Origin of the sequence: Erythrobacter alti, assembly GCF_037996805.1 — a bacterium.
GTDB lineage: Bacteria > Pseudomonadota > Alphaproteobacteria > Sphingomonadales > Sphingomonadaceae > Alteraurantiacibacter > Alteraurantiacibacter alti.
On record NZ_JBBNAX010000002.1, the window covers coordinates 1 to 57671 of the forward strand.

Here is a 57671-nt window from a genome sequence, read left to right on the forward strand (position 1 = left end):
CACCGGCCGCATCGATCGTCCCGTCAGGACCATCACCGCCAACATCAATCACCTTCTTGTCGATCGCCAGCACCGGAAACTGGAAAACGGCGACCTGCGCATCAGCCGTGTCGGGATTGGTTTCGTTGGTATCGCCCGTGGCGGTATTGTCGATGAAGCCATCACCGAACCCATTGGTATTAATGTCGTTTTGCACGACTGTATAGCTGGCGGTGAATTGCCATACTTCGTTGATATCGAGCAGATCGTCCTGATCGAGATCACCGATATTGAAGCCAAAACCATCATCAACCGGAGTTGCAATAACGTGTGCGTAGGACTCGACCTGATCCATCATTGTCACGCCGGAAAGCGCGAAATTGCCTTCGTTCGAGATGGTCAGAAGGTAATTGATTACATCGCCGGCGCTGTCGACCTGGCCGGTCGCGCCGTAATCCGCACCATCCTCGACCGAGGTCACGAATTTCAATACTTCGATCGCCGGGCGCAGAATTAGCGGAGCGTCTTCTTCGTCGAAGTGCGAAACTTCGCCAGCTATCGACTGGGCGACCACATACGCGGTGTTGTCGATGTCACCATCGGGACCGTCGGGCGAATCATTGCCTTTGCTGTCGAGTTCGTCCTGCGTGACGGTATGTTCCGCAGTGTAAGACCAAATTTCGCCCACTTCGAGGACATTGTCATTGTCGCCAAAGATGTCTGCTCCACGAACAAGCGAACCGGGGTCGATGTTCGCGTCGGTCAGGATCACGTCGGTAAGATCGAGATCGCCATCATTGGAGACGGAGAACTGATAGATGATCTTGTCGCCGGCGGAATCTGCGCCAGTCAAACCATTTGGCCCGACGCCGCCCACAATTTGCGGAATTTCCTTTTCAATTTTGATGCTCGGGACAAGCTGGTGGTTGCCGATTGGATCCACCATGATTGTCGAGCCGACGGTCGCATTGCTCGCAACGGTGACAGTTTCATTGGCTCCTGTGGTTTGGATCCATCCAGGGAAGTCAGTGAGCACCTCGTCGATGACATAGGTTGCGTCAGTCTGGATGCCGTAGAACACATAAGTGCCGTTGGCGTCGGTCACGGTTGAACGTTCGTTGGCGTCCAGTGTGCCATTACCATTGGAATCGATGAAGATGGTCCATCCTTCGAGGCCCACTTCATCGTCGGCTGTACCAAGGATGCCGTCGACGCCAGCTTCCTGCCGGACGCCGTCGTTGTTGAGGTCGTTGAACTTGGTCCCCTGGAGCGTAACCGCGTCGACTGTCCGCCATTCCTCGAATGTCGCATCGGTACGGTAGTCGTCACCGGCGTAACCGAATTCGGTGTAAAGGTAGAGATAGGTATCGGCCGGGCCACCGCCCTGTGTTTCCAGGGCATCGACAGGGACAAGGATCGACAGGTCGGACCGTCCGCTGCCGGATGAATATGCATCGGTAAACAGAACCGAGACATCGTATTCGGTCGCGGCATTGCCGGGATCGACATTGTCCATATCGAACGCGAGATGCTGGGCCTGCAGTTGAGCCAGCGTGGAGATCGTCGCGTCAGTCGAAGTGTAAAGCTTGAACGAGTCCAGCGAGATCTGCTGCTGCGTAGGGTTGGCATTGCTCTCGTTCACGTCGAGCAGGAATTGGTAGTAATCAACACCATCGATAGTGATCACTGCGATTTCGCTGAGCTTGATCGTCTTGGTGAAGTTTGACGATGTCTTGATGTGCGGATTGGAAGGGTCTGGAGTGTCGGTGTTGAAACCGAATTCAGTTCCAGTGTTCTGAACGCCCAGGAAATCGTTGAAATTGCCGGTACCCGCGTTGACCGAACCGGTCTCCACGATTGCCCCATTGATGATAGCGGCCGAGCCGTCGATGCGGAGATCAACGTCGTCCTTACTGTCACCACTCAAATCGATAAGGTCTGGAATTCCAAGCGTCGTGTTGTCGTCGTCCCGGTCGTCAAATGCGCCGTCGCCGTCTTCGTCAACTCTGATAGGCATGCCTCTTCCCCCAACACATTGGCCCTGCAGCAGGCTCGAACTCCGCCAGCCGATTCTGGAACCAGCAGCACAGAGCGTGCCGGGCTTGACGGAAGTAAATTGTTAGGCGGCCCCCTCACGCGATTCTTTTGTCGCGAGTCGAATATGGTTAACAGTTAAGTCGTTCCAAATCAACGTGAAAGCATTTGCATTGTAAAATACGCATCTACTTGATGACTAATAGCGCGGCCACTTTGATGACTTAAGAAGGAATATCGATTCGGATTTTTTGCCTTGTTTTTCAAACTTGCAGCCGATCATTATTAAAATTTTTGCGGAGCCTTCGACAGGCGCGGCCATGAGTTAAAAAATGGCGGTCTGGCCAAGTGGCGGAACGCGCCAACACACAATGCCAGCTTACCGCGACTCAGGCCGCGAATTGACTGACAGTCGCTCCTCAGATTCAGCGGTTGCGCTGGTAATCTCGTCATAAGGCCGTGCGGCCTGATCGACGAGAAGTGTCCCGCCAACGTCATGCTGGACAAGCTGCCTCGCAAAAAGGCATAGGCGCGGCCATGCATGACATCCGGCAAATTCGCGAAAATCCCGAGGCTTTCGATGCAGCACTGGCACGGCGCGGGCTAGAGCCTCTCGCCTCTCGTATTCTTGCAATGGATGAGGAGCGTCGCGCGCTAACCACACAGTTGCAGGAAGCGCAGAGCCGCCGCAACGATGCGTCAAAGGCGATCGGCCAGGCCATGGGCCAGGGCGATACCGACAAGGCCGAGGCGCTGAAGGCCGAGGTTGCGGAGATCAAGTCCGCGATGCCAGCGCTGGAAGAGCGCGAGCGGGAGCTTGGCGACGAACTCTCCGGCCTCCTCGCCACCATCCCCAACCTGCCCGCCGACGACGTGCCGCAAGGCGATGACGAGAGCGACAATGTCGAAATCGCTCGCTGGGGAACACTGCGCGAATTTGCCTTCGAGGCGAAGGAGCACGCCGATCTCGGTCCGGCGCTGGGTATGGATTTCGAAACCGGCGCGCAGCTTTCGGGTGCGCGCTTCACCTTCCTGCGCGGCGACATGGCACGCCTCCACCGCGCCATCGCGCAATTCATGCTCGACACGCAGACGCGCGAGAACGGCTACACCGAATGCAATCCGCCGGTGCTGGTCAATGACGATGCGATGTATGGCACCGACAAGCTGCCCAAGTTCGCCGATGACAGCTTTCGCACCACCGATGACCGCTGGTTGATCCCCACTTCGGAAGTCAGCCTGACCGCCTCGGTCGCAGGCGACATCATCGCCGATCTCGCGCAGCCTATCCGCCTCACCGCGCACACCTTGTGCTTCCGCAGCGAAGCGGGTGCGGCGGGCAAGGATACGCGCGGCTTCATCCGCCAGCACCAGTTCGAAAAGGTCGAGCTGGTCAGCATCTGCGCACCCGAGGACAGCGAAGCCGAGCACGAGCGCATGACCCAATGCGCCGAAGGCATCCTCAAGGCGCTCGACCTGCCCTATCGCAAGATGTTGCTGTGCACCGGCGACATGGGCTTCGGCGCGCGAAAGACCTTTGATCTGGAGGTGTGGCTGCCCGGACAGGGCGCCTATCGTGAGATCAGTTCATGCTCCAACACGGGCGATTTCCAGGCACGGCGAATGAACACGCGATACCGCCCCGAGGCTGGCGGCAAGAAAACCGCTTTCGTCCACACGCTCAACGGATCGGGCCTTGCCGTGGGCCGCACGCTGGTGGCTGTACTGGAGAATTATCAGCAGGAAGATGGTTCGGTCATGGTGCCCGAGGCGCTGCATGGCTATATGGGCGGAGTGACACAGTTGACTCCCGCCTGATGCGCATCCTCCTGACCAATGATGACGGCATCCATGCGCCCGGCCTCGCTGTGCTGGAGACGCTTGCTGCCACATTATCGGACGATGTCTGGGTATGTGCTCCCGCAGAAGAAGCATCAGGCGCGGGCCATTCGCTGACGCTGCACCAACCCGTCCGACTGCGCGAACATGGTGAGCGGCGCTATTCGGTCACCGGCACGCCGACAGATTCGGTCAATCTCGCCCTGCGCAAACTGTTTGCCGACAAGAAGCCCGACCTCGTCATTTCGGGCGTCAATGCGGGCGAAAATCTGGGCGATGACATTACCTATTCGGGCACTATCTCGGCAGCGATGGAGGCCGCACTAGCAGGGATTCCGGCAATTGCGCTGAGCCAGGCCTATCGCGACAATGGTGCAAGCTTTTCGGCTACCGAAGGTTGGGGCAAGCGCGTGCTGGCGCCGCTGATCGATGTGACGATGGCCAAGCGCACGCTCGTCAACGTCAATTTTCCCGCCCTGCCCTCCGATCAGGTGCGCGGCATTCGCGTCGTGCGGCAAGGCTTCCACGACTACGGACGCGGTTCGCTGGTCGAAGGCGAAGATCCGCGCGGGCGGCCCTACTACTGGTTCGGCCTGCAGGATGCCGAACACACGCTCGATCACGGAACCGATCTGGAAGCGATCGAGGATGGCTATGTCGCGGTCACCCCCTTACAGCTCGACCTGACACACCACTCGGCTATCGGTGGTTTGGCGGAGCGGTTTGCGCAATGACGGGGGCACACTGATTTATGGCGCGATTGGAGAGGAAAGAAGATCGCAGCAGGCGCACCAAGCGCGGCTTTACCCCATTGCGCCGCGCCGTGCAGATACCCGTCTGGGGCGACCTAGGCATCCGCCTTTCCACCGCACTCGGCCTGATCTTCATGGTGGTGATGATCCACTGGTGGGATCGCGACGGGCTGGTCGACAATCTCGATGGCCACGTCAGCTTTCTCGACGTGATCTATTTCACCATGATTTCAATTACCACGACGGGGTTTGGCGATATCGCCCCGATCACTGACCGGGCCCGCCTGGTCGAAGCCTTGATCGTGACGCCGGTACGATTTGCCGTCCTCTTCATATTCGTGGGCACGGCCTACAATTTCCTTATAAAGCGCAGTTGGGAGAAGTGGCGCATGGCCCGCATACAGGAACAGCTGACCAACCACGTCGTGGTGCTAGGCTTTGGAGTCTCCGGCGCCGAAGCCGTGGAAGAGCTTATCGAGCGCGGAACCGATCCGGCTACCATCGTGGTTATGGATACGAGCGAAGAACGGCTCGAACAGGCGGAGGCGATGGGCTGCAACGTGATCGAGGCCGATGCCTCGCGTGACGAGAATCTCGAAGCCGTGCGCATTTCACAGGCCCAGACCGTGCTGGTTTCCGCCGGACGCGACGATTCCTCGATCCTCATTGTGCTGACCGTGCGCCATCTCGCGCCCAACGTCCCGATCAGTGTCGTCGTTCGCGCCGATGATAACGAATTGCTGGCACGACAGGCCGGTGCGGACAATGTCATCAATCCGGTGCGCTTTACCGGCCTGCTGCTCGCAGGTTCGGCCCGCGGCGCGCATATCGCCGAATACATGTCCGACCTCGCCTCGGTTACCGGACGCGTCCAGCTGGTCGAGCGCCCGGTCCTGCCCGAAGAAATCGGCAGGCCGCTCAGCGACCTTGCATCAGGCGGACGAGGCCTGCGAATTTATCGCAACGGCGCAGCCTGCGGCTTCTGGGAGCATGAGGCAGACAGCCTGCAGGCAGGTGACCTGATCGTTGAAATTCTGCCGGCTGAAAACAGCTTGGCAGACGAAGAAGTCGATTAGGCGCGCGTCCTAGCCCAGCCACGCATGGACAGCGCCCATCGCGATGTAAAACAGCAACCAGTAGCCCGCATCAATGAAGAACAGCGTCCTGCTTTTCTGGCTGAACAGGTAATTGGTGCCGATCGCCGGGACAATAAATCCCAGCGCAACTCCGAAGCTGGTCATCACCTTGACCGCAAAACTCAGGTCCTGCGCATAGCTTGAAAAGGTGTGCGCCAGCGTCCAGCTGGCGAGAAGCGAGAAGGCGAAAGCGCCGCCATAGATCATACCCATGCTGCCTTGCTTGATCTGCTCTTCGCTCAGGCCGACCGCGCCCATCCACTTCTTGCCCATGATCGGGCCGTACCAAATGCCGCCGACCACAAAGCCGGCGAGCGCACCGACAACTACGGCAATCCAGTTCACATCCAACAGGTTCATTTTCTGTCCCCTCTTGCAATCCCGACCATTGCTCTAGCCCAAAGCGCGGCGCAGGTGTAGGGGCGCGAGCATTATGGCAACGCAGATACAAGATCAGAAGAAAGTCGGCATGGTCAGCCTCGGCTGTCCCAAGGCGCTGGTCGATTCCGAACGCATCCTCACCAAGCTACGCGCAGATGGCTATGCCATGAGCGCCGATTACGCCGGCGCTGACGTGGTGCTGGTCAACACTTGCGGGTTTCTCGACAGCGCCAAGGAAGAAAGCCTCGAAGCGATTGGCGAAGCGATCGCCGAGAACGGCCGCGTCATCGTAACCGGCTGCATGGGCGAGGAAGCCGAGACGATCCGTGCACGCTTTCCGCAGGTGCTCGCGATTACCGGCGCGCACCAATATGAGGACGTTGTCGAAGCGGTTCACGAAGCTGCGCCACCGTCGCAAGGCCCGTTTATCGATCTCGTGCCGCAACCCGATGATGCGACGGTCAAGCTGACACCGCGTCATTACAGCTATCTCAAGATTTCAGAGGGTTGCAATCACTCCTGCGCCTTTTGCATCATTCCGCAACTGCGCGGCAAGCTTGCCAGTCGGCGGATCGATGCGGTCCTGCGCGAGGCGGAAAAGCTGGTTGCGGCAGGCACCAAGGAATTGCTGGTCATCAGCCAGGATACGTCGGCCTATGGCGTCGACACCCGTCATGAGACCCGCCCCTGGCACGGCCGCGAACCCCGCGCCCACATGACAGACCTTGCCCGCGAACTGGGCCAGCTGCGCACCGCCGAAGGCCATGCGCCGTGGGTGCGGCTGCACTATGTCTACCCCTACCCGCACGTCGATGCGGTGATCCCGCTGATGGCGGAAGGCTTGCTGACGCCTTATCTCGATATCCCGTTCCAGCACGCCGCGCCTTCGGTACTGAAAGCCATGCGCCGCCCGGCGAACGAGGCGAAGGTGCTCGAGCGAATCAAGAGCTGGCGCGCGATTGCGCCCGACCTGACGATCCGCTCCAGCTTCGTGGTCGGTTTTCCCGGCGAGACCGAGGATGATTTCCGATATTTGCTCGACTGGCTCGAGGAAGCCCAGCTCGACCGGGTCGGCGGGTTCCGTTTCGAACCTGTCGAGGGCGCGGCTGCCAATGCCTTGCCCAACCCCGTGCCCGAAGAGGTGAAGGAAGAGCGTTTCGCAAGGCTGATGGAAGTCACCGCACGTATTTCGACTGCCAAACTCGCCGCCAAGGTTGGCCGGACCTTGCCCGTCATTATCGATGAAGTGGGCGAGCCGGACGAGGATGGCGATATCGGCGCGACGGGCCGCAGCCAGGCCGATGCTCCAGAAATCGACGGTGCGGTCTATCTCCGCAACGTTCCTGACACGCTCGCACAGGGCGACATCGTGCAGGTTGAAGTTGAAGACGCCGACGCGCACGACCTCTTCGGCGTCATCACGCACTGATTCATCCCGCACAAAAAAGGCGACCTCCGCTCCGGTTTTGCACCGGAACGAAGGCCGCCTTGGTTGTCCCTGCCGTCTTGAGGACGGGGAGAACAGCAGCAGGGACTAGGAGTTGTTACGGAGTGGGGTTGTCTTCCGTGGCAGGAGCCGGTTGAGGGGTCGGCTGGGTCGAACCTTCGGCAGAGCCATTGCCCATCACCAGCGCATCACCTGCGGCGGTGAAATTGCCCGCGGGAACTAGGCGTTCGGCATTGCCATTGCTGACAAGGACCTGCTGCACCTGGCCGCGCTGGTCGGCCACGATCTCGCGAACTTCGCCGATCCGCGCACCGTTCGAGGCAAGCACATCCATGCCGGGCGCTACGGCGAAACTGCCTTCACCCTGCGATGCGCCGCTTCCTTCGGTTGCAAGCATGGTCGGCATGAGCGAGCCGGTCGCCGAACCGTTGCCCGAGCCACTCGCAGACCCACTGCCGGTGATCGAACCCGCGCCATTGGCGGCACCCAAGGCCTGTCCGGCCGCACCACTTGCTGTCGCGCGGGCAGAGCCTGCCACGCCAGCCGCAGTCGAGCGTGCCGAGCCGACCGTGCCGGTAGCGGTGTTACGCACCTCGCCGACAGTACCGCGAACGGCATCGGTGCCGACCAGCTGCGCACTGGCAGAACCGCTACCCGAAGCGTTGCCCGAGCCGCTGGCGCGGGCATCGGTGTCGCCCAGGGGGCTGGACAGGAGCTGGTCTGCGTCGCCGGTCAGCGAAGCGTCAGCGCGGCGGTCAGCTTCGACCCGGCCACGACGGCGATTGACCCGCGTATTGCCTTCGGTCGATCCGCGTGCATCAAGCGTACCGCGTGTCGTGCTGCTGACTGTGCGATCGATGCCGCCGATCGTGCTGTCGAGCGAGCCGCCTGCACCACCAAGAATGCTGCCACCGCCGCCAAGCACCTGTGCGCTGGCAGGGGTTGCAATCATGGCAATCGCGAGAGCGGTCGTGAAAGTAAGAGCCTTTTTCATATCGAATTCCTTTCGTCTGCTTAGCCGGGCGAAGTCTCGTATCCGGCTGACAAAAGGAAAACGGATGGCGCGTCAGGCTTAATCCATCCGGTGTGAAAATTTTTTTAGCGACGCGCTCCGCAGCCCCGGCAAACAAGGCCGCGACCATAGGTATCGTCGGCCCCGCGTGGGCCAAGATCATGCGCCTCTGCATCAAGCGACCGGCGCCAGTCGCGGCCACCCGCCAGCGCTGCGGCAATGCGGGCTGCGACGAGCGGGGTTGCATAGGACGTGCCGCGCAGGCGCTGGCTGCGACCGCGTCGGTCCAGGCCGAAAATATCTGCGCCGGGAGCAGCATAATCGAGATGCAGCGCCCTTCCCGCCTCGATCAGCGCGCGTTCGCGCCGGTCGACGGCGGTCACGGCCACCACGCCCCGGTAAGAGGCCGGATAGGCCGGAGGCGCGGCGGGACCATCGTTTCCGACTGCGGCAACCACCACCGCGCCGCTTGCCTGCGCGGCAGCGATGGCGCGCGACAATATCGGGTTGTCGGGTCCGACAAGGCTGATAGTGATAACGCGCGCTTCCTGCTGCGCAAGCCAGCCGAGCGCACGGGCAATCGCCAGCGCGTTTCCGCCAGCACCATCGGTGCCGTAAACGTCCGCCGCGTAGATCCTGCTGGCTCCGGCAGATCGCAACAGGCTGGCGACTGCGCTGCCATGATCGCTCGGCTCTCCCGCTCCGCGCGCGAATCCGCGAAGCGCGGTGATAGGGACCGAGCGACCGGGCGCACCGTCGATCATGCCGACCGGAGTGTTGGTGCCTTGCCTTCTGACTGGAGTTGCAGGCGCGGAAGCAGGCAGCGCGGAGCCGCCTGAACGGAAATAGAGATTATCGGCGGAGACTGTCGCTTCGGGAAGCAGGGCTGAAAGGTCTGCCTCCGCATCGCCCAGATCGACGCCTTGCGGCACGGCGATCCGTATGACTTCCATGTCCAGACCTTCAACCTCCTCGCGCCCAAGCACGCGATAGCCGCGCGTTTCGGCTAGCAGGATTGCAGCCGGGGATGCATCCATCAGAAGCAATTCTCCACGCCGGGCGGGTTCGCCGCGCACATCGCGCTCGATAATGTCGCTATTGCGGCGCACCAGCCGGTCGATGCGGCGCACGCGATCTTCTGCCAATTCCTGAACTTCGCGTGCAAGGCTATCGGTCAGGCGGTCCGTCCGATCCAGCAGCGGGTCGAGCACACTGCCTGGAAGATTTTGGGGCAGGTTTTGCGGCAGCTCCTGCACCGGAGGCACACCCACTTGCACCCCGCCCAGACCCATTTGCGCGCCAGCCGGCACAGCCAGCAGAAATGCAAAAGCGGTGGCAATCAGGGAAAAAGGTCGGGTCATCGGATGTCTCTTGCAACTTTTTCGATTAAGCATGGATGAAACGAGCGTCGCCAGCCGTTTAATTCATACAAAGGCAAGGACACTGAAAATTTCCTTCGAAGAACAGGTGCTGGACCTTCTGCCCCGGATGCGACGGTTTGCCGCCGGTCTGACAGGTCATCCTGCAGACGGAGACGATCTTTGCCAGATGACAATAGAGCGCGTGCTGACCTCGCAGGACAAATGGCAGGAAGGCACGCGGCTCGATAGCTGGATGTACAGGATCATGCGAAACCTCTGGATCGACGAAACCCGCTCCCGCAGCCGCCGGAGCCAGACCTTTGTGGCTGAAGATGCCGGTTTGGGTATCGGCGGCGAAGGGGCGCAGGAAGCGACGGTCGAACTCTCGAATGTCGACCGCGCCATGCAGAAATTGCCCGAAGATCAGCGCGAAGCGGTGTTGCTGGTGATGGTCGAGGGGTATGCATACAAGGAAGCCGCCGAAATCGTCGGATGCCCCGTCGGCACGCTCAATTCGCGGCTGGTTCGCGGGCGCGATGCGCTGATGGCAATGCTGGAGGATGCGGCATGAGCAATACCGACATCACCCAGGAAGAGCTGGCGGCATGGGCCGATGGCGAAATTTCCGGCGCGCGAGCCCTCTTCATCAAGGCCGCGGTGGCAAATGACTCCGGCCTGCAGGCGCAGGTCGAAGCCCATAGGGCGCTCAAGGATCGCCTGTCTGCGCATTTTGCCCCGATTGCGGAGCAGCCCGTTCCCGACCGTCTGGCAGACCTGCTCAGACCCAAGGATGCTGAAGTCGTCGACTTTGCCGCGGCGAAGACACGGCTCGAGGAAAAGCGCCGCCTGCCACGCTGGAGCTGGATCGCCGGACCCGCGCTGGCTGCGAGCCTTGCGCTCGCAGTGTTCCTGCCGCGCACTGGTGATGACGTGCCGGGCGATCCATATGCCGGAACCCAGCTTGCCGCAGCGCTCGATACGCAGCTTGTGGCAGATCAGGACGCATCCGCAGACACGCGCATCCTGCTGTCGTTCCAGAACAATGGCGGTGAGTTTTGCCGAGCCTACGCCGGTTCCGAAGCGGGCGGGATTGCCTGCCGCGACGACACCGGCTGGCGGATCGAGACAATGGGCAGCGGTAGCGAAACAGGCAGAACCGAGTTCCGTCAGGCCGGCGCCGCGCAGATCATGGCCGCAGCACAGGACATGGCGGCGGGCGATGCTCTCGATGCCGATGCCGAGGCAGCAGCGCGCGAAGCAGGTTGGCAGGCGGACTGATCGCCCAATGCACGCAAAGAAAAGGGCCGGATCGCTCCGGCCCTTTTTGTATGTGCTTCTGTATGAGGCGCTGATGTCTATTCGACGGTGACGCTCCAGGCGCGGTAGCCGCGCTCGGCCATTTCTTCGATGTAATGCGTACGCTCGTCGATCAGTTCGTTGCCGTATTCTTCCCACGCATCGCGGCGATCTTCCAGGTCGGACGCGCGGCGAAGGTCGCTGGACAATTCTTCCTGCGCTTCGATAATGTTGCCGCGATAATCGAACCAGAAGCGGTTTTCGATTCCGGCGATTGGCGCGGTAAAGATCTCGGCTTCCTGCTGGCGGGCCCACTGTTCTTCATAAAGCACGTCGCTGGCGACCGCAGGAGCGGCAGTCGCCCCCATGACGCAAGCGGCGATAGCGCATTTTGCGAAGGAAAATTTCATGTCTCGTCTCCTTGTTTGGCACCGGCGCGATGCCGGTTGTCATGGAGCAAACGAGTGGAGCTTCGGGTTTAATCCCGCGCTCCTTCGAAATTTTCCGCAAATGTGATTATCGGACCGCGGTGCTGACGACCTCGCCTTCGATGACCACACCTGTCGCATGGCTGGTGTATTCGAACGGATCGCCGTCGAACATCGCCAGGTCGCCGTCCTTACCGACTTCGAGGCTGCCGATGCGATCATCCATGCCGATGATGCGGGCTGCATCGATTGTCACGCTCGCCAGCGCGTCTTGAGGTGTCAGGCCATTGCCGGCGGCGAAGCCTGCTTCCCACAGGACCACGCGGGTCTTGGGAACATAGGCCTCATAACCCGATTGCAACGCGAACAGGATGCCTGCTTCGGCCAGCACGGCGGCAGTGGTGAAGGCGGCGTTTTCCAACTCGCCTTCGTTGCGCGCCATGGTCGGATGCAGGATGATGGAAACGCCCGCTTCGCGCAGTTCATCCAGCATCAAATGCGCATCTGCCGCACCATCGATGATGACGGTGAAGCCGAATTCCTCTGCAAGCCGCAGCGCGCTTTGCATGTCCTGCATACGGTTGGCGGTAATCATCAGCGGCGTCTCGCCTGCAAGCACCTGTGCGAAGGCTTCTTCCACCAGATCGCGGCGACCGGGATTGTCCTCGTCACGCTCGCCCGGACCGAGATGGTCTTCTTCGGGGTCCGCCCCGCCTTGCGCAGCGACAAGCGCCTGACGCAACATCGCCATCTGCTTGGCGCGGGTGCCGGGAGAACTGTCCTGATCGAGCGCCCATGCACCGAGATTGGCGGCGATCATCGTGCCATCTTCGACCAGCGCAGCATCGACGGTGTTGCCACGGGTCTTCACCACCATCGTCTGCCCGGACACCAGCGCGCCAGGGCCGTGGCCGGTGTGGAGCGTGGTGACACCCAGCTCGCGCACCCATTGCACCAGCCGGTCATGCGGATTGTAGGCGTCGATTGCGCGCAGATGCGGTTGCACCGGCGCGGAATCGTCCAACTGGTCCTGATCGTCCGGCTGGTTGAGATAGCCCGTCAAGCCGACGGTCGAATGCGCATCCACCAGGCCGGGTGTAACAATCGGTGCCTGCAGCACCTGAACGCCCTGCGGAATGGTGATCTCGCTTGCAGGCCCGACTGCGATAATGCGGCCATCTTCGATCACCACGACACCATCCTCGATCACGCCTTGCGGACCCATGGTCCACACCTGGCCGCCGCGAACAGCGATATCCTGCGCCATGGCAGTGGAAGAAAGAAGCGCGACAGCAAGGCCGGCGGCTAGTGTCTTGACCAGAGTTTTCATCGTGCTCCCTCCAGCATGTGAGCCTCGCGCTCGAGCACGTGGGTTGTCGCCTGCGGATTGCCTGCGCCATGTCCGCCGGTGGCTTGCAAAAGGTCGTCGGGATCGTCGCGGTCGAACAGCAATTCGCCCAGCACCCATGTCTCGAGCAAGTCGGTGTAGACGCTCAGCGGATCGCCATCGAGCAGCAGGAAGTCGGCATATTTGCCCGGCTCGAGGCTGCCCACGCGGTCTTCCAGCCCCAATTGCACTGCGCCGTTGATGGTGAGCGCACGCAGCGCCCCGTCGCGGCTCATCCCGCCGCGAACCGCCATCCCCGCGTGACGGAACATCATGCGGCTGTCGATGATATTGTCATCCGAATGGAGAGAGAGGAAGACACCCGCCGCCTCCAGCGTGGCAGCTGTTTCCAGACTGGCCTCCATAGCTTCCAGCTTGCCGCCGGGGCTGTCTACGAGGATAGCGGAAACCGGCACGCCTGCCGCCGCAATTTCACTCGCCACACGGCCGCTTTCGATGCCGTGCTGGATGAGCATGTCGAAGCCGAATTCCTCGCGCAGGCGCAGCGCGGTCATGATGTCGTCCGAGCGGTGCGTGTGAAAATGGACGAGGCGATCCCCTTCGAGCACTTCGCACATGGCATCCATGCCGATGTCGCGCGGACGACGATCACCGCCGCAATATTCCTGCGCAGCAACGAAATGCGACCGCACCATCGCGGCCGAGCGCGCGCGGGTTGAGGGGAAAGCCGGGTTGTCGCGAATGGGGTTGGTCCCGTTCGCCATCTTCATCCCGCCCAAGATGCTGCCATCAGCGCTCAGATGCGCCATGGCCTCGATCGAATTGCCATCGGTCAGATGCATGTAGAACGTTTGCCCGCTCATCAGCCAGCCGCTGCCCGGCATGATGTTGGCAGTTGTGACCCCGCCCGATCGCGCACGCGGAATGGAACTGTCGCGCACGTTGATGGAATCGAGCGCCCGCACATCCGGCTGGATCGCGGCAGACTGGTCCGCTCCCGAAACCTGACCGATATGCGAATGGGTGTCGACAATGCCCGGCATGATGACAAGGCCCGTGGCATCGCGCACTTCGGCTCCGCCGGGTATCGCTGTATCGGGGCCGCCGACCGCCACGATCCGGCCCTCATGCACTATGAGAATACCACCTTCGATTGTGCCGGTCCCGCTGGAGCCGTTCATCGTGTGAATGGTCGCACCCGTAAATGCGATCGGGGATTCCTGCGCGGTCGCTGGCGACGCAACGCAGACGCCCAGCGATATCGACGCATACAGCGCCGCTTTTATCATTCGCATAGTGTTCCTCTCTAGTTACAGGCGAGACTAGTAGAAGCTCGACCGCGCGCAAGCCCGATTGCGGCGCGCCGAGCGAAGAATTGCGGAAAACATATTCGGCACTGGCGGAACAGCCCGGATTGGCCCACGTTGGGCGCACATGCCCATAGATATAAAAACCAGCTTCGCCTTCGATCTCGACCGGCCCACAGACCTGCTGTTGCAGTTCCAGGCGGCTGCCATTCCGGAGCAGCATATAATCGACAGCGATACCTGGCTGACCAAGGCGCAGCACATCGCCAACGTCCCGGCGCAGGATGCTATCGGAGAGCGTATCTGGATACGTGCCGACGGGCCGTACAAGGTCGATTACACCGCAACGGTCGAGGTCAATCGCAAGGTTGCCGACGTCAGCGGGCTCAACAGGCTCGATCCGCATGACCTGCCGGGTGAGGCCGTGGAATACGTATTCGATTCGCGATACTGTCAGGCCGACCGTATGCACACCTTCGTGGATGATCGGTTCGGCAAATATCAGGGCGGCGAGAAAGTCGCGGCCATGCGCGACTGGATTGCGGACAATTTCACGTACGAAGCAGGGACGTCGGATGCCAAAACCACCGCGCTCGATACTTTTGTCGAGCGGCGCGGGATCTGCCGCGACTTTGCCCATGTCATGATCAGTTTTGCGCGCGCTGCGATCATCCCGGCGCGCTATGTCAGTTGCTACGCTCCGGGCGTCAGTCCTCCAGATTTCCACGCGGTCGCCGAAGTTTTCCTGGAAGACCCCGATCTGAAGGGTGGCGGTTCGTGGCAGATCGTCGATGCGACGGGTATGGCTGACCCGGCAAAGACAGTGAAAATAGGGATTGGGCGCGATGCTGCCGATGTCAGCTTCCTGACCACGTTCGGCATCTCGTCGTTCAGGAACAGCACGGTCGAAGTGACTGAAACGGGTTGAGCTATGGCACATGGGGGCGGCGGACATTGCGCGGCATCGGTTGGCGAGGCTATCTCGGCGGCTGATATTAGGAGTTTGGAACGACAATGAAGACCGCGGCTGATACGCTGATCCTTTTCGGGGCGACGGGCGACCTTGCGCAGCGCATGTTGCTGCCCTCGCTGTGCGCGCTCGACGCCGACGACCTATTGTCCAACGATCTGCGCATTGTGGGAACGGCCCGGTCCGAATTGGACGACAATGAATTTCGCAACTTCGCGCGCGAAGCGATCGAGAAGCACCTGCCAGCCCATCGTCGCGGTGGCATGGCAGATTTTCTCAATCGCCTGACCTACTCTCAACTCGATGTCACCACGCCCGATGGTTACGCCGACTTGGCAGAGAAGGTCGGCAAGGATCGGGAGATTGCGATTTTCCTGTCCACCGCGCCGAGCCTGTTCGAACCCACGATCAAGGGTCTCGCCGAACATGGCCTGGCGGACAGCAATTCGCGTATCTGCCTTGAAAAGCCGCTCGGCACCGATCTGGAAAGCTCCTGCGCCATCAATGATGCCGTGGCCGAGGCCTTCAGCGAAGAACGGATTTTCCGCATCGATCACTATCTCGGCAAGGAGACGGTGCAGAACCTGATTGCGCTACGCTTTGCCAATATCCTGTTCGAACCGCTGTGGAATTCGCAGCACATCGATCACATCCAGATCACCGTTGCAGAGACGGTCGGTCTCGAAAGCCGGGTCGATTTCTACGATGGCGCGGGCGCGCTTCGCGACATGGTGCAGAACCACATGCTGCAATTGCTGGCGCTGGTGGCGATGGAACCGCCAAGCAGCTTCGATGCTGGCGCGGTGCGCGACGAGAAGGTAAAAGTGCTGCGCGCGCTGCGCAAGGTTGACGACAAGGAAAGCGTCACCGGCCAGTATCGCAGCGGCGCATCGAGCGGCGAGATTGTTCCCGGTTATGACGAGGAACTGGGCCGAGACAGCAACACCGAGACATTCGTCGCACTGAAGGGCCATATCGACAATTGGCGCTGGCAAGGCGTGCCTTTCTACATGCGCACCGGCAAGCGGCTGGCTGAACGCGTGACCGAAATCATCGTCCAGTTCCGCTGCGTTCCGCACTCGATTTTCCCCGGTGCACGGTTGCAACCGAACAAGCTGGTCATCGGCATCCAGCCCGAAGAAAACGTCACGCTGTCGATGATGGCGAAAGTCCCGGGCATCGAGGAAGAAGGCATGACCTTGCGCGAAGTGCCGCTCGATATTGCCATGCCCGATGCCTTCACCGGCAAGCACAAGCGTATCGCTTACGAACGGCTGCTGCTCGACCTGATCAACGGCGACCAGACGCTGTTTGTCCGCCGTGACGAGGTTGAGGCACAATGGAACTGGGTGGACGATATCCGCGCCACCTGGGAAACGGGTGGCAAGCAGCCCAAGACCTACAATGCCGGAAGCTGGGGGCCGAGCGCCGCCATCGCCCTGGCCGAACGCGACGGGGTAAGCTGGCATGAGTAATCTCGATCCGACCATCGCCCGCGTCACCGACCGTATCATCGCGAAATCGAAAGAAAGCCGCGCGGCCTACCTCTCGCTGATTGCGCGAGAAGCGGAGAACCGTCCCGATCGCGGGCAGGTCAGCTGCTCCAACCTGGCCCATGCATTTGCAGGCGCGCTGGAGGACCAGGAAGCGCTCAAGTCCAATCGCGGGCCCAATATCGGCGTTGTCACATCCTACAACGACATGCTTTCGGCACATCAGCCCTATGGCCGCTATCCCGAACGGTTGAAGATCTACGCCCGCGAAGTCGGTGCCACCGCTCAGGTTGCTGGTGGCACACCGGCCATGTGCGACGGTGTGACGCAGGGCGAGACAGGCATGGAACTCAGCCTGTTCAGCCGCGATGCCATCGCGATGGCGACCGGCATTGCGCTCAGCCATGCCATGTATGACGGAACCTTGCTGCTGGGGATTTGCGACAAGATCGTGCCCGGCCTGCTGATCGGTGCATTGCGCTTCGGCCATCTGCCCGCGATCTTCGTGCCAAGCGGTCCGATGCCCAGCGGGGTTTCCAACAAGGAAAAGCAGCGCGTTCGCCAGCTTTACGCAGAGGGCAAGGCAAGCCGCGCGGAGCTGCTCGACAGCGAGCTCGGCAGCTACCACTCGCCGGGCACTTGCACCTTTTACGGCACCGCCAATTCCAACCAGATGATGATGGAGATGATGGGGCTGCACATTCCCGGAAGCGCCTTCATCCAGCCCGGAACCAAACTGCGCCAGGCGCTTGACCGCGAGGCTGTCCACCGCGTTGCTGCCATGAATGCCGATGGCAATGATTATCGTCCGCTCGGCCACTGCGTCGATGAAAAGGCCATTGTAAATGCCATGGTCGGCTTGCTCGCGACTGGCGGCTCGACCAATCATGCGATCCACATCCCCGCATTTGCCCGCGCTGCCGGGGTGCAGGTGGACTGGACCGATCTCAGCGAACTCAGCTCTGCCGTGCCGCTTCTTTGCCGCGTCTATCCCAATGGATCGGGCGACGTGAACCACTTCCACGATGCCGGCGGCATGGGTTTCGTGGTGCGCGAACTTGTTGGTGCCGGCCTCGCGCATGGTGATGTCATGGGCGTCGGCAGTGAACGCGGCATGGGTCAGTATGCGCAGGAGCCGGGGCTTGATGGCGACGCACTCACCTGGCGCGATGTCGGACCCTCGGGCGATGACGAAATGCTTCGCACCGCGGACGCGCCTTTCCAGAGCGATGGCGGTATGCGGCTCGTGACCGGCAATCTGGGCCGCGCCTGCTTCAAATCCTCTGCGGTCGCGCAGGAGCGCTGGACGGTGGAAGCACCGTGCCGCGTATTCCAGACCCAGCATGACGTGCTGGCCGCGTTCAAGGCGGGCGAACTGGACCGCGATGTGGTGGTCGTGGTCCGCTTCCAGGGACCGCGCGCCAACGGAATGCCCGAATTGCACAGCCTGACACCGCCATTGGGCGTCTTGCAGGATCGCGGATACCGCGTGGCACTGGTCACCGATGGCCGCATGTCGGGCGCCAGCGGCAAGGTTCCTGCTGCCATCCACTGCTCGCCCGAGGCGTTGGGAGGCGGCCCGCTTTCCTTGCTGCAGGATGGCGATGTAGTGAAGGTCTGCGCGGCGACCGGAGAACTTTCCACCACGGCAGATCTCTCTGCGCGCACCCCCGCATCCGATCCTTCTCCCGATATCGGGACGGGCCGCGAATTGTTCGCCATGTTCCGGCAATTGGCGGACGAGGCCGAAAAAGGCGGCAGCGCCATGCTCGCCACCGCTGGTCTTTAAGGGAGACGAGACATGACCGAGATCGTCACAGTCGACATCGGCGGCACACACGCCCGCTTTGCCATCGCAAGCTGCGGCAAGGATGGCGCAATCACGCTCGGCGAACCGATCACGCTTCACACCGAAGACCATGTAAGTTTCCAGACAGCGTGGGAAGATTACCGCGCACAAATGGGCGGGACATTGCCGCCGCGCGTAGCCATGGCAATTGCCGGTCCGGTGGGCGGCGAGGTCATTCGCTTCACCAACAATCCTTGGATCATCCGCCCCGCCCTGGTGCAGGAGAAGCTCGGCGCAGAGCAGCACGTCATCGTCAATGACTTCGAAGCGGTTGCCCATGCCGTGGCCCGCGCGTCTGACGGCGAATTCCTGCACCTTACTGGTCCAGAAGGGGCCCTACCTGCCACCGGTCGCCTGACCGTGCTTGGTCCGGGCACCGGGCTTGGCGTGGCGCACCTTTACCGTGAGGCTGACGGCAACTACCGCGTGTCCGCGACCGAGGGCGGCCATGTCGATTTCGCCCCGCTCGACCAGATCGAGGATGCCATCCTTGCCCGCCTGCGCAAGCGCCACAACCGTGTCTCTGTCGAGCGCGTGGTCGCTGGCCCAGCTATTGTCGATATCTATCAGACACTTGCCGCAATGGAGCACAAGAGCGTGCCCGAGATGAGCGACATCGAGATCTGGACCAAGGGCATGAGCGGCGAGGACAGTCTCGCCGCGGCAGCAGTCGATCGCTTCTGCCTCTCTCTCGGCTCGGTCGCCGGTGACATGGCGCTGGCGCATGGCGCGAAGGCTGTGGTCGTCGCTGGCGGTCTTGGATACCGGCTGCGCGATCATCTGCCCAATTCCGGTTTCGCCGAACGATTCCGCGCCAAGGGCCGGTTCGAAACGCTGATGGCCGGATTGCCCGTCAAATTGATTACCCACCCCCAGCCCGGCCTGTTTGGCGCGGCGGCTGCCTTCTTCCAGAAATTCGGAGACAAATGATGAGTGCACCCGGTGACATCGAAACAATCATGCGCAGCGGGCCGGTCATTCCGGTGCTGGTGGTCGACGATATCGGTCACGCCCGCGAAACCGCCGAGGCGCTGGTTGAAGGCGGCCTCAAGGTCCTTGAAGTGACCATGCGCACTCCCGAAGCCTTGCCGGCCATCCGCCGCATGAACCTAGTTCCCGGCGCCATCGTCGGTGCCGGCACCGTGCTCAATGACAAGCAGCTTGATGAGGCACTGGCCGCAGGCAGCGAGTTCATCGTGTCCCCTGGCTTGACCGACCTCCTGGGCCGCGCAGCTGTAAAATCGGGAATCCCGTTCCTGCCGGGTATCGCCAATTCCGGCGATATCATGCGCGGGATGGACCTGGGGCTGAAGCATTTCAAATTCTTCCCTGCCATGGCCGCAGGCGGCATCCCCGCGTTGAAGGCGCTGGCTGCCCCGTTCCACAAGGCAAAATTCTGCCCCACCGGCGGCATTTCGCCCGCCACCGCGCCTGACTGGCTTGCACTCGATCCGGTGCTATGCGTCGGCGGAAGCTGGGTCGCGCCCAAGGGAGCCTCGCCCGAAGAAGTCGTGCGTCTTGCCCGCGAAGCCAGCGAGTTACCTGTGTGACCGGAATCGCAGACCTTACCGACCGCCTTCAGCAACTCCACCGCCGGACGGAGGAGACGCCGCTGTTCAATCCGGTGTTCCAGCTCGCGCATGACCTTTCGCGCGAGCTTGAGGCCGGCGAGATTTCGCTCGACGATATCGAAGCCGCGATCGCCGAATTGGAAGTGAAGGCGTTGGGCGAGCGCGCCGGGCGAATCAACCGCATGGTCGCCCCAATCGATGCGTCAAGCAATGAAGATGCACTGGCCGAAACGCTCGAAACCGGCGATTTTGCGCAGTTTCGCCAGCGGTGGGAACGGCCCAACCTGCACGCGGTTTTCACCGCTCACCCGACCTTCCTGCTGACTCCGCAGCAATCCGAAGCGGTTGCCAATGCGGCTTCGACGGGCGAGGAAATTTCCGCCGATGTCGTCGGTGACGAGCGCCCGCAGGTCACGCTGGTATATGAACACGAACGCGCGATGCGGGCCATTGCGCATGCGCAAATAGCACGCAACGCCATCGTGGCGCAGGTGCTCGCCCATGCCCGCAAGACATGGCCGGACCAATGGCACGAACTTGCCCCGTTGCCGTTCCGCTTTGCCAGCTGGGTCGGCTACGACATGGATGGCCGGACCGACATCACATGGTCCAATTCGATCGGCTTCCGCCTGTCCGAAAAGGCAGAGCGGCTGCGTCGTTATGTCGCCGGACTGGAAGCGATCGATGCCGAGCACGAATTGCTCGAACAATTGCGCCCTGCCGCACTTTATGCGCTTGAAAGATCGCAGGATTTCGCTGCCGATCTCTCTGATCCGGCCGCCTTGTCGGTCGCGGCCAATCGCCTGACATCAAACGATCCGCACAAATTGCTGAGCCTCGCGCCGATTATCGACGCACTCGAAGCGGAAGCCACGCAGAGCGATGATGGCGAACGGGCGGTAGAGCTCAAGACTCTGGCCGCTGCCATGCGCGCCGACGGGCTGGGCATGGGCTGGATCCACTTCCGCGTGAACGCGAAACAGCTCCACAACGCCATTCGCCGCCGGGTCGACCCGGAGGGCAATCTCGATCTTGCGAGCAAGGGCGCGGTGGTGCACCTGCGCCGCGCGATTTCCGAATTGAAGCCTCATCGCAGCAATTTCGGTGCGCTAGCCATCGAGGCCAGCACGGCAATCCGTCAATTCCTCGCCATGGCGCAAATCCTGCAGCATATCGACGCCGACGCGCCGATCCGCATGCTGATCGCCGAGTGCGAAGAGCCTGCGACGGTCCTCGCCGCGCTCTATTTTGCCAAGCTGTTCGGTATCGATGACAAGGTCGATGTCTCACCGCTGTTCGAAACCGAAAGCGCGCTCGAACACGGCGGTCGCTTCCTCGACGAATTGCTCGCCGAGAAGGTGTATCAGGATTACGCCCGCGAGCGCGGACGTGTCTCTATCCAGGCCGGTTTCTCCGACGCCGGGCGATTTGTCGGGCAGGTGCCTGCCAGCCTCGCAATCGAACGGCTCCAGGGTCGCCTCAGCCAGGCGATGGAAGACAACGGCCTGACCGACGTCGCGGCGCTGATCTTCAACACCCACGGCGAGAGCATGGGTCGCGGCGCGCATCCCAACAACATGGCCGACCGGCTCGATTGGGCGCTGTCGCCCTGGGCCAAGCGCCGCTTTGCCCGCGCAGGCATCGTGCTGGAGCCGGAAGTCAGCTTTCAGGGCGGCGACGGTTATCTGTGGTTTGCAACGCCTGAACTGGCGCGTGCCATGCTCACCCGCATTGCCTGCTTGCGTCCGTCGGAAACCGATGCCGATGCGCCGAAAGACAGCTTTTACCAGCGCACCGACCTGAGCCTCGATTTCTATCGTGCGGTTAAGGATCACCAGCGCGAACACCTCGAAAGCCGCACCTACAGCCGTGCGATCACCGCGTTTGGCCTCGGCCTGCTCAATTCCACCGGCAGCCGCGTCAGTCGCCGCCAGAGCGACCTGAATGCGGACCGCGATATGAGCCTGCGGCAAATCCGCGCCATCCCGCACAACTCGATCCTGCAACAGCTTGGCTATCCGGTGAATGTCATTGCCGGAATCGGTCATGCCGCGGAAAACAATTACGAGGAAATCGGCGCATTGCTGGCGGAAAGCCCGCGTGGACGTGAACTGGTGCGGCTTGTGCGCGCAGCCAATGCCCTAGCCAGCGTCAAGACGGTCGCGGCCTATGGAGAGTTGTTCAACTCCGCCTATTGGGCCAGCCGGCCCTATCGCGGCACCGAGAGCCATCTGAGCGACGCTTGCGAGAGCCTGAGCGAATATCTGGTGAAGGACGACCGCGTCGGCACTTTCCGCCGCCTCGCCAGTCGCCTGCGGGTGGATGCAATGAAGCTGCACCGCCTGCTCGAGCATGTCCCAAATGAAGCGCCTGTTGACGGGCGCGAGGACAAACGTCGGATGATCGGCGTTTTGCAGGCACTGCGCATCACTTTGCTGCAATCCATGTTCATCCGTGCTGTCAGCGTGCCGGTCTTCAGCCGCGCAAACGACGTCAGCCGCGACGATGTGCTGGAGATGATCTTCACCCTGCGTGTCGATGAAGCGCTGGCGCAATTGCGGCGGGCCTATCCGGTCAGCTTCCCGCGCATTTCGCGCTTCGACCTGACCGAGCCGACCGACTGGCCGGACGGATCGGACGAGGGATATGAAGCGATCCACCGCGACTTCGTGGATCCGATCGAGCGCGCCTATGGCCTCAGCCTCCGCATCTCCACCGCCATCGCTAATGTCTTTGGCGCACATGGTTAGCGCGGTTTAGTCTTTCGCGCCCGGCCGTCTCGCTACGGGACGCAGGGCGCGGAAGGAGTGGGACTCGCGACCGATTTCGCCTATATGCAAGCTATGAAGAATGGCGTGAAATGGATTGGCGGACTGGCACTTGGCGCTGTGGCGCTGGTGGCGAGCGCTATGCTTGTCGGCAATCCGCTTGAAGCGCAGTATGCACCCGAGGTCACGCTGACGGCGGACGATGTGCTGGCAAGTGATGACAGTGTCGCTGATCCAGACACTCTTTCGCCTGCGCTGGCAGACGGTGATTACTACGCCAACGATCCTGTCTCCGAAGAAGAACGGCTGCAATACGCCTCAAATCCCGTCGTACAGGACATTACGCCCTACGATCCCGACAATCCCTTCGTCATCAAGCGCGTGCTGCCGATCGAAGGAGTAATTCGCTACGGCGAATGGCATTGGGATGATGAGGGCGTGACTGACGGCCCGCTGGTGATTACGGTCGACCTCGAAGCACGGGTCATCAGCGTTTTTCGCGACGGCTATGAAATCGGCGCGGCTGCCGCGCTGCTGGGCACCGAAAGGCATCCGACACCGACCGGCGTTTTCCCGATCCTGACCAAGGAACGGCACAATGTCTCCGAGAAATACAACAATGCGCCCATGCCTTGGACGCTGCGGCTGACTTGGGATGGCATCGCCATCCACGGCGGCTCGACCGTGGAATTGGGCTATGCCAGCCACGGCTGCATCGGCGTGCCCGATGAATTCGTCTCGCGCCTGTATGACATCGCTCAGGTGGGCGATGTGGTGATCATTACCGATGGAGTGATGACAGGCGTCGGCGGCTCGCTGAATTACAATATTGGCGGCTAATACTTAGCCGGTCTTGCGCGGCGGTTCGGGGCGAAAGACCCATTCAGCGCCTTCAACGCTCGCAAGAACTCCGCCGAGGTTGCCCTTGCTGCCTGACTGCAATGCATCGACCAGATCGGCCACCTGGCCTCCGCGCGGCTTTGCTCCGAGCTTCACGATCAGGCGATTGACGACAATCAGCCTGACTGCACGCGGTGCCAACGGGCAGTAGCGCCACTCATCGCCGGTTTGCCTGACTTGCCTGGAAAATTCCTCACTTGCCACCCAGCCCAGCGCTTCGGCCGCCTCTGCCAGGTTTGAAGCACTGGCCGACATGGAGGCGACATCAACCCATTGGACTTGTGCCAAGGCCTGCCGCATCCTCACCCGGTCAAAATTTCGGTCGGAGTTACTGGGATCGTCTGCCGTTTCCAATCCGCTCGCGGCGACCACTCCTGCCAACTCCGCACGGCGAAACTGTAGCATGGGGCGCAGGACTTGCACTTCCTGCCTTCCCCATTCACCTCGAGCGCGAATCCCTGCAAGCCCCGTCAGGCCCGCTCCACGATTGAGCCGCATCAACAATGTTTCGACCTGGTCGTCTGCATGGTGCGCTGTGGCGATGGCTTGCAACCCCTGGCGAAGCACCCAATCGGCCAGTGCATCATAACGTGCAGTCCGCGCTTCGGTCTGCACATTGCCGACACCAACTCGCACGCTAAGCACCTCGCACGGCACGCTGCGGTCCTCGCATGCGGAAACGACCAGAGCGCATTCGTCCTTCGCTTCGGAGCGCAAGCCGTGATCAACCGTCGCGACCTCGAACCCGCCCGGAATGGCCTCCTGCGCTAGCAGCAACATTGCCATGGAATCCGGCCCGCCGCTCACGGCGAGACCCAGCTTCCCCGCTTCGGGATTCAGCCGGTCGAGCGCGTTTTTGAAGCGCTCGACAAGTTCGGCATCAATTGCAGTCGACCCGGGCACCGAGGCCTTCGTACATTCTCTGCAAACGGCCCACGGCGAGCGCGGGATAGCCTTCGCCGAACTCTGCGAGGGCAATGCAGGCGCGGCGGGTATCGCCCAGCGCGATCATGCTTTCGGCGAGATAGAGCAGGCTGTCGGCAGCGCGCTCGCCCTGCCCGTCGCTCTGGTAATTCTCGAAGAAATGCGTCGCTGCGGCGCGTGGTTCACCGGCATCGAGGAAGGCGCGTCCGAGCAGGTTGCGGCCGCGCGAATTGAGCGGGTGGCCGGGGAACTGCTCCAGGTAAAGCGACAGCTGCTGTTGCGCTTCGGGATAAAAGCCCGCGTCCCACAGGCGGAAGCCATAGGTGTACTCGTCGTCACCGCGATCGCCGGTAACGGGCTTCACGATGGCCTCCACGGCCGCGACACGCGCTGCACTGGGAGTGGACTGCGCCGGCTGCGGAGGCGGCGCGGGCAATTCCACGCTTTCATCTGGAACCGGTATCACGCCGGTTGGCCGTGATGCTGGGGTCGGCGTCGGTGCGGGCGTTGCAGTGGCGAGCGAACCTCTCGGCACGGTGCCGCCGGTCTCGAGTGCAGCAAGCCGCATTTCCATGGCGGAAAGCGCATTTTCGTTCACTTCTGTCGCGGCAGTGAGGCGGGCGAGTTGGCCTTCGATGGCATCAAGCCGCGCCAGTACATCGGTCAGCGGCGTGGTAGTAACCTGCGGTGTTACCTGTTGCTGGTTGCGAGCTTCCGGCCTGATCTCCGGTTCAAAGAAGCGTTCATCTCCGCCAGGGAATACCGCCCGCTGGAGCGCACTGATCTGTCGCTCCAGCCGGTCCATGCGCGCATCGGACTGGGCTGCTGCAGGGGTAGCTACGACCACCAGTGCCGCGCCCAGCGCGCCTGTCAGGATCTTCGGGGTAAGCGCCTTGGGTGCGCACATCCATTTCATCGCCACGTTTCCTCCGGCAAATTTCAAATTGGCAGGCATCGTGCCAGATCGCGGCAAGATAGGGGATTAACGACGGCGTGAAAGCAGCGAGAAACGCGTATTCCCCCGCTAATCGCGCTTATTCGGCTGCGGCGCCAGCGGTGGAATCGGCGCTCGGGGTCGGCGGCGGTGCGTTGCGCGCCAGAAGTGCCTGCGCCGAGACTTCGACGTCCGACAAGGTTTCCAGCTCTTCCGACAATTTGGGTACGGCCTGACCGCCGATTGTTATCGCCAACAAATCCGGGCGACCGGTTATGATGCGCGGACCCACGGCATCGGACGGAATTGTGTAGGTGTCACCTTCGGCCAGCGTCCGTTCGCTCAGCACGCGATTTTGAGCATCGTAGAAACGCACCCATACCTCGCCCTCTGCAGTGAAGACTACCTCGCTCGACGCATCGATCGCAGGGGTTGCTTCTGCGGTTTCCTGTTCCTGCTGCGCTGCCGCCTGTTCCTCGGCCAGCAGGTCTTCCTGCTCGGTCAGTGAAGGCAGGTCCGCAAACAGAACCCGTGCAGCGAAAAATACGCCCACCAGCAGGATCACGACGGCAAATAGCGAGAACCAAACGAGCTTTCCGCCCGGCGCGCGATTGGGATCGCCGGGCTCGAATGTGCCACCGGATGCCACCGCGGCATTGCGCTGACCTTCCTGCTCATGCGCGATTTCCTCACGGACCATGGCGACGACGTCGCTCTCGTTCAGGCCGACTGTCCTTGCCAGAGTACGCGAGAAGCCGATCGCGTAGGTCTTGCCAGGCAAGTCATTGAAATTATTTGCCTCGATGTTTTCGATGTGGCGGCTGGAGATACGCGTTTCGGCAGCCACCTGGTCGATGGTGAGCCCCTTGGCCTCGCGAGCTGCCCGCAACTGCGGGCCGACGCCTCTGGGCGTGTCGTCAATCTTGGCGATATAGTTGAAATCTTCGTTCTCGGACATTTGCGCTCCAGCCTGGGGGATGCTGGCTCGTTTTGCGAACCTTGCATCAATCAGAGAAACTGCCCCCGGCTTCTCAAGTCAAGTGATTGTACGATGCTATCGTGGCTATTCCACCTCTATACCGCGTTCCAGTGCCCACGCCTGGAGCGCTTCGCGCATGTTTTCAGGTGGTGAGGCGAGCCAGCCGATCATCGCTTCGCTGATTTCCTTCGTATCCACCTTGCGGACCAGTTCCTTGATCTGCCCGACCGCTGCCGGCGTGATCGAAAGGCGGCGAATGCCGAGGCCTATCAATGCGAGCGCTTCCAACCGCCGGCCACCCATCTCGCCGCATACGCCAAGATCGACCGGCATTCCCACGCAGTTCTTCACCACCCGGTCGAGGAACCGCAGGATTGCCGGACTAAGCCAGTCGTAGCGTTCGGCAAGCATCGGGTTCGCACGGTCGGCAGCGAACAGGAACTGGGTCAGGTCATTGGTGCCGATCGAAATGAAGGACAGGCGCGGCAGCAACTGGTCGAGCGTTTCGGCCAGCGAGGGCACTTCGAGCATCACGCCATAGCGGATGGCGCTGGGCAGTTGGTGCTTGCGCTTGCGCAGGAAATCGAGCTGCTCCTCGAACACCTTTTTCGCGGCATCGAATTCCCATGGTTCGGACACCATCGGGAACATCACGTTCAACTCGCGCCCGGCGCAGCCTTCCAGCAACGCGCGAGCCTGCGATTTCATCAAGCCCTTGCGTTCCAGCGCCAGCCGCAGTGCGCGCCAGCCCATCGCCGGATTCTCGTCTTCCTTGCCGACTTCGTTGGCAAGGTAGGGAAGCGCCTTGTCGCCGCCGATATCGACTGTGCGGAAGATGACCTTCTTGCCTTTCGCGGCGTCCAGTACGTCACGATAAAGGCGCGCCTGTCGCTCGCGCGAAGGCAGGGCCGCCGACACGAGGAACTGGAATTCGGTTCGGTATAGCCCGATCCCGTCAGCACCCGTCATCGACAACATGCCGACATCGTCGCGCAGGCCGGCGTTCATCATCACCTCGATCCGCTCACCATCGCGCGTGAACGGTTCGATATCGCGCAATTTGGCGTAGGCGGCCTTTTTCTCTTTGGCGCGGGCAAACCGTGCCTCGAAGGCGGAAAGAACGCCCTGACCGGGGCGCAGGGTGACGCAACCGCTGTCGCCGTCGACCAGCACTTCATCGCCTTCGCGCACCATCCCGCGCACATTTCGGATACGGCCGACGACCGGCACGCCCATCGCCCGCGCCACGATCACGACGTGCGCAGTGAGCGAACCTTCCTCGAGCACGACACCCTTCAAGCGACGTTTGTCATATTCGAGCAGTTCTGCAGGACCGAGGTTCTTGGCCACAAGGATCGTGTCGTGAGCCAGGCCCTTCTGCGCTGCCGTGCCGAGTTGACCGGACACGATGCGGATCAGGCGGTTTGCCAAATCCTCCAGATCGTGCATCCGGTCCTGCAACAGGGGATCGGAAATTTCTCGCATCCGCATCCTGGTGCGTTGCTGGACGCGCTCGATAGCCGCTTCCGCGGTCAAACCGCTATCGATCGCTTCATTGATGCGCCGCGACCAGCCTTCGTCATACGCGAACATCTTGTAGGTCGCGAGCACCTGTTCGTGCTCTCCACCCGTGCCGAATTCAGCCTGGCCGGTCATCGCATCGATCTGTTCGCGCATCCGGTCAAATGCGAGATAGACGCGCTCGCGCTCTGCTTCGGTGTCTTCCGCCACCGTCTGTTCGATTTGCACGCGAGGCTGGTGAAAGACCGCCTGGCCAATGGCCAGACCCTTGACGAGCTTGAGCCCTTCGATCCGTTCTTGTCCGGTGCGTGCTTCGGCAGGTCCACCGATGTCCTCATCATCGACCAAGCCTGCATTGTTGATCAATTCGGCCAGCACCATGGCGACCGTCTGCAAGGCCTCGATTTCCACCTCTTCGTATTTGCGAGGTTCGACATGCTGGACTGTCAGGACACCGATTGCCCTTTCGCGCCGGACAATCGGGACACCTGCAAAGGAGTGGAATTTTTCCTCGCCCGTTTCCGGGCGGTACTGGAACTCCGGATGGGTCGCCGCCTCATCCAGGTTGAGCGTTTCGATGTTCTGCGCGATCGTACCAGTGAGGCCTTCGCCTACGCCCAGCCGGGTGACATGCACCGATGCCTGGTTGAGGCCGCGCGTGGCGTACAGTTCAAGCATGCCGTCACGCAGCAGGTAAATCGTGCAGACTTCGCTATCCAGCGCCTCGCCGATGACTTCGACGACCTGGTTCAATTTGGCCTGCGCATGGGTGCGCGAAGCCATTACCTCGTGCAAGGTTGTGAGGATAGAGCGTGCGGCGGAAGCTGCTTTCATAACTCCCGCCTATAGCACGCAAATACTTTTGCAAATTGCCCACTCACTTCCGGCGGCAGGCAATTGCGCAAAATGTCACTTCAATTGAGTGCAAGTTCCTCTTTCAAACGCAGTTTTTGTTTCTTGATGGCCTGGATTTTCGCATCGTCTGGAGCTGGTCGGCTCATTTCCTGCCTGAGCTGGCTTTCAAGGCCCTGGTGTTTTGCTTGAAGGGCGCTGACATGCGAAGATTCCATATGCTCGTCTCCTTACCAATTGACGGGCGGGTAAGCCCGCCCTCGGGGGTCAATCGCGGGTGGTGCTCCACCCTTGGGGGTGAGCGACCACGTGGTCATGGAAATGCCGCGAGGCCGCTGCAAGCGGCGACTCGCCAGTGCGACGAGCGCCGCGTGATTGTCATACAATCATAATAGTTTTAAATTGCCAAATCACATCTCGACAAAATGCCCTATGCAGCAGCTATGCTGCATGTAGATTGCGGCCGAGGTGACGGCGCAAGTGTCGCCAGCAAAGGATTTTTCACGTGACCGAAGCGGAAATGAAAAAACGCCTGGCCGCGTTGCAATCCGAACACCGCGATCTCGATATTGCGATATCCGCTCTGCTTGACACCGGTGGTCCGGACCAGTTGCAAGTTGCAAGGCTCAAAAAACGCAAGCTGAAGCTGCGTGACCAGATCAGCGTTCTCGAAGACTACCTCACCCCCGATATCATCGCCTGAAACGGGCAACATCAGTAATGTGCCTCTACGGGACGGGTGATTTGTTCGGTCCCATTTTCCCGTGTGCTCGCTGGATCAGCGGCCTGCTCCGCGCTATTCTTGCTGTATGTCCACCAACGAGACCATCAGCCCCGCAATCGTCGATGCGCTGTATGAAGAGGCGTTGCAGCTTGCCGAAGAAACCCGCACGGTTTTCGAACGGGCGAACTCTGCCTTTCCATATGACGATAGTGACAGCGACAGCACTTTGCGCATGGCGCTGTCGTGCGAGGCGATGCGCGCCACCACGCGGCTGATGCATGCGCTGGCATGGCTGCTTAACCACCGTGCCTATTTCGCTGGCGAGATGAGCGAACTGCAATTGCGGCGACACGGGCGCCTGCCCCCGCCGCAGCCGGACTCGAACCCCGAACAGCTCCTGCTGATAGATCCGGTAACGCGCAATCTCATCAGCCGCACTATCGCGCTGTTCGAGCGGGTCGCACGGCTCGACAGGGCATGGAATGACATTGTGGAGGATGAGCGGCAAGCCATCCGCCAACTGCGCGATCGCCTGGGGCAGGCCTTCCCCGCAATCTGATCCGTCCGAACTAGACTTTCGAAAGCGCCGCTTCCCAGCGCGCGAGCCGTTTCTGCCGCACCTGATCCTCGATCGCCGGGTCGAAAACCTTGGTCTCGCCGATCATCGCACCAGCCGCTTCTTCCAGCGAGGCATGCCAGCCGCACCCGACCGCCGCCAGCATGGCCGCGCCGAGCGCCGTCGTTTCCACGAAATCCGGACGGATGACCGGCAGGTCGAGCAGGTCGGCGATATCCTGCGCCATCCAGTCATTCGCTGCCATGCCGCCATCGATCTTGAGCGTTTTCCATTGTGCCCCGTCGGCAGCAAAGGCCGTGGCAAGATCGCGCGTCTGGTGAGCCATGGCTTCGAGCGCAGCGCGGGCGATATGCGCCCTGCCGGTATCGAACCCGAGACCTGAAATGATACCGCGCGCCTCGGGTCGCCAGTGCGGTGCACCCAGGCCGGACAGGGCCGGCACGACGACTACGCCGCCATTGTCCGGAATGGAGCGTGCAAGCTCTTCGGTTTCCGCGACATCGCCAATGAGGCCCAGCGTGTCGCGCAGATATTTGATCAGGCTGCCTGCAACAAAGACCGCGCCTTCGATGGCATAGTGCCGCTCACCATCCAGCTGGTACAGCACCGTCCCCAGCATCCGGTGCTGCGAGTGCGGAACCAGTGTGCCGGTGTTGCCGAGCACGAAAGCGCCGGTGCCGTAGGTTGCCTTTGTCTCCCCGGGCGACAAACAGCCCTGCCCTATCGTCGCGGCCTGCTGGTCACCTGCCATTCCGCAAATCGGAACTGGAACGCCGAACAGGTCGGGATGAGTCATGCCCAATTCGCCTGCACAAGCCACCACCTTCGCCAAGGCCGATTGCGGCACCCCAATCAGGTCGCACAGTTCCTCGTCCCAGCTCGCTCCATCGAGCGCTAGCAGCAATGTGCGGCTGGCGTTGCTGGCGTCGGTAATATGCGCCTTTCCGCCGGTCAGCTTCCACGTGAGCCAGCTTTCGACAGTGCCGAAAGCGAGACGCCCATCGCTTGCTGCTGCAGCTACCGCGTCGTCATTGTCGAGCAGCCAGCGCATCTTGGTGCCGGAGAAATAGGGATCGAGGAGCAGGCCGGTCCTCGCCCGGACCATCTCCTCGTGCCCGGCCTCTTTCAACGTATTGCAGAAATCCGCGGTGCGCCGGTCCTGCCAGACGATGGCACGCGCCAATGATTCGCCGCTGGACTTGTCCCACGCCACAACGGTTTCGCGCTGGTTGGTGATACCGATGGCAGCGATGCGATCCGGGCCGCCGACCTGCTCCACCATGTCGTGCGCGCAGGCGAGTGTCTTGTTCCATATCTCGCCCGCATCATGCTCGACCCATCCTGACTGCGGGTAATGCTGCGTCAATTCCGCCTGGGCGACCCCGCGCAATGTGCCATCCTGCGCAAACAGCATCGCACGCGTGCTGGTCGTTCCCTCGTCGAGGACGAGAATGGACTGGTCGATCATTGGCATTCCTCTTCTGGCAAGCCATATGACTTGCATGGCAGTCCCTCCGCAACCCCACGATCCGAGCACTTGGCCGACCGGCACGCTCGAACAAGTCGAGCCGCTTGTGGCGCGCGTGCTCGCACCCAATGCCTCGCCTTTCACCTACACCGGCACGCAGACCTACCTGGTGGGGACCGAGGTCCTTGCGGTAATCGACCCCGGCCCCGACGATGCCGAACACCTTGTCGCTCTGCAAAGCGCGATCAACGGGCGCGAGGTTGCGGCAATCATGTGCACCCACACCCATCGCGATCACTCTCCCGCAGCCGCCCCGCTGGCCGAGGCAACGGGCGCGCCCATCGTCGGTTGCGCGCCGCTGGTGATCGAGAGCGATGCACCGCGCGTCGACGCGCCTTTCGACAAGAACTATGCGCCCAATCGCGTACTGGAAGATGGCGAAGCGATGACCGGCATCGGCTGGACGCTGCGCGCCGTGGCGACACCGGGCCACACGTCGAATCATCTGTGCTTCGCGTTGGAGGAAAGCGGCGCGTTGTTTACCGGCGATCACGTGATGGGTTGGTCCACCAGCGTGATCGTCCCGCCCGATGGCGACATGGGCGACTACCTCGCCAGCCTTGCGCGGCTGTACGAGCGCGAAGACCGTATCTACTATCCCGCCCACGGTCCGGCGGTCGAAAAGCCGCGCCAACTGGTGCGCGGGATGATGGGCCATCGCCGCGCGCGCGAACGGCAGATCATGAAATTGCTGGCGGACGAGGCGCGATCCATCGCGGCAATGGTTCCGCAAATGTACAAGGGCGTGGATGAGCGTTTGTGGCCTGCAGCCGCGCAAAGCGTCCATGCGCACCTGATCGAAATGCAACGCAGGGGAGAAGTCGCACAGACGGGTGAAATATGGTTGATCAATTGAAAACCGGCGAAACCTCGCGAACCGATGTACTGACCGAGCCGCGCGCTCACGGTGATCTCGCGGCACGCAGCGCCAGCATCACCCCTTGGGTTGTGATCGCACTTATGGCAGCCGCTCTTGCATGGCTCGCGTGGGAGAAGTGGGGGCCGCAGGAGCAGGGAGACATCGTTGCTAGCGCCATGCTGACGTTTGAACGACAGAACTCGCTGACGGTTTTCTCGAGCCGTTTCGACGTCGTAGCTGAAAGCGTAAGCACTCCCAGCGTCGGGCCTCTCGAATTCGACGCGCTTGAATCGCGCCAGGCGATGATCGTACCGGCAACGGTCGAATATCGCCTCGACCTGTCGGACATGGACCGCGACGAATTCAGGTGGGACGAGGCGAGCCAGACGCTGGAAGTGGAATTACCCGCGCTCACCGTCTCCACGCCGAATCTGGATGAAGCGCAGGCGCGCTATTTCACCGATGGCCTTTATGTCAGCCGCGATGCCTCGGTCTCGCTCAGCCGCAATAATTCCCAAATTGCCGAGCGGCGCGCACGCGACTTTGCGGAGAACCCCGAAGTAATGGCGCTCGCCCGCACCGCAGCGCGCGAAGCGGTGCGGCAAAACCTCGCGGTCCCGCTCCAGGTGGCAGGCTACGGCGATGTACGGGTGAACGTGCGCTTCGAAGACGAGTGACGCTTGCTAGCTGTCATCGTCTTCCAGAACCGATGCCATGGGCGTGGTGCGCGGCAGGCTCTGGAAAATTTGTTGCTCCCCAACCGGTACCGGTGCGCGGATGAACATGCGCCATATGCCGTAAATCGCGGCCGCCAGCGAAACAGCTCCAATGACCGCGAACAGCCCCGATGGTCCGAACAGCGACATCGCGCTTGATCCCAGCATCGGGCCGGCAACCGCGCCCGCCGAATACACCAGCACAAGACCGCTGCTGGCGCCGACGCGTTCGCTTTCGTCGAGGTGGTCGTTCGAATGCGCCACACAAAGCGGATAGAGCGCAAAGGCAAATCCACCGAATAATGCGCCGGGGAGGAATATCATGGCTGAGCCTTGCGCCATGGCGAGCACTGCGCACATTGCAGCGGCGGCAATCATGCAGCCGATGATCACACGGCGACGGTCGAACTTGTCCGACAGGATGCCCAGCGGATATTGCAACGCGACACCGCCCGCAATCACGCTGGAGGTAAACAACGCGACTTGGGACAGCGGCATCCCGATGCGCTGGACGAAAACTGCTCCCAACCCGTAAAACGCTCCGAGCATCACGCCGGTCGCCACCGTTCCGACAAAGCCGAGCGGCGATGCCTGGTACAGCCGTCTGAGAGAGAACGGTGCGATCGCGTCTATCACCGGCTGCTTGATCTGGGTCAGCACCACCGGCAACACCGCCAGGGACAGAAGGATGGCCGACAGCATGAAGGGCAGCGCGGGAGCGTTGTCACCCAGATTGAGCAAGAACTGTCCGCCCGCTTGCCCCGCATAAAGCGCGATCATGTATGCCGCGAGGATGGTGCTGCGGTTGTCAGGCTTCGCCACCCGGTTGAGCCAGCTTTCGAGGCACACAAACACGCCGCTCATGACGAAGCCATCGATGAAACGAAGGACGATCCAGAACGCGGGCAGGTCGATCACGGCATAGGTCAGGCTGCTGGCCGAATAGATCGACACAAAGGCTGCGAATGCGCGAATGTGACCGATACGCGCGATCAGCGGCGACACTCTCAGCGCGCCCAGCGCCAGCCCGCCGAAATAGGAGGTCGCGGCAAGGCCGATCACTAGCGAGCTATTGCCACCCTGCTCAAGCCGGATCGCGATGAGCGTCGACAGGAAACCGCTCCCGGCCATCAGCACGAAGATCGCCAGCAACAAGGTGCGTACGGAAAGAAGCGAGCCGAGCATTTTCGGCGCATAAGCCCGGATGCGGTCGGAAGCTAGACCAAGTCGCCCAAAGCCTTGCGCAAATCAGCAAGCCACGGCTCATAAGGCTGCCAAGCGCCCTGCCCGCTGCGGTTGATGGGCTTGCGCACCTGTTCGCTGCTGGCTGTGCGCACAGCGCGATCAGTCTGGTGGAAGTTTACACAAGCGTCCTCAAAAGGCAGTCCGCAATAGTCGAGCAGGCGGCGGATCTGTCCTTCCGGATCGTCGAGCACGTCTTCATGATCAACGCGCAAGACCTTGCCCGGCAGCACCGTGTCCCAATGGTCCATCAGTTCGACGTAATCGGAGTAGTAGCGCCCGACCTCGGTCAGCCCGTAAGTGAACTCCTGCCCTTCGGCGAACAACTGCTTGAAGCCCGAAAAACAGCAGTCCATCGGCGCGCGGCGGGCATCGATAATCTTGGCATTGGGCAGGATCAGGTGGATTAGCCCGATGTGGCGGAAATTGTTCGGCATCTTGTCGATGAAGAATGGCGCGTCCTGACGGTGGATGCTGGTGGTGGCGATATATTGCTCGCCAAATTTGGTGAGCTGTTCGGCGGTCAGGTCATGCAGCACTTGCGGATAGAGCGACTGTCCCGCCCTGCGGCCTCGCAAGCGATGCGCCAGCGCGAGGATGTCGGGCAGTTCCATCGTGCCGTCGACCTGGCTGTGGCTGGCGAGGATCTGTTCGAGCAACGTGGAGCCCGCTCGTGGCAGCCCAAGAATGAAGATCGGGTCGGTCGCATCGTGACCAGCACCAGCGTGCTTCGCGAACAGCTCCGGCGTGCAAATCTCGCGCTGCTTTGCCAGTTCCTCGCTCATGCGGTCAGCATCATAGCGGGTCTGCGCGCGTTTCAGCGCATTACCCGCTTCGTAATAGCCGAAGCTCGCCTCGAATTCCCTGCGATCCTCATGCGCCTTGCCGAGCGCGAAGGACAGGTGGACGCGGTCCATGAAAGCAAGATCGGGCCGCGCCGCCTGCTTCGTCATCGCGGCGATTTCCGCGTCGGTGAACCTGTAGGTCTTGAGGTTCGCCAGCGCGTACCACGCATCGCCATGATCGGGCTTGGCGGCAAAGGCGGCGCGGTAGCTTTCGACCGCTTCTTCGCTGCGTCCCGTGGTCTTCAGCGCATGGCCGCGGCTGGTCAGCGTTGCCGGGTCGGCGGGCAGCTTTTGCAGCACCTTGTCGAACAGCGCGAAGGCGCGGTCGTAGTCGCCGGTCTGCATACTCTCGATCGCGAGATGCGACTGGAACAACGGGCTGTCGGGATCAGTCTCGTAAAGCGCTTCTGCCTCTTCGCGGGCCTTGGCGAATTTCTGCCGCCGCCGCAGCGCATCGATATAATCTAGCCGCACCTGGATGTTTGATGGCTCGAATACCCGCGCGCTTTCCAGCAGGAATTCCGCATCATCCAGGATGCCCAGCTTGATTCCGATCTGCGCGAGCAGCCGCATTCCTTCGACCGACCTGGGATTGGTGCGCAAATAGTGCCGGCAGATTTCCTCTGCGCGCAGCAGGCGACCCTCGTAGAGATGGTTGGTCACCGCGATGAGTTCGCGCGGAAGGGCCGCTATACGGTCAGCTTGCGCCTTGGCAGCCATACCCTCCGCACCCGTTTGCAATTCCGCCAGCGCACGCCAACTCGCCTCCAGCGCAGGATTGAACCTTGTGGCACGGCTGAATGCGGCGATTGCATCTCCGATCAGCCCCTGCGCCTTGGCAAGGTGCCCGGCCTCCTGCCATGCGCGGCCATATTCGGGCATGGCGGCGTGGAGCTGCGCCAGTGCCGTTTCCGCCGCCTCATGCTGGCCCAGATAACGGTGCGCAACTGCCGCCATGTACAGCGCTTCGGCGTAGTCCGGGGCATCGGTCAGTACCGTTTCGGCCCGCTTCAGGCCGCCAGCGAAATCGCCCGCCTGCAAGGCTTTCTGCGCTGCCGCCAATTGATCGTCATGATCTGCCATCAGGTGCCTCTAACAAGAGAAAAGGGCGGAAGCGAACATGTCGTCTGCTCCCGCCGCCATGTCTCTCGTCATTGAATGCCGATCAGTAGTCGAACGACACCCGCATACCCACTGTCAGCGGACGGTTCACGGCGATACGCGGACGGTCGTTCACGTAATTGCCCGAGATCTGCGCGCGTTCGTCGAACAGGTTCTCGCCGAAGACTTCAAAGCGCCATTGATCGGCCACCACACCTGCGGACAGGTCGACCACCGAATAGCTGTCGAGTTCGAGCTTGTTGATCTCGATGATGTCGGTGAACTTCGAATCCGAATAGGTGAACTGCGGCATGATGAATGCCTCGAGCGTGCTCGACAGGTCCCATTCGTAGCGCACGCGGATATTGCCCTGGAAGTCCGGTGCAAAGGCGAGCGGTTCGCCCACGATCACGTCGCTGGTCGGGGTGAGCACTTCGGTGATCTCGGTATCGAGGATCGAGAAGGCGCCCGCCACGGTCAAGCCCGGTGTGGCGTATGGTGCGATGGTGAAATCAGCTTCCAGGCCGTAGATTTCTGCATCGGCCGCATTGTCCGAGAAGAACAGGTTGGTGATGCTGGGATCGAAGATCGTCGTCTGCAACCTGCTGATGTCGACATAGAAGGCACTGCCGTTGAAGCGCAGCTGGCCCTCGACAAGGTCAAGCTTCCAGCCCAGTTCGTAGTTCTTCACCTCATCGGTTTCGAGCTCGAACGGAACGGTAAAGCCCGCGCCGTTGGTTGCGCCGCCGGGACGGTTCAGCAGGCCCGGACGGAAGCCTTCCGAATAGGTCGCGTAGAACAGCGTGTCGGGCGTGGGCGTCAGAGTGACCGTGCCTTTGAAAATTGTGCCCGAAGCTGCCGCCACATCGGGCGCGCGCACGGCGTTGAACACTTGCTGGGCCTGCGTTGCTGAAAGCCCGGCGTCCTGGATGTCTTGCAGAGAATCGTTCAGGTCGAACGTCTGCCGCAGAGCCGGAGAACACGATCCGATGAAGGTGTATACACCGTCGCCATCGTACAGGTCGTTGATGTCGGTGCCGAAAGCGTTCTGGTCTTCGGCGCTGAAGCTGTTGCAGAACGATCCGTTTGCACTGCCTTCGAAATCCACCTCGATGTCGTAATAGCGCACACCGCCGGTGATGGTCAGTAGGTCGGGTACAATGTCGAAGCTGACTTCACCGAAGAAACCAAGCTGCTGGTCCGTCCGGCGGATGTCGTTGCGGAAGATCGTATCAGCCGGGAACGGACCCGGATCGGTGGTGAAACCGGCCTGCGGGAAGTTCGGCTTGAACGGGCCGAAGGGCGCTGCCGCGACATTGCCCGGATAGGCAAAGTCGTTGCGCTCCTGCAGTTCCAGATCGGAATAGAAACCGCCTGCCTGTGCACGCACGCGCCAGTCGGACGGCGTGGCAAAGCGCAGTTCCTGGGTGAAGACGGTCGTGTCAGAGGCCGAGGTCACGTAGAGGTTCGGTGCCTGACAGGTGCCGCTTGGGCCGCCAGCGCCGGGATAGGTCACGCCGCCATCGCAGATGTAATAGGGCAGGTATTGGCCAACGAAGAGATAATCGGTGTAATCGACCCGCTGGTCGGTCTCGCGATCGGTGTAGGCACCGGTGTAGACGACATCGAGCATCGCCAGACGGCCCTCGACCGTCCAGCTGGTGTTCGAGAAATTGTCCTCCAGCCGATCTTCCTCGAAACGCTGGATTTCCAGCTCGTCGAGACCACCGGGCAATTCAGGATCAGCAAAGAAGACGCCGTCGGATTCGACGCTCTGGCGCGAATGAGCGAGCGTTACGGTCCAGTCGGGTGTGATTTCCCACAGCGCAGTAGCGCGGAAGCCGGCGTATTGCGTGTCGTTGAAATCGTCCTGCACCAGTCCGGCATTGTCAGCGGCAAGGAAATTGACGTTCGGATTGTTGACCGGATTTTCGTTAAAGGCCGTCGCAGGATCATCAGTCGACTGGAAACCGGCGCGCAGCGAGCTCACCGGTACGCCGTTGGAACGCACCGTGCCTTCGGGGCGGAAACGCGCGCTCTCGGTCAGGTCGCGTGTTCCTGCGACATTGTCGATATAGCCGCCCTGGTGGTCGAGATAGACAACGCCGCGCACCGCCAGCGTGTCCGTCACCGGCACGTTGAGCATCATTTCAGCCTTGTAGCTCGGGTCCCCGTCCTGGGTGAAGGAAACCCCGGCAGACGCACCGACATCGAACCCGGCAAGGCTCGGCTTGTTGGTGATGAGACGCACGACGCCGGCCTGCGAACTGGCGCCGAACAGCGTGCCCTGCGGACCCGAGAGCACTTCGATGCGCGAGAGGTCGGCTGCGTAGACGTCAAGGTTGCGGCCCGGCTGCGCGAGCGGCTGTTCGTCGAGGTAGAGCGCAACGTTCGGCGCAAGGCCTGCAACACCTGCGGTTGTAAGGTTGGGTGTGGTCGAGGCCAGGCCGCGGATATAGATGGTCGACTGGCCGGGACCGCTGCCGCCAGCGGTCACACTGGGAAGCTGGTCGAGATAATCCTCGAACGTATCGATAGCGAGCTCTTCCAGCCCTTCTTCGCCGAGCGCCTGCACGCTGATCGGCACATCCTGCAGATCTTCTTCGCGCTTCTGCGCGGTCACGACGATCGTACCGACACCGCCTGTACGTTCTTGTGCGGCGGGTTCGCCGCTATCCTGTGCGAATGCAGGTGTAGCCAGTGCGATGGCGAGCGCGCCAACTGACGCGCCGCTGGTGAATTTCAACATGTAGAGGGCCCCTCGAGGTCACAGTTAAGCGATCACGCCGCGAATTAGCGAATGCGATGCGATCTTGATCTGGATATGACGGAAAGAACTTCCGCCCGTGGCGCTATGAATAACGCGACACCTGTCCGGAGACCACAGCCTATGGGGTTGAATCACCGACTGCTTCGGGCGTTGTTGCACAATAACCACATCGACACTTACAGGTATGTAAATATCAAATGCTGTCAGATTTGTACTTCAGTTTTCAAGTCCGGAAACTTCGATATTGTCTCAATTGAGATTTTTACATTACAGATTGCAAGTGTATCGCGAATGTCATTTTCCACGGTCTTCCCAAAGGCACTTTTTTATTGGATAAGTATTCAAATCGCTACTTACCCGCAGGCCAATCCTCGCACGCCAAAGCAGTAGTCGGCACGCCATGACGCTTGCGGACCAGATCATATGCAATCGCTTTCACGATCGAAATTGCCATCAAGGCAACCACGGCGGAGAAAGGCAGCGCACCGATTATCATGGTGATTCGGATCGCATCGATCCCCCCGATGATCAGCATTGACCCCACCACGAAAGCCAGTGCCGCTCCCCAGAACAGTATGTGCATTCGCCGCTGTCCTTCATTCTCGCCCGCTCCATTGATGGTATTGACGATAAGAATGGCGCTGTCGGCGCTGGTGATGAGGTATGTCATCAGAAGCAGCACGACGAGGCCCGACACTATCGCCGCGACAGCGGGATCGAGCAGGACAGCCAGCGTTGCAAACAACTGGTCCGAGATCGACGCGCCAACAATGCTTCCTTGTGCAGCCCCGCTCAGTTCAAGATCAATCGCAGTGCCGCCCACCAAAGCCATCCAGACGAAGCACATCAGCGAAGGCACAAGCAGCACGCCCAGCACATATTCGCGCACCGTGCGGCCACGCGAAATGCGTGCGATGAACATGCCCACGAACGGCGCAAAGGCGATCCACCACGCCCAGTAGAATACCGACCAGTCAAGCTGCCACTGGACCAGCGCATCCCCGGACTCGCTGCCATCCGATCCGAACAGCGTGAAGGCAGTTTGCGGCAAGGTGCGCAGGTAATCATAGATGCCGGTGGCAAGCAGTTCGACGCCCAGCAGGCCCGAACCGACGACCGCGAACAGCGCCAGCAGTGCAAAGGACAGGCCCATGTTGAGGTTGGACAGCCACTTGATCCCGCGACCCACACCCGACAGGGCGCTAAGCGTGGAGGCTCCTACCAGCAGCACCAGCGAAACAATAATTGCGACGGGAGTGGAACTTCCTTCTGCATCGAGCAGCCACTCGCCAAGGCCCAGCCGGTACAGTCCGGCCACGAATTGCTCTACACCAAGGCCCATTGTTACCGCGACACCAAGGATCGTGGCGACAACCGCGACGACATCGACCACGTGACCGGCCTTGCCTGACATCACCGTGCCGAACAAAGGCGCGAGCGCGGAGCGGATCGTTAGCGGCAGGTTGCGTCGATATGCGACATAGCCGATCGCAAGTCCGACGAGGCCGTAGGTGCCCCAGGCAGCAAGGCCCCAGTGGAGGAAGGTGTAAATATAGGCTGGCCTTACCGCCTCTTGCGTCAGCGGTTCTATCGATCCGCGAATGATGTCCGGATTGTTCGCAAAATGCGACATCGGCTCGCCGACCGAATAGGTCAGCATCCCGATCCCGATCCCGGCGCCGAACAGCATGGAAAACCAGCTGAAACGGCCAAATTCCGGCTTCTCGCCCGGATTGCCAATGCGCAGGGATCCGGTTTGCGGAACGATTGCCAGCACCAGCGCCACCAGCATTACGGCCGCCACGAGGTAGATATACCAGCCGGCAAAGGTGGAAATGATGGTGGAATTGGCCGCCGACAGCGTCTCGCTTGCGCTGACCGGAAAGAAGATCGCCCACATGATGATGAGCGAGACGATAATTTTCGAAGGGATCGTGACCTGTCGACTGAAGCCGTCGTAAAAGCCACCGCGGTCGCAAGTGTCGATAGGCAAATCTATCAGCGGCGGATCAATCCGATGATCGCCCGTGTCTTGTTCCGGTACCTGGCCTGTCACCTATTGCTCTCCTGCGACCCCCGCCTGGAACGGGCTTAAGCATCGGCGCAGCCCGTCTGCGCGCGCTTTCCAACCAACCGATGCGGGGAATGGCCTTGAGCATACCCGCTTGGCCCACCATTGCAACTTGGCCTGTTGGCGGTAGGGCTAGCGGCGAACTCGTGGGCGCGGGCAAGGAACACGCTCGCATCTTGCCACGTTGTCTCTATATTCAAGGCAACACGAAATTGGACAGGGCCACCAGATGACCGACCAGACTGCCATTCCTACAGGCGTCGACCTGCGCGAAGAGATCGACCGCCTGCGCAAGGAGCGCAACGCGGTAATCCTCGCACATTACTACCAGAAGCCCGAATTGCAGGATCTGGCCGATTTCGTCGGGGATTCGCTCGAACTGAGCCGCAAGGCTGCGGAGACCGACGCGGATGTCATCGCCTTTTGTGGCGTGAAATTCATGGCCGACACTGCCAAGATCCTCAGCCCCGAGAAAATCGTCGTGCTGCCCGATATGGACGCTGGCTGCTCGCTCGAGGACAGCTGCCCGCCGGACAAGTTCCGCGCTTTCCGCGAAAAGCACCCCGACCACATCGCGCTGACCTACATCAACTGTTCGACTGAGGTGAAAGCCCTGTCGGACGTGATCGTAACCAGTTCCAGCGCCGAAACGATCCTGTCGCAGATTCCTGAAGACCAGCCGATCATCTTCGGGCCTGACCGCCATCTGGGCGGCTATCTCAACCGCAAGTTCAACCGCGACATGCTGCTGTGGCCGGGCGTGTGCATCGTGCACGAAGCCTTTAGCGAAAAGGAGCTGCTGAAGCTGAAAGCGCAGCATCCCGACGCGCCCATCGCCGCGCATCCGGAGTGCCCGCCGGTTATCATCGACCATGCCGATCATGTCGGCTCGACCAGTTCGATCCTGCAATTCGCCAAGACCTTCACCGGCGACACGCTGATCGTGGCGACCGAGCCGCACATCATCCACCAGATGGAAAAAGCCCTGCCCGAGAAGACTTTTCTTGGTGCGCCGGGTGCGGACGGCAACTGCAACTGCAACATTTGCCCGTACATGGCGCTCAACACGATGGAAAAGCTGTATCTGTGCCTGCGCGATCTCGAACCGCGTATCGAGATCGAGGAGCAGTTGCGGCTCGATGCCAAGAAGAGCCTCGACAAGATGCTCGAAATGGCAAGCGGCACCATCGGCAAGGGCGACCTGGGCGATCCGGACGGCGATTGATGGTCCGCTCGGACCGGGGACTTACTCCCTTGGTCCATGTTGGCAACCAAACGCCGGACCGAGCGTTGGAAAACACATGCCTGCTGAAATAAAATTCTTCTGGGCGCGGCTGAACGCCAATTACTGGTTCTATCCCGCGCTGTTCTCTATCTTCGCCGCCTTTCTGGCGATCGCGATGATCTGGCTAGACCGTTCAGGATTCTCGTCCTTCCTGAACAATGTCGAGTGGATAGCCCCGGCGCGTCCGAAGGGCGCGGCCGATATGCTCACCGTGATGGCAGGGTCGATGATCGGCGTTGCGGCCACCGTGTTCTCGATCACCATCGCCGCCGTCGCCTATGCCAGCGGCAATTATGGCCCGCGCCTGCTTACCAATTTCATGGAAGATCGCGGAAACCAGCTTAGTCTTGCGACCTTCATCGGCACGTTCGTTTACGCGCTGATCGTGCTGCGCAGCGTGCGGGCGGAAGATGAAACGCCGGCATCGGGCGCCGACGCAGCCGCGACGATCCTGCCCGGGTTCACGCCACAGCTATCCTTGCTCGTCGCCTATATCCTGATGGCCATTTGTGTTGGAGTATTGGTCTTCTTCCTCAACCACATTCCCTCTTCGATCCGCATCAACAAAGTGCTGGAAGGCATAGGCAATCGCTTGTTGGTAGCTATTCGTGCCACCTACCCGATCGAGGACGAGCTGGGCGAAGCGCGCGAAGCGCAGGGCGGCAAGGAATTGACCGCGTGGGATACCGGCTATGTCCAGATGATTGATTTTGCCGATCTGGAGGAGATCGCGCGTGAACACGGGGCAATCATTTCGCTGGTGGTCCGCACCGGCGATTTCGTACACCGCGAACTGCCACTTCTGCGAATAGATGGCGCCGACCCCGAAGAGCTTGAAGACGAACTGCGCGGTTGTTTCACGCTCGGCCCCACGCGTACCCCTGAACAGGATCCGCAATTTCTGATCGACGAACTGGTAGAAATCGCATTGCGCGCCCTCTCACCGGGTATCAATGATCCTTTCACCGCCATAACCGCGCTCCATTGGCTGGGCGCAGCCACTGCAGAAATCGGCCGACGCGACCTGCGCAAGGACGTTTGCGGCGATAGCGAGGATTGCCCGGTCATCCCGCGTGCCGACGGTTTCGACCATTATGCAGAGCGCGGCTTCGGGACGATCCGCAGCGCCGTCGCGACAAGCCATGCCGCAGCGCAGGTCATGCTCGAGGCGCTGGAAAATGCCTCGGTCCCGATTCAGCATCCGGGCCGGCGCGCCATCTTGCGACGCGAAGCCGAGGCATTGCTGGCGCAGGCTCGCAACGAGCTAGACGGGCCGGACTTGAAGGCTGTGGAGGATCGTTTTCGTCTCTATGCGCAGCGCATTCCGGCTAGGCACGTACGCGAGGCATCGTAGCCTTCGCCAGCACAAGCGCGCTGCCCACCAGTGCGATCCCCACGAAATCGAGCGGAACAAGCACCTCGCCGAACCGGAGCCATCCCACAACCGCGGCAATCGCCGGCTGTGTGAGCAAAGCAATGCCGATGATCAGCGGCGAGAAGTGGCGCAGCGCGTAAACAAGCAAGCCTTGCCCGAAAAGCTGGCTCGATAGCGCCAGCATCACGACCGGAGTCCAGTCGGTAGGCCAGAATGGCTCGCCAAGCGCAAGGGCGGTGAAGAGCAGTATCGGCGTGCTCGCCAATCCCGCCCATGTCAGCAAGGCCCAGCCACCAAGCGACTTGCGAGCGTCCTGGGCGAGCAGAAGATAGCCCGCATAAAGAAGTCCCGCGAGCAGGCAGAACAGATCCCCGATGAAATTCGCCTGCGAGATTTCCAATGAGCGACCGAGCAGGATTATCGCTCCGGTCAGTGCTGCCAGGATCGCGGGCCATTCGCGCCCATGCGGCAGGCGGCGGAGTGCAATGAATGCCCACAGCATCAGGATGACGCTTCCCGAATTGCCGAACAGCACCGCGTTCGCCAGCCGTGTTTCGCCGATGCCCAGATGCCAACTCGCGATGTCGAAGCCGAAGAAGACGCCCGCAAGCAGCACCAGTCCGCCGCCGCGCATCCCCAGTCCCGTCAATTTCTGGCCATTGGCAATGGCAATCAGCGCGAGAAACGGCAGCGCCAAAGCCAATCTCCAGAAACCCGCGGAAACCGGCCCGGTATCGGCAAGCCGCACCAGCCACGGCCCTACGGCCAGCGCGGCATTGCCCGCCAGCAAAGCAGCCATCGGCAGTGCGCGGCTTCGAATCTCCTGCCCCAAATGGTCCACACATCCGGTCTAGCGCGACACCCAGCCTTGGCTATAGGTAATAGAAATTCGATTAGCGGAGAATGTCATTGCCCATACGGTCCTGGATGTTTGTGCCCGGTGACAGCGAACGCAAGATGGCCAAGGCACCCGCCAGCGGCGCTGATGTGGTGATCTTCGATCTTGAAGACGCGGTCGCTCCCAGCGCCAAGGAAGAAGCGCGAAAGTTGACCCGCGATTGGCTGGAAGCCCGTGACCTAACCGCCGAGCAGGATAAAAGTGCACCGCAATATTGGGTGCGCATCAATCCACTCGATACGCGTCTGTGGCAATATGACGTGGAAGCTGTCCTGCCGGGCAAACCTGCCGGGCTCATCGTTCCAAAGGTCGATGGCCCGCCACAGCTCAAGCGCCTCAACAAGCTCCTGTACGAACAGGAATCGCGCAACGGAATTGTCCCTGGCGATACCAAATTGCTGCCGCTTGTCAGCGAAACTGCCCATGCGGCCAATAATATCGCGGCCTATGGAAAGAGCCGCCAATACACCGCCCGACTGCTCGGACTGAGCTGGGGCGCGGAAGACCTTTCTGCCGCCATTGGTGCCAGTCGCAAACGTGATGATCGCGGGATCTGGACCGACCTGTTCCGCATGGTTCGCGCGCAGACGCTGCTTGCTGCGCATGCCGCAAATGTCGCTGCGATCGATACGCTTCACGCCGATTTTCGTGATGAGGACGGTCTCAGGCGCGTAGCCCGCGAAGCCTATCAGGACGGTTTTTCCGGCATGTTGGCAATCCACCCCGCCCAGGTTGCGATTATCAACGCTGCCTTCACGCCCAGCGAGGCAGAACTGGCCGAGGCGCGTGCCATCGTCGATCTGTTTACGGAAAATCCCGGCGTGGGCGCATTGCAGCTGGATGGCCGGATGATTGACCAACCGCATTTCGAACAGGCGAAGAAGCTGCTCGCAAGCGCGGGTTAGCCCAGAGGCCTACTCGTCTTCGGCGTCAGCCTCGCTGTCCGCCTGTACCGCAGGTTCACTCTCGCCTTCGGCGATGTCGCCGCTCCGCTCATTATCTGCAGAGCTTCCCACTGGCGATCCGCCATTGCCGCTCTCACCGGCCTCGGGTTCTGCGAGAGGAGCTTGCGAACGAACCTGGTCGAGCGGCAGCATATCATCGCTGATCGAACCTTTGAGCACTTCGCCCGAAGCTTCTCGCGTGCCGTCTTTCGTATCTGTCGCGGCTTCGCCTCCGCACGCCGCCAGCAACAGGGCGGTTGGCAGCACGATGGCCGGAAAGGCGAAACGACTTGTCATGCACACATCCTCTATTGGTCTTCCAGCGCACGGAGGAACTCCCCGGCTCGCGCCAGCAATGCCTCATCCCATTCATCCGGTGCAACCGCTTTCCCAAGCTCGGCCATGCTGGTGACGCCGTATTCGGCAATCCCGCACGGGACGATCCCGGCAAAATGGGCAAGGTCGGGAGACAGGTTCACCGCAAATCCGTGCATTGTCACCCAGCGCCGAACGCGGACGCCGATGGCACCGATCTTAGCTTCGGATCCGCCCGCACCTCGCGTCCAGATGCCGATCCGGTCGGGAACGGCGAAGGCCTCCACGCCAAAATCACCGAGCGTATGGATGACCCAGTCTTCCAGTCTGTGGACGAAGGCGCGCACGTCGCGGTTTCGCTTGGCGAGGTTCAGCAGCACATATGTCACCCGCTGCCCCGGCCCGTGATAGGTATAGCGCCCGCCGCGTCCGGTCTTCACGACATCGAAGCGCGGGTCGAGCAATTCATCAGCGTCGGCGCTGGTCCCGGCTGTGTAGACCGGCGGATGTTCGAGCATCCAGACGAGCTCACTCGCTTCCTCATTCGCAATGGCGGAGTTGCGCAATTGCTGCTCGTCCATCGCCGAGCGGTAGTCCACCAGCCCTTCGGAACGGCGCCATTCGATGCCGTCCGGCAGTCGGTCGGGCGCAGATGAAGAACGGTGTTCGGCAGATTTCATGTTGGTCACAGGCTTGCAGCGGTTGCACGAGCGGCCTTGCGCAGCCTATCAGACAAAGCAAGAGCAATTCGGGGAACGGGCATGGCGATCAAGCTGGATATGGGCAAGGCGTGGAACGAGGCAGTTGCCTTGCTTTCCGCCAACAAGGATGTGGTGCTGATCATCGCAGGGGTCTTTTTCTTCCTGCCGAACGCCATCGGAAACGTCGCCTTGCCGCCGCCCGCAGAGCTGGAAGCGCTCGCGGCATCAGGTGGCGAACCCGATATCGAGGCGATCGGGGCGATTTTCCGGGAATACATCAACAATGTCTGGTGGGCGATACTCCTCCTCAGCCTGATCCAGGCAATCGGGATGCTGGGGCTGCTTGCTCTCTTGACGGACCAATCGCGTCCGACTGTCGGCCAAGCGCTCGGTTTTGGCACCAAGGCGCTGATCCCCTATTTTCTGACGCAAATCCTGTCGGCCGTGCTCATAATGGCCGTGGCCGGCTTACTGATCGGACTGGGCGCACTCATCAATCCGGCGCTTGCTGCCCTGATGGCGCTCATCGCGCTCGTGCTGGTGGTCTACCTGATGGTGAAATTCTCGCTGTCCTCGGCAGTGATCGCAATCGAGAAGGCCTTCAATCCGCTGCGGGTGCTGCAACGCTCTTGGAAGCTGACGAAGGGCAATTCCCTGCGCCTGTTCGGCTTTTACCTGCTGCTGCTCATCGTTTTCATCGTCATTTCGATGGTCGCGGGAATGGTCTTCGCCATCTTCGCGATCATGGGCGAGCAGATCGGCTTTTTCGCGACCGCAATTGGCGGCGGCTTGCTCAGCATGGCCCTTTCTGCCGTGATGGTGGCCGTGTTCGCAGCCTTGCATCGTCAATTGTCGGGTGCATCCAGCCCGGCAGAGATAGGAACCTTCGACTGAACGTCGGGCGTATCAGGAGGCGTCTGTGCCCTCTTTCCAGCCCCAGGCGAGTACGCAAGGCGGAATGTTGCGCCAGACGAAGCCTGTTTCCACGCGCGGGAAATAGCGCGCGGTAAGGTCGCGTGCCTCGCCTTTGAACTGGTAAGTCATGAAGGCACCGCCCGCAGCCGTGACGCGGTGGGTGGCAGCAACGATCTTCGCGCCGACACCTTCAGGCAAGGTCGAGAACGGAAGGCCGGACAGGACAAAATCCGCCTGTTCGTGACCGATTGAACGTACGATCTGTTCCACGTCTTCCGCTGACCCGAGAACTGCGTGAAAGCGACTGTCGCGGATCGTGCGCTTGAGATAGTCGATGTAGAGCGGATTAGTGTCGATCACCAGCAGCTCGCCGCCACGCGGCAGGCGGTCGAGCACGGGCTGGCAAAAGGTGCCAACGCCCGGACCATATTCGACGAACAGCTTGCAGCGCTGCCAATCGACCGGTTCCAGCATGGCATCGATAGTTACGCGCGATGACGGAATAATCGATCCGACCATTCGCGGCTGTTCAAGGAAACCACGGAAAAATACTCCAGCCGGGCCCATTGCGCGCAAGATACGCTGGCCCAGGCCGGGTCGGCGCTGTTGCGCCAGGTCACTACCCTTCATGGTAAGATACTGTCCTTCAAACCCATACAAGTTTCACGCGTTCGCATTGCTGGTGCCCCATTGCAAGCCGTGATGGCGCGCCAAGTCAGAGTATTTCCGTGACTTTTTCCTTCGGGCGACACAGCCTCACACCCTTGTCGGTTTCCACCAGCGGACGTTCGATCAGGATCGGTTCGGCTGCCATTGCATCCAGCACCGTGGCGTCGTCGGAGTCGGGCAATCCGCGCTCTGCTGCGTCAGTGCCGCGCATGCGCAAACCCTCCCCGGGCGTCATCCCGGCATCGCGGTAAAGCTGCGCCAGCTTTTCCCGACTCGGCGGCTGTTTGAGATATTCGATCACCTCGACCTCTACGCCGTTGGCCTCCTGCAAAATCGCCAGTGTATTGCGCGAAGTGCCGCATTTCGGATTGTGCCAGATGGTCGCTTTCATGCGTAAATTCTCCTTGCTGTAGCACCGTTGCCTAGCGCGCGAAAAAAGTGCCGCCAAGCGCACTTTCACTGTTGCCACTGATAATCATTCTCATTAGGGCTGCTTTTGCAAATCAATCGCAATAAGACTCGCAGACTGAGGGAATTTACCATTCGTACTACCGTTTTCCGCTTTGCCTTGCTTGCCAGCAGCGCTGTTTCCGTGATGCCAATGACAGCCCAGGCTGAAGATGGCGCACCCGAAGAAACCTTTGTTGAAAGCGACAACCACGTCCAGGGTCAGGAGATCGTGGTCGAGGGAGAGTTTCTCTACAGCGACCAGGTTAACGCCGTGCGCACGCCCACGCCGATCATCAACGTGCCGCAAAGTCTCTCAATTGTCACTGCTGACGAGATCGAACGGCGCGGCTACACCAGTATCGGCCAGATTGTCGATTACACGCCCGGCGTGACCACTTCGCAGGGCGAAGGCCACCGCGACTCGATCGTATTCCGCGGCGTGCGCTCTACCGCAGACTTCTTCATCGATGGCATGCGCGACGACGTTCAGTATTACCGCGGGCTGTACAATCTGGAGCAGGTCGAGATCCTGCGCGGACCCAACGCCCTGCTGTTCGGACGCGGGGGGACTGGCGGCATCGTCAACCGCGTCACCAAGAAGGCCGTCGTCGGGGAGAATTTCGGAGGCGGCCAGGTCGCGGTCGATACCTTTGGCGAGTTCGGCGTGCAGGGCGACATCAATCTCGCTGCTGCGGACGGTGTGGCCGTGCGTTTCAACGCATCCTACGAAAACCTCGCCAACCACCGCGATTTCTTCGACGGCAAGCGCATCGGCGTGAACCCGACCGTCCGCATCCAGCCGACCGACAGCACGACGATCGACCTGTCATATGAATATGCCAACCACGATCAGTTCGTCGATCGCGGCATCCTGACCGGCGCCGATGGCCGCCCGGTGGAAGCGTTTCAGGATATCGTCTTCGGCGACCCCGAGCTCAACTTCACCCAGCTCGAAGCGCATCTCCTGCGCGCCAGCCTGCAGCAGGAATTCTCGGAGAATGTGAAGGGCGTCTTCAGCGCGTTCTACGGCGATTACGACAAGCTCTATTCGAATTTCTACGCATCAGACTACAACCCGCTCGCATCGCCGGACTTCGTGACTCTCGATGGCTATGTCGATTCGACCCAGCGCGAGAACTTGATCCTTTCGGGCAATCTGATCAGCGATGTCGACACCGGCAGCATCCATCACACCATCCTTGTCGGCGGCGAATATATCAGCACCTCTTCTGATCAGGATCGCTTCAATTCATTCTGGGATACGACCTCGGACGATAATGAGATCTTTGCGATTGCCCGCCCGCTTGCGCTGAACGGCGGCATGGGTATCGGCTTTGCGACCGATCCCAACGGCGTGCCCACCTCCAACGATTTCACGGTCGACATCAGCGATGACACGCGCGTATCGATCGACGTGTTCTCGCTCTACCTGCAGGACGAGATCGAAGTGACCGACTGGCTCCACCTGATCGTGGGCGGACGCTATGATTCCTTCGATATCGAAGTGAACAATGTCGTGGCGAATGACCTGCGCACGCGCCGGGACGAGGAGTTTTCACCACGCGGCGGGATCATCCTCAAACCGCAGGACAATATCTCCATCTACGCCAGCTATTCGCAAAGCTTCCTGCCGCGTTCGGGCGAGCAGTTCGCCAATATCAACGGTGGCAATGATGCACTGGCGCCCGACACCTTCACCAACCTCGAAGCGGGCATCAAGTGGGACTTCATGGACGGTCTGAGCCTCACGGCTGCTATCTTCGATATCGAGCAAAGCTCGCCCCAGCCCAGCGACACCGATCCGGCGACGCTCGATGTGATCGATTCGAACATCCAGGGTGCGGAGCTGCAATTGCGTGGCCACGTGGCCGAGGGCTGGTTCGTTTCGGCAGGTTACAGCCATCTTGATGGCGCGCAGGTCGATGCTTTCGGCAACGAAGGGCTACGCCCTCGCGAATTGCCCGAACATACGTTCTCGCTGTGGAACCAGGTGCAGGTGACCGACCGCTTTGGTCTTGGCCTGGGGCTGACCCATCAAGGTGAAAGCTTCATCACCAATGGCAATGTGACCTACACCGGCCTTGGCGGCGACAGCGTCACCACGCGAGCCACATTGCCCGCCTACACGCGTATCGATGCCTCGGCCTTCTACGAAGTGTCTGACAATTTGCGCTTGCAGGTCAATGTCGAGAACCTGACGGACACGCTGTATTTTCCCAATTCGCACAGCACGCATCAGGTCAGCGTCGGCGCTCCACTGAACGCACGCTTTGCGGTGAGCGGCAGGTTCTGACGCAATCCAACGCCGTGGAGGGCCCTAGTCCCCCCCTTCCTCCACTCCGCGCAATGCGGGTACGGCGCGCGCCGCGTCCGCCGGGTCTATACCCGGAGCGGGCGCGGCGCTGATCGTTTCACGGCGACGGGTCACACGGCCTGCGCGCTGGATTGCAGCCACAAGGCGAGGGTAGACACCGCACCTGCACAAGTTGGGCACGGCGTCGCGTATGTCCTGCTCGCTAGGGTTCGGATTACGCCGGATCAGGGCGGCGGCAGCGATAGCAATTCCGGGAGTGCAGAAACCGCACTGGATCGCCTGCTCACCTACCAATGCCTGTTGCACCGGATGCGAACGGTCACGGCTCAACCCTTCGATCGTCGTGATATAGCGCCCTTCGGCCTCTGCAATGGTGACAAGACAACTGCGGAGCGCTTCGCCATCGACCAAGACCATGCAGGCGCCGCAATCGCCCACGCCGCAGCCGTATTTCGCGCCCGTCAGGTTGGCTGCATCGCGCAGGGCATGGAGCAACGGCGTTTCGGGGTTCATGTCGAATTGCACTGGCCGGTCATTCACGGTCATTGCGGGCATAGAAGATTTTCCGTCAGTTGCACCGTTTCCGGTCTGGCCAATTACCCTTGCGCAACTGGCCTGCGAAGTCGAGCATGGCGCGTCCAGACATCGATATTTTGCGTGGAAGCGCGCATTGATTGGCCGCGCTTGTTGATCGGTTGACACTGCCGCCCTAGTGCCAATGTGCGGTCATTCCGGCCGGCGGCAGCGGGGTTTCATGGCCGAAACGCAAGACGAACAAGGCAAGCGCGCGAAATTGGTCCATGGCTCCATCACCGGCCATCTGGTCGGCCAGACCTCGCCCGCGATTGTCGGCGTGGCGGCGATCATGTCGGTCGGCATCATCGATGCCTATTTCATTGGCCAGTTGGGCGGTGCGGAACTGGCCGCAATTGCGTTCATCTTCCCCGTCATCACCGCGCTCAGTAGCCTGGGCGTCGGCGTAATGGTCGGGATCAATTCCGTTGTGAGCCGCGCGCTGGGCGAAAGGGACCACGACCGCGCCCTGTCGCGTGCCAATCTCGGCATGGTGCTTGGCCTGGCGGCAGGCCTCACCCTCGGACTGGTCCTGTATGCGATACGCCTGCCACTGTTCTCACTGATGCAGGCCGATGCCGCGATCCTGCCACTGATCGACGAATACATGGCACCATACGCACTCGGCTTCCCGCTGATGATGACAATGATGGGCATGAACGGTGTTCTGCGCGGGCAAGGCGCGGCCAAGAGCAATACCGCCGTGCTGATCGTCTATTCCGCTTCCAACTGGATACTCGATCCACTGCTGATCACCGGCGCATTCGGATTTGCCGGCTATGGCATTGCAGGCGCGGCATATGCCACGATTGGCGGCTGGGTGGCCGCCATCATGTTCGCCGCTTGGCTGCTGAAGAAACACGACCTGCCGTTCGCACCAGCCTCCATGCGGGGATGCAACTGGAAGGTGCAGCTTGCGGCGATTTCACGCGTGGCAGGGCCTGCCGCCTTCACCAACTCGATCAACCCCGCAGGTCTCGCCGTGCTGACCGCGCTGCTGGCGGTAGAAAGCCAGGCCGCCGTTGCCGGCTTCGGCGCAGGCGGCAGACTGCAGAGCTTTGCCGTCGTGCCCTTGCTGGCTATGTCGGGCTCCATCGGCAGCATCGTCGGCCAGAACTGGGGTGCGCGGCAGTATGACCGGGCTCGCAGCGCATTGGTGCAGGCGGGAATGTTCGCCATGGCGTACGGACTGTTTGCGGCGATCGTCCTGTTCATGGCGCGCGAATGGTTCGCCGACCTTTTCAGCGATGAGGCAGCTGTTCTGGCAGCGACCACGCAATATCTTGCCATCTCGGTATGGGGTTACGCCGGTTACGGCGTGCTGATTACCGTAAATGGCGCGCTCAATGCGATTGACCGGGCGGCAAATGCGCTTGCCCTGTCGCTGTTGCGGGTATTGCTCGTGATGGTGCCTTTCGCGTGGCTGGCACGCGCCGCGCTCGGCACGAAGGCTGTCTATATTGCAGAACTAAGTGCCAATTTGCTCGGTGGACTAGCCGCGGTAACAATCGCCTGGTGGGTGATGTGGCGGGATGCCGAACACAGCCACCAGGCTATTGCAACGCCTCAGTCGAGCGGGCGTGTCGAACCGAAGAACAGCGCCTGACTGATAGCCGCGCGGACGGTGTCTTCCTGGAACGGCTTGGTGATGAGGTAGGTCGGCTCGGGCCGGTCACCGGTCAGCAAGCGTTCGGGATATGCGGTGATGAAGATCACCGGCATCGTGTCGATGGCGAGGATATCGTCCACCGCGTCGAGGCCTGAAGACCCGTCTGCCAACTGGATATCCGCGAGCACGAGGCCCGGCGTCTTTTCGGCGACCACTTCCTTCGCCTGGGTGCGCGTGGCGGCAGTGCCGCAGATTTCGTGACCGAGCGAGCGGACCAGATCTTCGAGCTGCATCGAGATCAGCGGCTCGTCTTCGATGATCAGCACGCTGGTGGTGTTCTCACGCTGGATCTCGGCCACCGCTTCCTGAACGAGCCTGTCGACGTCGCTTTCGCTGACATCCATGATCTGTGCCGCATCTGCTGGCGTGAAATCCTCGACCGTGGTCAGCAGGAGCGCCTGCCGGTTGAGCGGCGTTATGCGCTTGAGCTGGTCGCGAGCAGCGGCCTCGTGACCGTTACCGCCCGAATCATTTTCAGCGACTTCCATATAGGCACTGGCCCAGACCTTGTTGAACGCCGCGTAGAGCGGAACGCGCCCTTCACGGAGCGAATCGGCCAGCTCTTCATCAGCCAAAGCGGCTTCAAGCGTGGCTTGGACAAAGGCGTCGCCGGTTGACTGAGAACCGGTGAGTGCACGGGCATAACGACGGAGAAATGGAAGATGAGCTGCTATTTCGGCCCCAATGGACATATTTACCCTTCCCGAGAAACTGGATGATCATGAACGCCCTGCCATACACTCGGTTCCGACGAAAGTAACAGATGCGTTCGATCCGACGTGATCGGATATGGCTCCACCAGACCAAAAAGCAAAAAATTCTGCAACCCGTGGGAACTAAGAATGCGCGCGCTCATTTAGGCTTTATCACCGCCGAGCCCCCCCTCCCGTCCAAACCGGCTGGTGATACGATCCCGAAGGCCTCCGTTCGAAAGAACGGGGGCCTTTTTTTGGCCAATCAAGGCTTTGCGGCAGGAAGGCGGGTGGGGAAATCAGGAAAGGAAACGACCGAACAGGCCACGTTTGCGGCCTGCCGTCAATTCCTTGACGAGCAATTCGGGATCATAGGGCTTCTCGAAAACCGGGCCCATTTCAGCGATATTTTCCGGAATGTCTTCGGGCGATCCGGTCGAGAAGGCAATGCGCGGTCGCCGCGTACCGAGCATGGTGACCAGTTCGGCAATCGCCCAGCCATCGTCACGGTCGCCAAGATGGACATCCAGAACGATAGCGTCGGTGCGTTCGGGATCTTCGAGATGCTGCATTGTCGCCTGCATCGTCTGGCAAATCACGACTTCGGCCGTTCCGGCACGCAGGAAAGCATCTTCGAGTGCCATCGCCAGGATCGGGTCATCTTCGACAAGAAGCACACGGCCCAGCGGCTTGGCTCGCGCCTTGTTCTTCTTCTCGACCGACTGTGATTTCACCAACTGAACCCTCCGAACGCAGGAATCGCGTCTGCTGGCTCAACGTCGCGCGCGCCTTCGCGGTTCCTACAAGGTCTTGCCGTAAACACGATACTCGCGATTGACCTGTGAATCTATCGCATCGGCAATCGCCACCATTCCTTGGTTGTCCTCGAGAATCCAGCCAACTTCGCCACGCTTTGCGCCGTGTTTTTCTACGGCATAGCGGCGGATATATTCGATCATCATGAAAGCTAGCTGGCTGGCGAGGCGCGAGTTCTGGTATTTCTTCACAACACCCATCAGCGGTACGCGAAAGCCCGCGTCCTGCGGGTTGCGCAGCCACCACAGCAGCTTGGCCCAGTTGAACGGAAACAGCTTGCCGTTGAAGTTTTTTTGCAGGTGGTTGATGTCGGGCCACGAAAGCATGAAGGCCGCTGGCTCCCCATCGACCTCGGCGATCATGTTCGCCCCTTCAAGGATCAGCGGTTTCAGCTTCTTCGCGCCGTAGGCCTTTTCGGCTTCCGTGAAGGGCACGAAGCCCCAATTGCCGGACCACGCATCGTTGAGAATGTCGATGCAGATCGCCGCCTCTTGGTCAAAGCGCGATTTGTCCACCCGCCGCACAGTAATCTTGCTCGATCTTTCACCCGACGAAATGATCCGCTCGATAAGCGGCGAGAATCCCTGTCGCACATCAAGGTCGTAAGTGAACAGCCGTTTGGCCGTTTCATACCCCTGAGCTTCTATCCAGCCTTCATATTCCGGCTTGTTATGCCCCATCAGGAGCATGGGAGGGTGGTCATGCCCTTTAACCAGAAGGCCGATCTCTTCCCAGACGGACAGGCTGATCGGAGCCAGAACGCGGGTCATGCCCTGCTCGCGCAGCCATTCTTCGGCGCGCGCTATCAGGGCTGCGGCAACCACATCATCGACCGCTTCGAACATGCCCCAATTGCCCGTACCCGGCCCCATGCCCTGTTCGGGCGGCTGCGCCAGCGCCAGCTCGTCATAATGCGCCGAGATGCGCCCCACGACTTCGCCATCGCGCCGGGCGAGGAAAAGTTGCACTTTCGCGTGTTCGTGAAACGGGTTTTTCCCCGGGGTCAGCAGTTCGACCATGTCAGCTCGCAGCGGCGGCACCCAATTGGGGTCATCTGCATTCAGTCGATAAGCGCAATCGATAAATGCATTCAGCTCGCCCTTGCCCGTCACCGGCACGATATCTATCTGGCTGTTCACGTTTCCTGCCTGTTTGTTCAATTGGCGTTGTTCATCAGGCAGCAGCCCTGCTTGTGCTTGAGGCGGTATGTCAAGCGCGCCCGATTTGCGCTATTGGCCCAAGAACACAGCGGACATGCCGCAACACGGAACAGATTGAAGAGTTTTCATCGCGATGAGTGCGACGACCATTCCTGAAGATGCGAGCACCGGCCCCGCTGCCGGAGGCCGCCGTGTGCACGCACAGATTCCTGACGACAAGGCGATGCTGCGCGCCGCGGTGGAGTTGACCCGCGATATCAACACCGCGCGTCCCGAAATCTACTGGCCCGACATGCTGCTCAGCACCGCGATCGGCTATGGCGCGCTTGCTGGTGCGATACTGTTCGAACCGCTCTGGCTGGCAATCCTGAGCGGCCTCGTCGCCATTTTCGCGCTTTACCGTGCGCTGCTGTTCATCCACGAAATCAGCCATCTGCACCGCGATGGCCTGCCCGGCTTTCGGACAGCGTGGAACCTGCTGGTCGGCATTCCCATGCTCACGCCCAGCCTGATGTATGACAGCGCGCACCGCATTCACCATACGCGCACCCGCTATGGCACGGTCGAAGATCCCGAATATATGCCGCTGGCATTGATGAAGCCGTGGAGCCTGCCGCTGTTCGTGCTGGTCGCCGCGCTGGCGCCTGTCGCGCTGGTGGTGCGCTGGGGTATTCTCGCGCCCCTTGGGCTCGTGATCCCACCGCTGCGCCGTTTCGCTTGGGAGCGTTTTTCCACCCTTGCGATCAATCCCGAATTCCGTCGTCGTCCGCCAGAGGCGAAGGAGCGCAATTGGTATCTGTTCCAGCAGGTAGGTGCGAGCATCTGGGCAATTTTCCTGATGACCACGCCGTTCTGGCTGGGCTGGAAGCCCTTGCTGGTCGCCATGATCATCACCGCCGCTGTCGCCGTGTTCAACCAGTTGCGCACGCTTGTCGCGCATCTTTGGGAAAACGAGGGCGAAGCGATGACGGTGACTGCGCAATATCTCGACAGCGTGAATGTCCCGCGCAATATTGCTGCGGTCTGGGCGCCGGTTGGCCTGCGCTATCACGCGGTGCACCATTTGATCCCGTCGCTGCCCTACCATTCACTGCACGAGGCGCATCAGCGCATCAGCGCGCATCTGGGTAAGGGCTCCACATTCGAGGAAGCGAGCCATCGCGGAATGTGGCCGCTGGTCGGCCGGATCGCGAAAAGCACGATGGGAAAGCGTAACTAAAAAAGGCCCCCGCAACGCGAGGGCCTTCTTTCTTTGACGTATCTGAAGTCTGCTTAGTCGACTTCGACTTCGAGCGATGGATCATCCGATACATCGGCGCGGATCGAGGTGTCGCCATCGTTGATGTCGGCAGAAACCCCGTCTTCGCTGATGGAGACCCTG

At 60.9% G+C, this 57671-nt stretch carries 51 protein-coding genes (1 of these 51 running past the window's edge); 24 read left to right on the forward strand and 27 right to left on the reverse strand.

The annotated features are described in order from the left end of the window. Nucleotides 1–1996 (reverse strand): DUF7507 domain-containing protein (locus AAC850_RS03490; RefSeq protein ID WP_340587236.1); only part of this gene is annotated, 1996 nt, incomplete at its 3' end. A gap of 554 nt (nt 1997–2550) precedes the next feature. Between AAC850_RS03490 and serS the strand changes: the two genes are divergently transcribed. The 3 genes from serS to AAC850_RS03505 are packed head-to-tail and all read left to right on the forward strand — an operon-like array spanning nt 2551 to nt 5680. Further along, nucleotides 2551–3831: a serine--tRNA ligase gene (gene serS, locus AAC850_RS03495; protein WP_340587237.1), complete on the forward strand. Its 1281-nt coding sequence runs from the start codon at nt 2551–2553 to the stop codon at nt 3829–3831. Then, complete coding sequence (surE, locus tag AAC850_RS03500) at nt 3831–4586, forward strand: 5'/3'-nucleotidase SurE (RefSeq protein WP_340587238.1); 756 nt, start codon at nt 3831–3833, stop codon at nt 4584–4586. The genes serS and surE overlap by 1 nt, the downstream gene beginning before the upstream one ends. A 17-nt stretch (nt 4587–4603) precedes the next feature. Further along, a complete protein-coding gene (locus tag AAC850_RS03505) occupies nt 4604–5680 on the forward strand; it encodes a potassium channel family protein (RefSeq protein ID WP_340587239.1) in 1077 nt (358 codons plus the stop codon). Nucleotides 5681–5689: 9 nt separating this feature from the next. Here AAC850_RS03505 and AAC850_RS03510 read toward each other — a convergent pair whose 3' ends face one another. Then, nucleotides 5690–6100, reverse strand: a complete 411-nt coding sequence (locus tag AAC850_RS03510; RefSeq protein WP_340587240.1) for a DUF1761 domain-containing protein — start codon at nt 6098–6100, stop codon at nt 5690–5692. A gap of 73 nt (nt 6101–6173) precedes the next feature. Between AAC850_RS03510 and rimO the strand changes: the two genes are divergently transcribed. Further along, on the forward strand, nt 6174–7550 hold the full coding sequence (rimO, locus tag AAC850_RS03515; RefSeq protein WP_340587241.1) for a 30S ribosomal protein S12 methylthiotransferase RimO: 1377 nt from the start codon (nt 6174–6176) through the stop codon (nt 7548–7550). Between the two features lie 115 nt (nt 7551–7665). On the opposite strand, the gene AAC850_RS03520 is transcribed toward rimO, so the two are convergent. Continuing rightward, a complete protein-coding gene (locus AAC850_RS03520) occupies nt 7666–8562 on the reverse strand; it encodes a PRC-barrel domain-containing protein (protein ID WP_340587242.1) in 897 nt (298 codons plus the stop codon). A gap of 104 nt (nt 8563–8666) precedes the next feature. Continuing rightward, a complete protein-coding gene (locus AAC850_RS03525; protein WP_340587243.1) occupies nt 8667–9941 on the reverse strand; it encodes a S8 family serine peptidase in 1275 nt (424 codons plus the stop codon). Nucleotides 9942–10029: 88 nt separating this feature from the next. Here AAC850_RS03525 and AAC850_RS03530 point away from each other — a divergent pair, with 88 nt between their 5' ends. Further along, nucleotides 10030–10512 (forward strand): RNA polymerase sigma factor, encoded by a 483-nt coding sequence (locus AAC850_RS03530; RefSeq protein WP_340587504.1) that lies wholly within the window; start codon nt 10030–10032, stop codon nt 10510–10512. Next, nucleotides 10509–11219: an anti-sigma factor family protein gene (locus AAC850_RS03535; RefSeq protein ID WP_340587244.1), complete on the forward strand. Its 711-nt coding sequence runs from the start codon at nt 10509–10511 to the stop codon at nt 11217–11219. Before AAC850_RS03530 ends, AAC850_RS03535 begins: the two co-directional genes overlap by 4 nt. 77 nt (nt 11220–11296) lie before the next feature. On the opposite strand, the gene AAC850_RS03540 is transcribed toward AAC850_RS03535, so the two are convergent. From AAC850_RS03540 to AAC850_RS03550, 3 genes are all read right to left on the reverse strand, one after another. Further along, nucleotides 11297–11647, reverse strand: coding sequence for a hypothetical protein (locus AAC850_RS03540; protein WP_340587245.1), 351 nt, complete (start codon nt 11645–11647; stop codon nt 11297–11299). A gap of 106 nt (nt 11648–11753) precedes the next feature. After that, nucleotides 11754–12995, reverse strand: coding sequence for an amidohydrolase family protein (locus AAC850_RS03545; protein ID WP_340587246.1), 1242 nt, complete (start codon nt 12993–12995; stop codon nt 11754–11756). After that, nucleotides 12992–14302, reverse strand: coding sequence for an amidohydrolase family protein (locus AAC850_RS03550; protein WP_340587247.1), 1311 nt, complete (start codon nt 14300–14302; stop codon nt 12992–12994). The genes AAC850_RS03545 and AAC850_RS03550 overlap by 4 nt, the downstream gene beginning before the upstream one ends. Before the next feature lie 145 nt (nt 14303–14447). Here AAC850_RS03550 and AAC850_RS03555 point away from each other — a divergent pair, with 145 nt between their 5' ends. The 7 genes from AAC850_RS03555 to AAC850_RS03585 all read left to right on the forward strand — a co-directional run bounded on the left by AAC850_RS03555 (nt 14448) and on the right by AAC850_RS03585 (nt 23811). Then, complete coding sequence (locus tag AAC850_RS03555) at nt 14448–15248, forward strand: transglutaminase-like domain-containing protein (protein ID WP_340587248.1); 801 nt, start codon at nt 14448–14450, stop codon at nt 15246–15248. Between the two features lie 86 nt (nt 15249–15334). Next, a complete protein-coding gene (zwf, locus tag AAC850_RS03560; RefSeq protein WP_340587249.1) occupies nt 15335–16765 on the forward strand; it encodes a glucose-6-phosphate dehydrogenase in 1431 nt (476 codons plus the stop codon). Beyond that, entirely contained in the window at nt 16758–18572 is a 1815-nt protein-coding gene (gene edd / locus AAC850_RS03565; RefSeq protein ID WP_340587250.1) for a phosphogluconate dehydratase, read from the forward strand. The genes zwf and edd overlap by 8 nt, the downstream gene beginning before the upstream one ends. Nucleotides 18573–18584: 12 nt before the next feature. Then, a complete protein-coding gene (locus AAC850_RS03570; RefSeq protein WP_340587251.1) occupies nt 18585–19562 on the forward strand; it encodes a glucokinase in 978 nt (325 codons plus the stop codon). Then, nucleotides 19562–20182, forward strand: coding sequence for a bifunctional 4-hydroxy-2-oxoglutarate aldolase/2-dehydro-3-deoxy-phosphogluconate aldolase (gene eda / locus AAC850_RS03575; RefSeq protein WP_340587505.1), 621 nt, complete (start codon nt 19562–19564; stop codon nt 20180–20182). The genes AAC850_RS03570 and eda overlap by 1 nt, the downstream gene beginning before the upstream one ends. Further along, nucleotides 20179–22953, forward strand: a complete 2775-nt coding sequence (locus AAC850_RS03580) for a phosphoenolpyruvate carboxylase (protein WP_340587252.1) — start codon at nt 20179–20181, stop codon at nt 22951–22953. The genes eda and AAC850_RS03580 overlap by 4 nt, the downstream gene beginning before the upstream one ends. Nucleotides 22954–23010: 57 nt before the next feature. Continuing rightward, nucleotides 23011–23811 (forward strand): L,D-transpeptidase family protein, encoded by an 801-nt coding sequence (locus tag AAC850_RS03585; RefSeq protein ID WP_340587253.1) that lies wholly within the window; start codon nt 23011–23013, stop codon nt 23809–23811. Nucleotides 23812–23814: 3 nt separating this feature from the next. On the opposite strand, the gene tilS is transcribed toward AAC850_RS03585, so the two are convergent. The 5 genes from tilS to AAC850_RS03610 form a co-directional block, all read right to left on the reverse strand. Beyond that, a complete protein-coding gene (gene tilS, locus AAC850_RS03590) occupies nt 23815–24774 on the reverse strand; it encodes a tRNA lysidine(34) synthetase TilS (protein WP_340587254.1) in 960 nt (319 codons plus the stop codon). Beyond that, nucleotides 24752–25711 carry a tetratricopeptide repeat protein gene (locus AAC850_RS03595; protein WP_340587255.1) on the reverse strand — a complete coding sequence of 320 codons (960 nt, stop codon included), beginning with the start codon at nt 25709–25711 and terminating at the stop codon, nt 24752–24754. The genes tilS and AAC850_RS03595 overlap by 23 nt, the downstream gene beginning before the upstream one ends. A gap of 118 nt (nt 25712–25829) precedes the next feature. Next, nucleotides 25830–26687 carry a helix-turn-helix domain-containing protein gene (locus AAC850_RS03600; protein ID WP_340587256.1) on the reverse strand — a complete coding sequence of 286 codons (858 nt, stop codon included), beginning with the start codon at nt 26685–26687 and terminating at the stop codon, nt 25830–25832. A 105-nt stretch (nt 26688–26792) separates the two neighbouring features. After that, nucleotides 26793–29063, reverse strand: a complete 2271-nt coding sequence (gene ptsP / locus AAC850_RS03605) for a phosphoenolpyruvate--protein phosphotransferase (protein WP_340587257.1) — start codon at nt 29061–29063, stop codon at nt 26793–26795. An 80-nt stretch (nt 29064–29143) separates the two neighbouring features. After that, nucleotides 29144–29299 (reverse strand): YdcH family protein, encoded by a 156-nt coding sequence (locus AAC850_RS03610; RefSeq protein WP_340587258.1) that lies wholly within the window; start codon nt 29297–29299, stop codon nt 29144–29146. Nucleotides 29300–29586: 287 nt separating this feature from the next. On the opposite strand from AAC850_RS03610, the gene AAC850_RS03615 reads away from it, so the two are divergent. Next, nucleotides 29587–29784 carry a YdcH family protein gene (locus AAC850_RS03615; RefSeq protein ID WP_340587259.1) on the forward strand — a complete coding sequence of 66 codons (198 nt, stop codon included), beginning with the start codon at nt 29587–29589 and terminating at the stop codon, nt 29782–29784. 106 nt (nt 29785–29890) lie between these two features. Next, nucleotides 29891–30364 carry a DUF1465 family protein gene (locus AAC850_RS03620; protein ID WP_340587260.1) on the forward strand — a complete coding sequence of 158 codons (474 nt, stop codon included), beginning with the start codon at nt 29891–29893 and terminating at the stop codon, nt 30362–30364. Nucleotides 30365–30374: 10 nt separating this feature from the next. Here the strand turns inward: AAC850_RS03620 and glpK are convergent, their stop codons facing one another. Further along, nucleotides 30375–31850, reverse strand: a complete 1476-nt coding sequence (glpK, locus tag AAC850_RS03625; RefSeq protein WP_340587261.1) for a glycerol kinase GlpK — start codon at nt 31848–31850, stop codon at nt 30375–30377. A 25-nt stretch (nt 31851–31875) separates the two neighbouring features. On the opposite strand from glpK, the gene AAC850_RS03630 reads away from it, so the two are divergent. Together AAC850_RS03630 and AAC850_RS03635 are read left to right on the forward strand one after the other, a co-directional pair. Further along, complete coding sequence (locus AAC850_RS03630) at nt 31876–32766, forward strand: MBL fold metallo-hydrolase (protein WP_422723173.1); 891 nt, start codon at nt 31876–31878, stop codon at nt 32764–32766. Beyond that, nucleotides 32751–33446: a DUF4230 domain-containing protein gene (locus tag AAC850_RS03635; RefSeq protein WP_340587263.1), complete on the forward strand. Its 696-nt coding sequence runs from the start codon at nt 32751–32753 to the stop codon at nt 33444–33446. Before AAC850_RS03630 ends, AAC850_RS03635 begins: the two co-directional genes overlap by 16 nt. Nucleotides 33447–33452: 6 nt before the next feature. Here AAC850_RS03635 and AAC850_RS03640 read toward each other — a convergent pair whose 3' ends face one another. The 4 genes from AAC850_RS03640 to AAC850_RS03655 all read right to left on the reverse strand — a co-directional run bounded on the left by AAC850_RS03640 (nt 33453) and on the right by AAC850_RS03655 (nt 41499). Continuing rightward, the gene (locus AAC850_RS03640) at nt 33453–34670 is read right to left on the reverse strand and encodes an MFS transporter (RefSeq protein WP_340587264.1); all 1218 of its coding nucleotides are present in this window, start codon (nt 34668–34670) and stop codon (nt 33453–33455) included. Nucleotides 34671–34702: 32 nt separating this feature from the next. Continuing rightward, on the reverse strand, nt 34703–36655 hold the full coding sequence (locus tag AAC850_RS03645; protein ID WP_340587265.1) for a tetratricopeptide repeat-containing sulfotransferase family protein: 1953 nt from the start codon (nt 36653–36655) through the stop codon (nt 34703–34705). An 82-nt stretch (nt 36656–36737) separates the two neighbouring features. Then, on the reverse strand, nt 36738–39422 hold the full coding sequence (locus AAC850_RS03650; RefSeq protein ID WP_340587266.1) for a TonB-dependent receptor: 2685 nt from the start codon (nt 39420–39422) through the stop codon (nt 36738–36740). Nucleotides 39423–39792: 370 nt separating this feature from the next. Next, nucleotides 39793–41499 (reverse strand): BCCT family transporter, encoded by a 1707-nt coding sequence (locus AAC850_RS03655; protein WP_340587267.1) that lies wholly within the window; start codon nt 41497–41499, stop codon nt 39793–39795. Between the two features lie 244 nt (nt 41500–41743). On the opposite strand from AAC850_RS03655, the gene nadA reads away from it, so the two are divergent. Both nadA and AAC850_RS03665 read left to right on the forward strand, forming a co-directional pair. After that, nucleotides 41744–42739 carry a quinolinate synthase NadA gene (gene nadA / locus AAC850_RS03660; protein WP_340587268.1) on the forward strand — a complete coding sequence of 332 codons (996 nt, stop codon included), beginning with the start codon at nt 41744–41746 and terminating at the stop codon, nt 42737–42739. Between the two features lie 76 nt (nt 42740–42815). After that, nucleotides 42816–44153 carry a DUF2254 domain-containing protein gene (locus tag AAC850_RS03665; protein ID WP_340587269.1) on the forward strand — a complete coding sequence of 446 codons (1338 nt, stop codon included), beginning with the start codon at nt 42816–42818 and terminating at the stop codon, nt 44151–44153. Here the strand turns inward: AAC850_RS03665 and AAC850_RS03670 are convergent. Next, complete coding sequence (locus AAC850_RS03670) at nt 44128–44973, reverse strand: DMT family transporter (RefSeq protein ID WP_340587270.1); 846 nt, start codon at nt 44971–44973, stop codon at nt 44128–44130. The two genes, AAC850_RS03665 and AAC850_RS03670, sit on opposite strands and share 26 nt — an antisense overlap. A 128-nt stretch (nt 44974–45101) precedes the next feature. On the opposite strand from AAC850_RS03670, the gene AAC850_RS03675 reads away from it, so the two are divergent. Further along, entirely contained in the window at nt 45102–45977 is an 876-nt protein-coding gene (locus tag AAC850_RS03675) for an HpcH/HpaI aldolase/citrate lyase family protein (RefSeq protein WP_340587271.1), read from the forward strand. Nucleotides 45978–45986: 9 nt separating this feature from the next. Here AAC850_RS03675 and AAC850_RS03680 read toward each other — a convergent pair whose 3' ends face one another. Both AAC850_RS03680 and lipB read right to left on the reverse strand, forming a co-directional pair. Next, nucleotides 45987–46313 carry a hypothetical protein gene (locus AAC850_RS03680; protein WP_340587272.1) on the reverse strand — a complete coding sequence of 109 codons (327 nt, stop codon included), beginning with the start codon at nt 46311–46313 and terminating at the stop codon, nt 45987–45989. Between the two features lie 11 nt (nt 46314–46324). After that, nucleotides 46325–47011, reverse strand: coding sequence for a lipoyl(octanoyl) transferase LipB (lipB, locus tag AAC850_RS03685; protein WP_340587506.1), 687 nt, complete (start codon nt 47009–47011; stop codon nt 46325–46327). 81 nt (nt 47012–47092) lie between these two features. Here lipB and AAC850_RS03690 point away from each other — a divergent pair, with 81 nt between their 5' ends. Further along, nucleotides 47093–47926 (forward strand): hypothetical protein, encoded by an 834-nt coding sequence (locus tag AAC850_RS03690; RefSeq protein ID WP_340587273.1) that lies wholly within the window; start codon nt 47093–47095, stop codon nt 47924–47926. A 12-nt stretch (nt 47927–47938) separates the two neighbouring features. Here AAC850_RS03690 and AAC850_RS03695 read toward each other — a convergent pair whose 3' ends face one another. Then, nucleotides 47939–48577 carry a class I SAM-dependent methyltransferase gene (locus AAC850_RS03695; protein ID WP_340587274.1) on the reverse strand — a complete coding sequence of 213 codons (639 nt, stop codon included), beginning with the start codon at nt 48575–48577 and terminating at the stop codon, nt 47939–47941. Between the two features lie 85 nt (nt 48578–48662). Beyond that, nucleotides 48663–49007, reverse strand: coding sequence for an arsenate reductase (glutaredoxin) (arsC, locus tag AAC850_RS03700; RefSeq protein ID WP_340587275.1), 345 nt, complete (start codon nt 49005–49007; stop codon nt 48663–48665). A gap of 210 nt (nt 49008–49217) precedes the next feature. Between arsC and AAC850_RS03705 the strand changes: the two genes are divergently transcribed. Next, nucleotides 49218–51359 carry a TonB-dependent receptor gene (locus AAC850_RS03705; RefSeq protein WP_340587276.1) on the forward strand — a complete coding sequence of 714 codons (2142 nt, stop codon included), beginning with the start codon at nt 49218–49220 and terminating at the stop codon, nt 51357–51359. A gap of 24 nt (nt 51360–51383) precedes the next feature. Here the strand turns inward: AAC850_RS03705 and AAC850_RS03710 are convergent, their stop codons facing one another. Further along, nucleotides 51384–51935 (reverse strand): (2Fe-2S)-binding protein, encoded by a 552-nt coding sequence (locus AAC850_RS03710; RefSeq protein WP_340587277.1) that lies wholly within the window; start codon nt 51933–51935, stop codon nt 51384–51386. 199 nt (nt 51936–52134) lie between these two features. On the opposite strand from AAC850_RS03710, the gene AAC850_RS03715 reads away from it, so the two are divergent. Beyond that, nucleotides 52135–53559 carry an MATE family efflux transporter gene (locus AAC850_RS03715; RefSeq protein ID WP_340587278.1) on the forward strand — a complete coding sequence of 475 codons (1425 nt, stop codon included), beginning with the start codon at nt 52135–52137 and terminating at the stop codon, nt 53557–53559. Here AAC850_RS03715 and AAC850_RS03720 read toward each other — a convergent pair. From AAC850_RS03720 to AAC850_RS03730, 3 genes are all read right to left on the reverse strand, one after another. Beyond that, the gene (locus AAC850_RS03720) at nt 53520–54314 is read right to left on the reverse strand and encodes a response regulator (RefSeq protein ID WP_340587279.1); all 795 of its coding nucleotides are present in this window, start codon (nt 54312–54314) and stop codon (nt 53520–53522) included. The genes AAC850_RS03715 and AAC850_RS03720 overlap by 40 nt on opposite strands. Nucleotides 54315–54613: 299 nt before the next feature. Continuing rightward, the gene (locus AAC850_RS03725) at nt 54614–55048 is read right to left on the reverse strand and encodes a response regulator (RefSeq protein WP_340587280.1); all 435 of its coding nucleotides are present in this window, start codon (nt 55046–55048) and stop codon (nt 54614–54616) included. A gap of 66 nt (nt 55049–55114) precedes the next feature. Continuing rightward, complete coding sequence (locus AAC850_RS03730) at nt 55115–56269, reverse strand: N-acetyltransferase (protein ID WP_340587281.1); 1155 nt, start codon at nt 56267–56269, stop codon at nt 55115–55117. Nucleotides 56270–56423: 154 nt separating this feature from the next. Between AAC850_RS03730 and AAC850_RS03735 the strand changes: the two genes are divergently transcribed. Beyond that, nucleotides 56424–57509 carry a fatty acid desaturase family protein gene (locus tag AAC850_RS03735; RefSeq protein WP_340587282.1) on the forward strand — a complete coding sequence of 362 codons (1086 nt, stop codon included), beginning with the start codon at nt 56424–56426 and terminating at the stop codon, nt 57507–57509. Between the two features lie 53 nt (nt 57510–57562). Here the strand turns inward: AAC850_RS03735 and AAC850_RS03740 are convergent, their stop codons facing one another. Beyond that, on the reverse strand, nt 57563–57671 hold the end of the coding sequence (locus AAC850_RS03740) for a hypothetical protein (RefSeq protein WP_340587283.1). The gene runs 173 nt beyond the window's last position; the window shows 109 of its 282 coding nt (coding positions 174–282); the start codon falls outside the window, past its right edge; the stop codon is at nt 57563–57565.

Coding starts and splice junctions, on each gene's coding strand:
- serS (WP_340587237.1), top strand. CDS start 2,551: ATGCATGACATCCGGCAAATTCGCGAAAATCCCGAGGCTTTCGATGCA.
- surE (WP_340587238.1), top strand. CDS start 3,831: ATGCGCATCCTCCTGACCAATGATGACGGCATCCATGCGCCCGGCCTC.
- AAC850_RS03505 (WP_340587239.1), top strand. CDS start 4,604: ATGGCGCGATTGGAGAGGAAAGAAGATCGCAGCAGGCGCACCAAGCGC.
- AAC850_RS03510 (WP_340587240.1), bottom strand. CDS start 6,100: ATGAACCTGTTGGATGTGAACTGGATTGCCGTAGTTGTCGGTGCGCTC.
- rimO (WP_340587241.1), top strand. CDS start 6,174: ATGGCAACGCAGATACAAGATCAGAAGAAAGTCGGCATGGTCAGCCTC.
- AAC850_RS03520 (WP_340587242.1), bottom strand. CDS start 8,562: ATGAAAAAGGCTCTTACTTTCACGACCGCTCTCGCGATTGCCATGATT.
- AAC850_RS03525 (WP_340587243.1), bottom strand. CDS start 9,941: ATGACCCGACCTTTTTCCCTGATTGCCACCGCTTTTGCATTTCTGCTG.
- AAC850_RS03535 (WP_340587244.1), top strand. CDS start 10,509: ATGAGCAATACCGACATCACCCAGGAAGAGCTGGCGGCATGGGCCGAT.
- AAC850_RS03540 (WP_340587245.1), bottom strand. CDS start 11,647: ATGAAATTTTCCTTCGCAAAATGCGCTATCGCCGCTTGCGTCATGGGG.
- AAC850_RS03545 (WP_340587246.1), bottom strand. CDS start 12,995: ATGAAAACTCTGGTCAAGACACTAGCCGCCGGCCTTGCTGTCGCGCTT.
- AAC850_RS03550 (WP_340587247.1), bottom strand. CDS start 14,302: ATGATAAAAGCGGCGCTGTATGCGTCGATATCGCTGGGCGTCTGCGTT.
- AAC850_RS03555 (WP_340587248.1), top strand. CDS start 14,448: ATGCCCATAGATATAAAAACCAGCTTCGCCTTCGATCTCGACCGGCCC.
- zwf (WP_340587249.1), top strand. CDS start 15,335: ATGAAGACCGCGGCTGATACGCTGATCCTTTTCGGGGCGACGGGCGAC.
- edd (WP_340587250.1), top strand. CDS start 16,758: ATGAGTAATCTCGATCCGACCATCGCCCGCGTCACCGACCGTATCATC.
- AAC850_RS03570 (WP_340587251.1), top strand. CDS start 18,585: ATGACCGAGATCGTCACAGTCGACATCGGCGGCACACACGCCCGCTTT.
- eda (WP_340587505.1), top strand. CDS start 19,562: ATGAGTGCACCCGGTGACATCGAAACAATCATGCGCAGCGGGCCGGTC.
- AAC850_RS03595 (WP_340587255.1), bottom strand. CDS start 25,711: ATGAAATGGATGTGCGCACCCAAGGCGCTTACCCCGAAGATCCTGACA.
- AAC850_RS03600 (WP_340587256.1), bottom strand. CDS start 26,687: ATGTCCGAGAACGAAGATTTCAACTATATCGCCAAGATTGACGACACG.
- ptsP (WP_340587257.1), bottom strand. CDS start 29,063: ATGAAAGCAGCTTCCGCCGCACGCTCTATCCTCACAACCTTGCACGAG.
- AAC850_RS03610 (WP_340587258.1), bottom strand. CDS start 29,299: ATGGAATCTTCGCATGTCAGCGCCCTTCAAGCAAAACACCAGGGCCTT.
- AAC850_RS03620 (WP_340587260.1), top strand. CDS start 29,891: ATGTCCACCAACGAGACCATCAGCCCCGCAATCGTCGATGCGCTGTAT.
- glpK (WP_340587261.1), bottom strand. CDS start 31,850: ATGATCGACCAGTCCATTCTCGTCCTCGACGAGGGAACGACCAGCACG.
- AAC850_RS03630 (WP_422723173.1), top strand. CDS start 31,876: ATGACTTGCATGGCAGTCCCTCCGCAACCCCACGATCCGAGCACTTGG.
- AAC850_RS03635 (WP_340587263.1), top strand. CDS start 32,751: ATGGTTGATCAATTGAAAACCGGCGAAACCTCGCGAACCGATGTACTG.
- AAC850_RS03640 (WP_340587264.1), bottom strand. CDS start 34,670: ATGCTCGGCTCGCTTCTTTCCGTACGCACCTTGTTGCTGGCGATCTTC.
- AAC850_RS03645 (WP_340587265.1), bottom strand. CDS start 36,655: ATGGCAGATCATGACGATCAATTGGCGGCAGCGCAGAAAGCCTTGCAG.
- AAC850_RS03650 (WP_340587266.1), bottom strand. CDS start 39,422: ATGTTGAAATTCACCAGCGGCGCGTCAGTTGGCGCGCTCGCCATCGCA.
- nadA (WP_340587268.1), top strand. CDS start 41,744: ATGACCGACCAGACTGCCATTCCTACAGGCGTCGACCTGCGCGAAGAG.
- AAC850_RS03665 (WP_340587269.1), top strand. CDS start 42,816: ATGCCTGCTGAAATAAAATTCTTCTGGGCGCGGCTGAACGCCAATTAC.
- AAC850_RS03670 (WP_340587270.1), bottom strand. CDS start 44,973: ATGGCTGCTTTGCTGGCGGGCAATGCCGCGCTGGCCGTAGGGCCGTGG.
- AAC850_RS03675 (WP_340587271.1), top strand. CDS start 45,102: ATGTTTGTGCCCGGTGACAGCGAACGCAAGATGGCCAAGGCACCCGCC.
- AAC850_RS03680 (WP_340587272.1), bottom strand. CDS start 46,313: ATGACAAGTCGTTTCGCCTTTCCGGCCATCGTGCTGCCAACCGCCCTG.
- lipB (WP_340587506.1), bottom strand. CDS start 47,011: ATGAAATCTGCCGAACACCGTTCTTCATCTGCGCCCGACCGACTGCCG.
- AAC850_RS03690 (WP_340587273.1), top strand. CDS start 47,093: ATGGCGATCAAGCTGGATATGGGCAAGGCGTGGAACGAGGCAGTTGCC.
- AAC850_RS03695 (WP_340587274.1), bottom strand. CDS start 48,577: ATGAAGGGTAGTGACCTGGCGCAACAGCGCCGACCCGGCCTGGGCCAG.
- arsC (WP_340587275.1), bottom strand. CDS start 49,007: ATGAAAGCGACCATCTGGCACAATCCGAAATGCGGCACTTCGCGCAAT.
- AAC850_RS03705 (WP_340587276.1), top strand. CDS start 49,218: ATGACAGCCCAGGCTGAAGATGGCGCACCCGAAGAAACCTTTGTTGAA.
- AAC850_RS03710 (WP_340587277.1), bottom strand. CDS start 51,935: ATGCCCGCAATGACCGTGAATGACCGGCCAGTGCAATTCGACATGAAC.
- AAC850_RS03715 (WP_340587278.1), top strand. CDS start 52,135: ATGGCCGAAACGCAAGACGAACAAGGCAAGCGCGCGAAATTGGTCCAT.
- AAC850_RS03720 (WP_340587279.1), bottom strand. CDS start 54,314: ATGTCCATTGGGGCCGAAATAGCAGCTCATCTTCCATTTCTCCGTCGT.
- AAC850_RS03735 (WP_340587282.1), top strand. CDS start 56,424: ATGAGTGCGACGACCATTCCTGAAGATGCGAGCACCGGCCCCGCTGCC.